Origin of the sequence: Roseomonas sp. CECT 9278 (genome assembly GCF_918698155.1) — a bacterium.
Taxonomy (GTDB): Bacteria; Pseudomonadota; Alphaproteobacteria; order Acetobacterales; family Acetobacteraceae; genus Neoroseomonas.
The window spans coordinates 1-56,721 of the sequence record NZ_CAKKLX010000016.1 but is presented as its reverse complement, the minus strand read 5'-3'; the positions used below and the strand labels follow the sequence as shown (position 1 = coordinate 56,721).

Below are 56,721 nucleotides of genomic sequence, written 5' to 3'. Positions count from 1 at the left end.
CGATGGCGTCGTCCACCACGATGCCGATGGCGAGCACCATCGCCAGCAGCGAGATGGTGTTCGCCGAATAGCCGAGTGCCAGCAGGATCACGAAGGACCCGATCAGGCTGACCGGTACCGCCACGGTCGGGATGATGGTGGCGCGCATGTTCCCCAGGAACAGGAACACCACGATCACCACCAGGATGAAGGCCTCGACCAGCGTCTTGATGACCTCGTGGATCGTGTCGTTCACGAAGTCCGAGGTGTCGAAGAAGACACGGTGGTTCACGCCCTCGGGGTAGCGCGTGCGCATGTCGGCCAGCGTGCGCCGCACGTTCTCCGCCGCCGTCACCGCATTGGCGCCGGGCTGGAGGTAGACGCCGAAAGTCACCGCCGGCTTGCCGTCGAAGCGGCTCTCGGTGTCCATGCTGGCGGCGCCGAGTTCCACGCGCGCCACGTCGCGCACGCGCAGCACCGACCCATCGGCATTGGCGCGGATCAGCACCTCGCCGAATTCTTCCGGCGTGCTCAATCGCCCGCGGGTCTCCAGGTTGATCTGGAACTGCTGGTCGTCGGGGATCGGCCGCCCGCCCAGCCGCCCGACCGGCGCCTGCACGTTCTGCGCCTGGATCGCCGCCACCACGTCCGATGGCGTGAGGTTCAGGCTGATCAGCCGGTCCACCTCGAACCAGATACGCATGGAATAATCCATCGCGCCGAACAGGCTGACCTGCCCCACCCCCTGCACGCGCGCCAGCCGGTCCACGATGTTGATGGTGGCGTAGTTCGACAGGAAGATCGGCGTATGCGCGCCGCTTTCCGAATACAGGAAGATGAACTGCAGCACCGCGGAGGACTGCTTGCGCACCGTCACGCCCTGGCGTTGCACCTCCTGCGGCAGGCGCGCCAGCGCGGCCTGCACGCGATTGTTCACATTGACGGTCGCGAGGTCCGGATTGGTGCCCAGCTGAAAGGACACATTCAGGCTGTAGGACCCGTCATTGGCGCTGTTGGACCGCATGTAGATCATGCGGTCCACGCCATTCACGCTGGCCTCGATGACCTGCGCCACGGTCTGCTCGATGACGGTGGCCGAGGCACCCGGGAAGCGCGTGGTGACCGAGACCTGCGGCGGCACGATGTCCGGCAGCTGGGAAACCGGGATGCGCATCATCGCCAGCGCGCCCGCCAGCGCGGTGACGATGGCGATGACGATCGCGAAGCGCGGACGGTCGACAAAGACGGCGGAGAGCACGCGCGTTCAGCCCCGCGCCGGGGGCTGCGGCGTCGGGCGCGGCGGCGGTGGTGCATCGACCGGCGCGGGGTTGACCGGCTGGCCGGGGCGCACGCGCTGGAGCCCCTCGACCACCACCGTCTCGCCGCCCTGCAGCCCGCCCTCGATCACCGCGCGCTCCGGCGTGGAACGCCCGAGCGTCACGTTGCGCCGCGTTGCGACATTGCCCTGGCCCACCACGAAGACGAAGGCGCCTTGCTGGTCCTGCAGCACGGCGGCGCGCGGCAGCGTGATGGCCATGACCGGCTCGGCGCCTTCCACGGTGACACTGACGAACTGCCCGTCCACCAATTCGCGCGGCGAGACGCTGGAGGCCTGGCCACCCACCTGGCGGATCGGGTTGGGGATCAGCGCGCGCACCAGGATGGTGTCGGTGTTGCGGTCGATCTGGTTGTCCACGAAGTCGATCCGACCGGTCTCGGGGAAGTTCCGCCCATCGGTGGTGCGGATGCGCACCAGCACGGCGGTCGGCCCGCCGCGCCCCTCGAAGCGGTTGCGCAGTTCGAGCGCGGTGCGCTGGCTCACCGCGAAGGCCACGCGCATCGGATCCTGGCTGACGATGGTGGACAGCGTGCCGGCATCCGGCCCCACCACATTGCCCACCGCCAGCACCGACCGGCCGATCTGCCCGGCGATCGGCGCCGTGATCTCGGTATAGCCCAGGTTGATCTGCGCCACCCGCACGGCGGCCTCGGCCGCGAGCACATTGGCCGCGGCGGTGCGTTCCAGCGCCAGCGCATTGTCCAGCGCCACCTGCGTGCCGGTGCCGGTCTGGCGCAGTTCCCGCGCGCGGGACAGCGCGACACGGGTATTCTCCAGCGTCGCATTGGCGCCCGCCAGGTTGGCCTGGGCCTGCTCGACCTGCGCCTGGAAGGGCGCGCGTTCGAGCCGGTAGAGCACCTCGCCCTCGGTCACGTCGCCGCCCTCGCGGAACAGGCGCTCCTGCAGGAAGCCGGTGACGCGGGCGCGGATATTGACGCGGTCGGTCGCCTCGACCCGGCCGACGAATTCGATGGTCTCGGTGATCGGCCGGCGCTCGGCCACCTGCACGCCCACTGCCGGCGGGCCCTGGGGGCCGAACTGGGCGGCGGCGGGAAGGCTCGCGGCCAGCAGCAGCGCGAAGGCACCAGCCAGGGAACGCAGGGTGACGTTCGGGATCATCCCTTGGTCATGTCGCGTTGCAGCATGCCGCGTCAAGCCGCGTTACGATGAACCATGCCGGGCGGCCGGTCCGGCGCGCTTCAATGGGCGACGAAAACCGGGCATGGCGCCGCATGCAGCAGGCGCCGCGTGGCCGAACCGGTGAACAGCGCGCGCAGCCCGCTGGTCTCGAAGGACCCCATCACCAGCAGGCGGGCCGGCATGGCGGCGGCCTCGGTCAGCAGGGCATCCACCGGGCGCGCGCCGTCCAGCGCCAAGGGCTGCGCCGCCATGCCATGGGCGCGCAGGTAGCCCGCGGCCTCCTCGGCCAGGCGCGTGGCCTCGGCCCGGGTCTCCGCGACCGACAGCACCGTCACCGGCAGGTCCCCGGCCAGCCCCAGCAGCGCGAACAACTGGATCGCGCGCATCGCCGGGATGGAGCCGTCATAGCCGACCAGCACGCCGCCGGCCGTCACCGGCGGGCCGGGCGGCACCACCAGCAACGGGCGCGCGCCGTCATGCAGCAGGGCCTCGATCACCGGCGCCAGGCCGTCGGGGCAGTCCTCGAGCCCGAGGGTCGAGTCGCGGCCGATCACGATCAGGTCGTGCGACACGCCGGCGGCGAGCAGCGCGGGTTCCGGCGCGTCGGTCAGGCGCAGGCGGGTGAAGCGCATGTCGCCGGCCGCGGCGGTGCAAGCGGCGAAGGCGGCCTCGGCCTCTTCCTCGGCGCGCCTGGTGCGGGCGGCGTCGCGGCGCTCCTTGAAGGCGGCGGCGCCGGCGGGCACCGCCTCATGCGCGTCGCGCACATGCGGCCAGTCGAGCACGGTGGCGGCGGTCAGCGACGCGCCGGTGCGGTGCGCGAGGTCGATGGCAAGGTCGCGGGCACGCCGCGCACCATCGGTGTCGTCCAACGCGACCAGGATCGAACGGATCATTCCCGCTTTTACAACGGTTCCCCCCGACCGCGGAAGTCAGGCGCGGATCAGCCGCAGCCGGAGGGTCCGGCTCGCCAGGTCGATGGCGGCGACCATCACCAGGATCATCAGCACGATGAAGGCGGCCTCGTCCCAGTTGTTGATGCGGATGCGGTCGGACAGTGCCAGGCCGATCCCGCCCGCCCCCACGATGCCAAGCACGGTCGAGGACCGCGCATTGGATTCCAGCGTGTAGAGCACCTGCGCCAGCATCACCGGCGCGACCTGCGGCAGCAGGCCGATCCGCACCGCCAGCAGGCGTCCCGCGCCGGCCGCGCGCACCGCCTCCACCTGGCGGCGGTCGGCGCTCTCCAGCGCCTCGCTGAACAGCTTGGCCAGCGTGCCGGTATCGGGCACCGCCAGCGCCAGGATGCCGGCGAAGGGGCCCAGCCCGACCGCCGAGACGAAGATCAGCGCCCAGATCAGCGTGTCGATGCCGCGCAGCCCGTCATAGACGCGCCGCACCGAGAACCGCAGCAGCGCGCTGCCCACCACGTTGCCGGCGCCCAGCAGCGCCAGCGGCAGCGCCGCCACCACCGCCAGCACCGTGCCCAGGAAGGCCATGGCCAGGCTTTCGGCCAGCCCGTGCAGCAGGTCGGGGAAGGCGCCACCCGCCGTGGGCGGCCACATCAGCGCGACCAGCCAGCCGAGCCGCGACAGCCCCGCCCAGATGCGCTCGGGCGACGCGTCGATGCGCCACAGCCCGGCCAGCAGCAGCACGAAGCCGAGCGCGAAGATCAGCGGTGTCGCGCCCAGCCGCCTCATGCCGCGCGCGCGCCCAGCACGCGGGCGCGCAGCCGACCGCACAGCAGGTCGATGGCGGTCACGGTCAGCAGGATCAGCACCAGGATCGCCGAGATGTCCTGGTATTCGAATTGCCGCACCGCGAGGTACAGCTCCTCCCCAATGCCGCCGGCGCCGACGATGCCGAGCACGCTGGCTTCACGCACATTGATCTCGAAGCGCAGCAGGCCATAGGACAGCACGCCGGGCAGCGACTGCGGCAGCACGCCATAGCGCATCTGCGCGGGCCAGGACCCGCCGGCGGCGCGCACGCCCTCGACCGGACCGAGCGCGACATTCTCGTGTTCCTCGGCGAACAGCTTGCCCAGCGCGCCGGCGGTATGCACCGCGATCGCCAGCACGCCGGCGAAGGCGCCCAGGCCGAAGGCGTAGACAAACACCAGCGCGAGCACCAGCGTGGGCACGGTCCGCATGAATTCCAGCACGCGCCGCACCAACTGCACGACCGGCCCGGGCGCCAACGTGGCGGCCGCCGGGAAGGACAGCAGCAGCGCCACGCCACCCCCCAGCACGGTGCCGACATAGGCCATCAGCAGCGTGTCACCGAGCAAGGCGACCCAGTCGCGAAAGCCCCACATCCAATAGGCGATGTCGGTGCCCGCGGTGGACCACGCGATGTCGGGCAGCGTGCGGTAGATGTAGTCCCAGGCCAGCGGAACACCGCGCACCAGGCGCGTGACGCTGACCTCGCCGATCCAGGCCGACCCCAGCACCGCGGCGGCGAAGGCGGCGGCGGCCAGCGCAAGGCGCCAGCGCTGCCGCGTCCGCGCGGCGCGCCAGCGCCCCTCGACCGCGAGGACGGCGCCGGCGGTCACGCTCAGCTGCGCCGTTCGCGGCGCCGCTGCGCGTTCTCCTCGAGGATCGCCATGATGTCGAGGTAGTCCTCGTGCTTCGCGGGCGCCAGGCCGCGGGCATTGGACGACATCTCGCGGAACGCCTGCGGTTCGCGTTCCGGCATCGCGGCGAAGGCGGCCGTGACGTCGCGGCGGAAGGCTTCCGGCAGGTCCATGCGGACCACGATCGGGCTGTTCGGAATGAGCGGCGAACGCCAGATCACGCGCACGGCATTGGCCGGGATCATGCCCTTCTCGACCATGCGCTGGAAGGTGTTGCGGTCCTCGTTGGAATAGGCAACCACGGCGGCATCGTAGGTACCGTTGATCACGGCGATGACGTTCTGCTCGTGGCTGCCGGCGAAGCCGGTGCGCGAGAAGTATGTGGCGGGGTCCATGCCCTGGCGGCGCAGGAACCAGCCCGGCACCTGGAAGCCGGAGGTCGAGTTCGGATCGCTGAAGCCGAGCGTCTTGCCGCGCAGGTCTTCCAGCCGCTGCACCGGGCTGTCGGCCTTCACGATCATCACCGAGTGGTAGCCATCGAGCCCGGCATTGTCGATGTAGCGGAAGATCGGCGCGACCCGTTCGCCCATCACGCGACGCGCCAGCCCGTAGGAGGCCGGGCCAAGATAGGCGAGTTCGGCATGGCCCGAGCGCATCGCCTCGACCACCGCGGCGTAGTCGGACCCGCGGAACACGCGAAAGGGCACGCCCAGCGATTGCGCCATGTAGCCCGACAGGCCTTGCAGGCGCGCGATGGCGTCGCGTTCGTTCTCGACCGAGATCATGCCGTAGCGCACTTCGCGCAGGCTGGCGCGCCAATCGGCCTGGGCGGCGGCGGCGCGCGGCAGCAGGCCGAGCGCAGGCAGGGCAAGGGCGGTGCGGCGGAGAATCATGGCGGGCTCCCGGTCTTTGGCCCGCAGCGCGTGCCATGGCGTCTGCGATGACGGGATGACGGACCGATGAAGAAGCCGTGACGTCGCGCGCTGGTGCGGACAAGCCGCGCGGCCGTCCGTTCAGCGCGGCCCGGGCAGGCGCAGGAAGGCGAGCGTGCAGGCCACCAGCGCCACCGCGAAGACCAGCAGCGCCGCGCCCACGCCGCCTGCCGCGGCTGCCGCGCCGGATGCCGCCTGCAGCACCGCCGCGCCGCCGAAGAACGACATGTTCATCGCCGACAGCGCACGCCCCACGCGTTCGGGCGGCACCGCCGCGCGCACCAGCGCGAAGCAGATCACCTGCAGGGAAATCAGCAGCCCGAATCCCGCCAGCACCACCGCATCCGCGCCCGCGCCCCAGCCCAGCGCGCCGCCCAGCACCAGCAGCCCGATCATCGCCGCACCGCCGAGATGCCCGACCACCAGCAGGGCGCGCCGATGCGCCTGGAAACGCCGTTCCAGCAGCCCTGCCACCGCCGGGCCGATGATCAGCGCGACGGTGCAGGCGAGCAGCACATGGCCGGCTTCGAGGCGCGGCAGCCCCTTCACCTCCATCAGCCAGGGCCCGCCCCACAGCCCGCGCACGCCCAGCACCGCGGCGAAGGAGGCGAAGGCGATCACCACCGGGCCGCGGATGTCGCGCGACAGCGCGAGTGTGACGACGTCGCGCGCATCCTCCGCGACCGACCGCCGTGCCTGTGCAGGCGCGACGCTTTCGCGCACGATGGCCGCCACCGCCGCCATCGCGCCGAGCGCGAGCAGCGCGCAGGCCACATAGCCCGCGCGCCAGCCGGCATGGTCCACCAGCAGCGCAAGGGGGCTGGCCGACAGCAGCATCCCGGTATTGCCGAAGGCCTGGATGACACCGCCCCACAGACCGAATTTCTGCGGCGGCAGGTTCTTCGCCGCATAGGTGATGGGGCACATCAGCATCCCCGAACACCCGATGCCCAGCACCGCCTGCGCCGCCAGCATCGACCACGGGCCGGTCGCCACCGCCGCCAGCAGCGACCCCACCGCCGAGACTCCCATCAGCGCCAGCGCCGTGCGCTTCACGCCGTAGCGATCGAGCGCCACGCCCACCGGCAGCATGGCCAGCGCGAAGGCCGCCGGAAACGCGCCGGTCAGCGCGCCGAGCCCCTCCGCGGACAGGCCGAGGTCGCGCTGCAGCACATCCGCCGCCATCGCCGGCACCGTGCGCACCGCGTTGGAGAAGACATGGCCGAGCGCGAGCGCCAGGACGGACAGCCCGAGCAGGTCCAACCCGTCAGTTCCGGAACATCTTGCCGGGATTCATGATGCCGCGCGGATCGAGCGCGACCTTCACGCTGCGCATCACCGCGAGCGCTTCCGGCCCGTGTTCCTGTTCGAGGAATTCGCGCTTGCCCATGCCGATGCCGTGCTCGCCCGAACACGTCCCGCCCAGCGCCAACCCCTGCGCGACGATGGCGCGATCGAGCGCCCAGGCGCGTTCCAGCCCCTGCTGGTCGCCTTCCGGAAACAGGATCAGGCAGTGGAAATTGCCATCGCCCACATGGCCGACGATGCAGGATGTCAGGCCCGAGGCCAGCGCCGTTTCCTTCGCCTGCACCACCGCTTCCGCCAGGCGCGAGATGGGTACGCAGACATCGGTGGTGATGCCGCGATGCCCGGGCTTCAGCGCCACCGCCGCCCAATAGGCATCGTGGCGCGCCTGCCAGAGCCGGTTGCGGCTCTCGGCATCCGTCGCCCAGGCGAAGCCCTGCGCGCCGAAGTCGGTGGCGATCGCCTCGACCGATTCCGCCTGTTCCTTCACCGACGCATCGGTGCCGTGGAATTCCAGGAACAGCGTGGTCAGCGGCGTGAAGCCCGTGAGCTTCGAATAGCGGATGCAGGCCTCCATCTGGTCCGCATCGAGCAATTCGATGCGTGCCACCGGAATGCCGGCCTGCATGACGGTGATGACTGTCTCGACCGCCGCGGCCAGGGTGGGGAACTGGCACACCGCGGCGGACATCGCCTCCGGGATGCCATGCAGGCGCAGGCGAATCTTGGTGATGACGCCGAGCGTCCCCTCGGAGCCGATGAACAGCCTGGTCAGGTCGTAGCCGTTCGATGCCTTGCGCGTGCGCCCGCCGGTCTCGATCACGCGGCCATCGGCCAGCACGACTTCGAGGCCCAGCACATTCTCCCGGATGGTGCCGTAGCGCACCGCATTGGTGCCCGACGCGCGTGTGGCGCACATGCCGCCGATGCTGGCATGACTGCCGGGATCGACCGGGAAGAACAGGCCCTTGTCGCGCAGGAAGGCGTTCAGCTCCTGCCGCGTCACGCCCGGTTCGATGAGGACATCCATGTCCTCCTCGTTCAACTCCAGCACCGCCTTCATGCGCGACAGGTCGAGCGAGACGCCCGCGCGCACCGGGTTCACATGCCCTTCCAGCGACGTGCCGGCACCAAACGGCGTCACCGCCACGCCATGCTGGTGGCACAGCGCCAGGATGCGGCTGACCTCCTCGGTCGTCTCCACGAAGGCGACGGCGTCGGGCAGGGTCGGCGTGGTGGTGTCCTCGCCGCGCGAATGCTGTTCGCGCACGCTGGCATTGGTGCTGAGGCGCTCGCCGAGGATGGCGCGCGCGGCGGCAATGACGGTATCGGCCGGGGTGGTCATGGTGGTCACTCCTCCCGCCGCAGCGGGCCGGTCAGGCAATGCGGGCCGCCGCCACCCGCGGTGAACAGCGACAGGTCGGGGTCGAGTACGTCCAGCCCCTCCGCACGCAGCGCGGCGTTCAGCGCGGCTGATCCGCGCGCCGACACCACGCGCCCGCGGCCGAGCGCGAGGATGTTGCACCCCAGCGCCATTGCGTCGCGATAGGCCACGTCGATGCAACGGATGCCGTGTGCCGCCAGCCAGGCGACGAAATCCGGGTCCAGCACATCGAGGCACGCCACCGCCAGGCCGGGTGCGGCCAGGCAGAACAGCACATCCAGGTGCAGGAAGTGTTCGTCGAAGCTCTCGATGCGGACCTCCCAGCCTTCGGCGCGCAGCCAGGCGGCGAATTGCTCGGCGCCCGCCAGGTCGGTGCGGCCGCCCGAAGCGCCCACCACCGCGACACCCGGCTTCAGGATGTGGATGTCGCCGCCTTCCAGCGTGCCGGCGGACGACTTCCGCCACAAGGTGCCGCCGTGGAAATCGATCACGCCCGCATATTCGCCGCGCCGCTGCGGGCGTTCGAGCTGGCACAGCACCGCGCCCCAGGGCGTGACCACCGCGGAATCCCGCGTATAGACCATGTAGGGGAGGTGCGGCTCCGGCGGCAGCACATGCACCCGCGCGCCACCCTGGCGCAGCGCAGCGACCAGCTCCGCATGCTGCGCGGCCAGCGCCAGCGCGGAAGGCTGCTGCGCCTCCGCAAGCGTGCGCGTCTGATCGGCGCCCGCAAGCGTGCGCGTCTGATCGGCGCCCGCAAGCGTGCGCGTCTGATCAGCGCCCGCAAGCGTGCGCGTCTGATCGGCGCCCGCAAGCGTGCGACGCACGATGCTGTTGGTCGGGATCCAGCGGTAGTGATCGGGCGGGCAGACCAGCACATCGGTCAGCACGCCGGTCTCGGAGGAGACGGTCCAGTCGGCCATGCCGCGCACCCTGCCGCGCGCAGGACTGACCGTCCAGCCGCGCGTTTGACGCGCCCCGGACCCCGTCCTAGCGTCCGCGCCATAGCAGCCAGCACAGAGGAAACGGCGCCATGGCGAATGCGGTCAAGGAAGCGTGGAAGGCCGGCAAGGCCGTGGTGAACGGGTGGCTCGCCATCCCGAACGCGTTCAGCGCCGAGATGTATTCCAAGTGCGGCTGGGATTCCGTCACCGTCGACATGCAGCACGGCGTGCAGGACTACCTGTCCTGCGTCGCCTGTTTCCAGGGCATCCAGCCCTCCGGCGCGGTGCCGATGGTGCGCGTGCCGTGGAACGAACCCGGCATCGTGGGCAAGGTGCTCGACGCCGGCGCCTACGGCGTGATCTGCCCGATGGTGAACACCGAGGAAGAGGCCCGCGCCCTGGTGCAGTACTGCAAGTACCCGCCGGCCGGCACGCGCTCCAACGGCCCGATCCGTGCGGGCGCTTATGGTTCCTCGGGCGGCTACCAGAAGACCGCCAATGACGAGATCCTGGTCATCCCGATGATCGAGACCAAGACCGCGATCGAGAACATCGAGAAGATCCTCGACGTGCCCGGCATCGACGGCATCTATGTCGGCCCGTCGGACCTGTCCTTCTCCTACGGCCTCGAACCCAAGCTCGATGTCGAGGACCCGTTCATCCTGGGCATCTACGACAAGCTGCTGGCCGAGACCGCCAAGCGCGGCATCGCTGCCGGCCTGCACAACGGCAGCCCGGCCTATGCCAACAAGATGATCAAGAAGGGCTTCAAGCTGGTCACCATCGCCAATGAGGTCGGGCTGATGTGCCAGGCCGCGACGGCGGCGGTGAAGGCGGCGCGGGGCTGATGCGGGACGGCGCGGGCGCGGGTCTGCCCACCCGCGCCGACTTCCGCTTCTTCTACGAACACAAGGTCCGCTACGTCGAGCTCGACACCCAGGGCATCGTGTTCAACGCGCATTACCTGACCTGGTACGACGAGGCGGTGTCGGACTACATCCGCGCCGCCGGCTACGGCGACGACATGCGCGTGCCAGGCGCCGATTTCCACGTCGTCCGCGGCCTGGTCGAATACAAGGTGGCGGTGGGCCGGCGCGCCGAGATCGACATCGGCGCGCGCTGCACGCGCATCGGGCGGTCATCCGTGGCGTTCCAGCCCGCCATCTTCCCGAAGGGCGCGGACACGCTGCTCGCCACCGGCGAGATCGTCTGGGTGCTGACCGACCAGGCGACACGCCGCCCGATCCCGATCCCGGCCGGCATGCGCGACGCCCTCGGCCGCTTCGAAGGCGTCGATTTCAACGCCTAGCGCCGCTTCCGCTCGCCTTCGCTCGCTGCAACGTCTCTAGTCCTATGCTCTTGCGAGCATCTTCACCCGGTCAGATGATTCCCTCTGATCGGGACCTGCCCTCGGTCGCAGGCCCCGGAGGCCATGGGATGGACACCGACTACCTTGTCATCGGTGCCGGATCGGCCGGCTGCGTCGTTGCGGCGCGACTGTCCGAGACCGGCGCGCGGGTCACGCTGCTCGAAGCCGGGCCGCGTGACCGCCACCCCTGGATCCACATCCCCGCGGGGATGCTGAAGCTGCTGCAGAACCAGTCGCTGATGAACTGGGGCTATGTCGCGGAACCCGACCAGGCGGTGAACGGCCGCGAGATCCGCTGGCCGCGCGGGCGCACGCTGGGCGGCACGTCGTCGATCAACGGCATGCTGTACGTCCGCGGCAATCCGGCGGATTTCGACATCTGGGCGCAGATGGGCTGCCGCGGCTGGTCATGGCAGGACGTGCTGCCGCATTTCCGCCAGTCCGAGACCTACCGCAACGGCGGCGACCCCGCGATCCGCGGCACCGACGGCCCGCTCCAGGTCGAGGACTACCGCACCATCCTGCCGTTGACCCACCGCTTCATCGAGGCCGCGCAGCAGGCCGGCCACCCCTTCCGCGCCGACCTGAACGGCGAGGACCAGGAGGGCGCGGGCTATTCGCAGATGACGCGCGTCGGCCGCTGGCGTGGGTCGACCGCGCGCACCTACCTGCGTGGCGCCGGCGACCGCGTGCGGGTCATCACCGAAGCCCAGGTCAGTCGCCTGCTGTTCGACGGGCGCCGCTGCATCGGTGCGGAATACCGCCAGGGCGGCGCGCTGCACCGCATCTTCGCGGCGCGCGAGACCATCCTGTCCGGCGGCGCGGTGAATTCGCCGCATGTGCTGCAGGTCTCGGGCATCGGCCCGGCCGACCACCTGCGCGCGCTGGGCATCGATGTGCTGGCGGACATGCCGGCGGTCGGCGCGAACCTCCAGGACCACTTCGTCTCCCGCGTGCAGCATCGCGTGAAGGACGGGCTCAGCACCAACCAGCTCGCGCGTGGCCTCCGGCTGGCCGGCGAGGTCGCGCGCTTCGTCCTGCGCGGCACTGGCGCGCTGACCTTCGGCGTCACCACCGCGCAGGTGTTTGCGCGGTCGCGCGAGGGGCTGGAAAGCCCCGACCTGCAATTGCTGTTCACGCCGGCCTCCTACGCGCTCGGCACCTTCGGCGTGCTGGAGAAGGAACCCGGCATGACCTGCGCCATCTGCCCGGTGAAGCCGGACAGCCGCGGGTCGGTGCTGGCGCGCTCGGCCGATCCGTTCGAGAAGCCGGCGATCCGGCCGAACTACCTCTCGGCGCGATCCGACCAGGCGTTGCTGGCGGCCGGCATCCGCATGGTGCGCGACATCTTTGCGCAGCCCGCCATCGCGCGGCACAGCGTGCAGGAAATCCTGCCCGGGCCGGGCGTGGCGTCGGATGACGAATTGCTCGCCTTCAACCGCCAATACGGCACCACGATCTACCACCCGGTGGGCACCTGCCGCATGGGCGAGGGGCCGGACGCCGTGGTGGACAGCCGCCTGCGCCTGCGCGGCTTCGACGGGCTGCGGGTGATCGACGCCTCGGTGATGCCGACGCTGACCACCGGCAACACCAATGCGCCGACCATCATGATCGGCGAGAAGGGTGCGGCGATGATCCGCGAGGACGCCGCGTAGCGCCGTTTCGCGAGCCTCTTCACCCGATCGTGTGATTCCACCCGATCGGGGTCTGTTCTAGCCGACCCGCGCCAGCGCCCGCACCGCCACCGTCACCGCTGCCAGGTCCCGCGCCCCCGCCGCATCGCGCACCAGTGCGGCGACATGCGCCGCCTCCGGCGCCTGGCCGCGCAGATGCAGGGCCGCCAGGTGGGCCTGGCTGGCGCCGACTTCCTCGGCCAGCGCGGCGCGCGCGCGCGGGCCGAAGGCGCCGGGTGCGGGCGCCGCGGCGATCGCACCGCGCAGGGTATCGAGCGCGAAGCGGGATTCCACCTCGCCCCAGGCCGCCGCCGCCGCCGCCGCATCCACCCCGGCCCGCCCGGCCAGGCGCACCACCGCGGGTGCGGCCGCCAGCCGAGGCGCGGCCGCCGCCAGCAGCCCGGCATCCGCCGGCAGCCCCGGCGCCGGTGCGGCATGTGCGGCAGCGGCCGCCGCCAGCGCGGCAATCCCCGGCCGCAGTGCGGCCAAGGCTTCCTCCAGCGGCTGCGCGGGAGCAGCAAGCAGGTCCTGCGCCGCCGCTTCCTGCAGGCGCCGCAGCGACAGCAGCGCGGCAAGCCGCGTGTCGGCCGGCGCATCGGCCGCGTCGATCGCATCGCAGGCGGCTTCCAGGCCGAAGGCCTCGGCCGCCAGCAGCGCGGCGCGGCAGGCCGCGACCGGGTCGGCCGCCATGGTCAGCCGCGCCAGCGCCGCGCAGCCCAGCCGGTTGGCCACCGCATTCGCCACGATGGTCGCCACCAGGTCGCGGCGCAGCCGATGGCGTTCGGCGAAGCGCGCATAGCCTTCCTGCAAGGGCCGCGGGAAATACGCCATCAGCGCGGGCAGCAGCGCCGGTTCGTCGGGCAGGGTGGACTCCGCCAGCGCATCGGTCAGCCACAGCTTCGCGAAGGGCAGCAGCGCCGCAATCTCGGGGCGGGTCAGCGCATCGCCGGCACCGATGCGCCGCGCCATGCCGGCCGCATCGGGCAGCCCCGCCACCGCGCGGTCGAGCAGCCCGGCCTGTTCCAGCCGCTCCATCAGCACCGCCTGGGCGGGCAGGTCCTCCGCGCCGCCCATCGCTTCCAGCGTGACGGCGATGGATTGCTGGGCGTTGTCGCGCAGCACCAGGGCGGCGACCTCGTCGGTCATCTCGCGCAGCAATTCGTCGCGGTTGCGCCGCGTCAGCACGCCATCGGCCTCGGCATCCGCGAGCAGGATCTTGATGTTCACCTCGTGGTCCGAGGTCGAGACACCGGCGGAATTGTCGAGCGCATCGGTGTTGATGCGGATGCCCAGACGCGCCGCCTCGATGCGGCCGGCCTGCGTCACGCCGAGATTCGCCCCCTCGCCGACGATGCGCGCGCGGATCTGCGCGCCGTCGATGCGGATGGCGTCGTTGGCGCGGTCGCCGGCATCGGCCTGCGTCTCGGTGGCGGCCTTCACATAGGTGCCGATGCCGCCGAAATAGAGCAGGTCCGCTTCCATCCGCAGGATCGCCTGCATGATGGCGGCGGGTTCCGCGCGGTCCGCGGCGATGCCCAGCATGGCCTGCGCCTGCGCGCTCAGCGGCAATGACTTCGCAGTGCGCGCGAAGACCCCGCCGCCCTCGCTGATCAGCCGCGCCTCGTAATCCGCCCAGGAGGACCGCGGCAGGCGGAACAGCCGCTCGCGCTCGGCAAACGACACCGCGGGATCGGGCGAGGGATCGAGGAAGATGTGGCGATGGTCGAAGGCCGCGCGCAGCCGCGTCTGGCGCGACACCAGCAGCCCATTGCCGAACACGTCGCCCGACATGTCGCCGACGCCCACCATGTCGAAGGGCGCATCCTGCACGGAACGACCGAGCACTTCCTGGAAATGCCGGTCGATCATCACCCAGGCGCCGCGCGCGGTGATGCCCATGCCCTTGTGGTCGTAGCCGGCGGAACCACCGCTCGCGAAGGCATCGCCGAGCCAGAAGCCATATTCAGCCGACAGCCCGTTCGCGATGTCGCTGAAGGTCGCGGTGCCCTTGTCGGCGGCGGCGACGATATAGGGGTCGTCGCCATCGCGCCGCACGATGCCCGGCGGCGTCACCACCGCCGTGCCCTGGTAGTTGTCCGCCAGGTCCAGCATGGAGCGCACCAGCGTGCGGTAGCAGGCGATGCCCTCGGCCTGGAACGCCTCGCGGTCGGTCATCGGCGGCGGGTGCTTCAGCACGAAGCCGCCCTTCGCCCCGGTCGGCACGATGATGACGTTCTTGAGCCGCTGCGCCTTCATCAGGCCGAGGATCTCGGTGCGGAAATCCTCCCGCCGGTCGGACCAGCGGATGCCGCCGCGCGCCACCGGGCCGGCGCGCAGGTGGCAGCCTTCCATGCGCGGGGAATGCACGAAGATCTCGCGCCAGGGGCGCGGTGCCGGCATCTCGCCGGCCAGCGCGCTGTCCAGCTTGAAGGCCAGGTAGTCCTTGCCCTGGAAGAAATTGGTCCGCAGCATCGCGTCGAGCGTGACGCGCAGGCGCGTCAGGATGCGGTCCTCGTCGGGGTTCTCGACGGCATCGAGCAGCATCGCCCAGGCGGCCTCGGCCTTGGACGTGTCGCGATCCGTCGCGGCGGGGTCGAAGCGGCGGTGGAAGATCTCGACCAGCAGCCGCGCGGCCTCAGGATGCGCGGACAACGCCGCCTCCACCGAGGCCTGCGCGAAGGGAAAACCGACCTGCTTGGCCCAGCGGAACATTGCGCGCAGCAGCCAGCATTCGCGCCAGTCGAGCCCGGCCCGCAGCACCAGGCGGTTGAAGCCATCGGCTTCCGCCGAGCCCTCCAGCAGCGCGCCCAGGGCACCGAGGATTTCGTCGAACCGATCCTCGGGGCAATCGGCGCCGGCCTCCAGCCGATAGACATGCAGCACGACCTGCGGCGCCTGCACGGGCGCCAGCAGGTAGGGCTGCTCCTCGATCGCCCGCAGGTCGAGGCTTTCGAACAGCGGCAGCGCATCCGCCAGCGCCAACGGCGCGGCTGGATTGGCCAGGCGCAGCGTCAGCGACCGCGGCCCGGCGCCAGGTGCGCGCTGCAGGTCGGCGCGCGCGCCCCCCGCGGCGATCGCGCGTTCCGCGAGCAGGATGTCGGCAACCCCCTGCGCTGCGGTCGTCGCCTCGCGATAGGCGCCGGGGAAGGCGTCACGCCAGCGGGCCAGCACGGCGGCGGCCTCGGCTTCGCCGCGCGTCGCCGACAGCGCCTCCGACAGCCGCTCGGCGAAGCCGCGCGCAGCCTGCGCGATGGCGGCTTCCAGCGCGCCGACATCGACATGGGGCACCGCGCCGGGTCGCGTCGCGACGATGTAGTGCACCCGCGCCAGCGGCGCGTCGCCGAGCGCGATGTAGTAGGCTGACAACCGCCCGTCATAGGCGCGCGCCACGGTCTGCCCCACGCGTTCGCGCAGGCGCGTGTCGAAGGTGTCGCGCGGCAGCCAGGCGATGGCGGAGACGAAGCGTTCGAACGGGTCGTGCCGGACGATCAGCGCGGCGCGCGGACGGATGGTGAGGTCGAGCGCGCGGCGCGCCCCGGCCAGGATCGCCGCCTCCGGCGCCTGGAACAGCTCGTCGCGCGGCCAGGTGTCCAGGATGTTGCGCAGCGCGCGCCCGTCATGGCTGTCGGGCTCGACGCCGGCCATCTCCAGGATGGTGTCGCATTTGCGCCGCAGCAGCGGGATCGACCGCGGATTGCGGTTGTACGCCGCCGCCGCGAACAGGCCGAGGAACAGCCGCCCGCCCACCACCTGGCCGGCGGCGTCGAAGATGCGCGTCGCCACCACGTCGGCATGCTGCGGGCGATGCACGGTCGCGCGCATGTTCGCCTTGGCAACGGTCACCGGCGTCGGGTTCGCCAGCGCGCCACGCACCGCCGGCGGAATCGCGGACAGGTCGCGCAAGGCGTCGAAGACCGGCACGGCGGCGTCGGTCAGCAGGCCCAGATTCTCCGCCGCCACCACGCTGATCGCCCCGTCCGGCCCGACGGTGAAGCGACGATGGCCGAGCAGGACGAAGTTCTCCTCGACCAGCCAGCGCAGGAAGGCGGCGGCCTCGTCGGCCTCGGGCCCGCCCGGGGCGGCGACCTCGGCCTCGGCGCCGCGCAGCAGCGCGAGCATGGCCGGGAAGCCCGCGGTGGCGGCGCGCACATCCGCCATGGCACGCACCAGCGCGGCTTCCAGCGCATCGAGCCCCTCGGTGCCGCGCGGTGGCGTGCCGGACAGCACGGGGCCGGCGGCACCCAGGGTCACCCGCATCATGCTCTCGCGCGCCGGGGATGCGCCGTCGATCGCCACCAATTGCCCTGCCGCATCGCGCTGCACGCGCACGATGGGGTGCAGCAGGGACGCGACCGCGCGCCCATGCAGCGCCAGCGCGGCCAGCACCGAATCGACCAGGAAGGGCATGTCGTCGGTGACGACCTCGGCCACCGGGCGCGGGCCGTTGCCCGGGCCGGGCGGCAGCACGCGGACCTTGGCGACGCCCGGGCTGCGGTCCTGCGCGAAGGCAAACAGGGACGCGGCGGCGGCGGCCAGCGCCTCGGGCGGTTCGGCGGCGAGTTCGGGCGTCGGCACCGCGGCGTGCAGGTCGCGCAGCAGGCGGGCGGCGTCCGGCGGCAGGGCGGGCGCCAGGCGCGCCAGGGCTTCATCGGCCGCGCGCAGGACCTCGGCACGGGTGGTATCCGCCGCGCCCGGCATGTCGTTCGCCATGGTTTCCTCCGTTTCGCCGCCGCGCCAGCCTGCGCCGGCGGGCCTTGCCGCGTCCAGACTTGACCCTGACGCACCGCGGCCGGGCAGGCTAGGATGCGCCGCATGAAGATGACGTTGCAGGACCTGCTGTCGCCGGTCACGCCCGAACGGTTCCTGGCCGACCACTACGACCGCGCGCCGCTGCACATCCAGGGCAGCCCGGACAAGTTCGCCGGCGTGCTCGACTGGGCGGGCATCAACCGGCTGCTCGACATGACGCATGCCTGGACCGAGACCAGCCTGAAGCTGGTGCTGGACAGCGCGCCGGTGCCGCCGGCCAGCTACAGCGTGAAGGCGGTCTCGCGCGATCGCGCGCAGGTGCTCCAGCCGGTGGCGGCCAAGGTGCAGGACTGGGTCCGGCGCGGTGCGTCGGTCGTGATGAACGACGTGGACAGCCTGACACCCGGCCTGGCCGCCGTGTCGGACGCGCTGGAAGGCGCAGGCTTCGGCAAGGCGCAGGCCAACGTCTATATCTCGTGGCAGTCGCACAAGGCGTTCCATTCGCACTACGACACCCACGATGTCTGGGCGGTGCAGGTGGAGGGCGAGAAGACCTGGAACATCTGGGAAGGCCGCGCCGAATGGCCGATCCCGCACCCTGCCTTCCGCGGCCAGAAGCAGGACCACCATGACCAGGCCAAGGGCGCGCTGCGCGGCCAGGTCACGCTCAGGCGCGGCGACATCCTGTACCTGCCGCGCGGCTGGTACCACGATGCGCTGGCGGAAGCGCCGAATTCCGTCCATGTCGCCTATGGCGTCCATGCCCCGCTGGGGATGGATGTGCTGAACGTTCTGGTGGAACGCGCGCTGTATGACGCCGACTTCCGCAAGCCGCTGCCGCGCCAGGATGGCTCCGCCGCGGCGGCCGACGCGCTGGCGGCGCGCACGGCGCTGCTCGGCGACCGCCTGGCCGCGCTGGCGCGCGATGCGAAGGTGCAGGACGTGCTGGCCGCCTTCGTGCGCGACTACCGCTTCCAGCGCGGTGGCTACGACCTGCTCGCGGCGCGCGACGGCGCCGCCGGCACGCCCGCTGCGCCGTCCTTCCGCGTGGTCGCGGAGGCCAGGCCGGTCAGGCGCGGCACCGAGTTCGGCCTGCGCACGCCCACGGGCATCGTCGCCATGACCCTGCCCGAGGTCGAGGCCGCCGCCTGGATCGTCGCCCGCCCCGCGGTGACCGAGGCCGAGTTGCGCGGCGCCCATCCCGGCTGCGACGCGCCGGCGCTGATCGCGCGGCTGCGCGAGGCCGGCGTGCTCGCCGCATGATCCGCCTGGTCCTCGCCTTCGCGCTGCTGGCCGCACCGGCCACCGCGCAGATCCGCCCGTTCAACTGCGTCGGCGCCGAGCAGGTGGAGGACGACGTCTTCTCCGTCCCCTTCGCCCGCGGCAATGCGCGGGTGACGGATGCCGCGCGCACGCCGCTCGCAGCGGCCGAGGAACTGCTGCGGCAGAACCCCAGCCGCGTTGCCTGCCTGCTGGGCCATGCGGGCCAGGAGGGCGGGGCGACCACCTCGATCCGCCTGGCGGCCGAACGCGCGCGCGCCGTGGCGCTGGCGCTGTCCAGCCGCGGCATCGAGCGCGACCGGCTGCGCGCCGAGGCCCGCAGCGCGCAGTTCAGCCCGCGCGTGCGCGCGGCCGAACCGCCCTCCCGCACTGTCACCATCGTGGTGCTGCCGGCACCCTGACCGCGCGGCGCGCGATTTCGTGATCGCGCGACTGCATCCATCCGTGGAGGGCCTCCGTAAGGCGGTCAGCGGGGCCGATGGCGGCCTCGTTCCAACCCATGGAGAGACCGCCATGACGACTCCCCTGCGCCTGACGCTCGCCGCCTTCGGCATGGTCGCGGCTGCCGCGCCGCTGCAGGCCGCCACGCTGCTGGGCCTGACCGCCGACAACGCGCTGGTGCGCATCGACAGCGAGACGCGCCGTGCGAGCGCGCCCGTGCGCATCACCGGCGCCGATGGCCGCGTCATGGGCATCGACCAGCGCCCGCAGGATGGCCGCATCTATGGCGTGACCGAGCGCGGCCAGATCGTGACCATCGACCCCGCCAATGGCCGCGCCGCGCAGGTCAGCCGCATCAGCGGCGAATTCCAGCCCGGCGGCCGTGCGGTGGTGGATTTCAACCCGGTCGCCAATCGCCTGCGCGTGATGGGCATGAACGGCATCAATCTGCGCGTGAATGTCGAGACCGGCGAGGCCGCGCGCGACGGCCAGCTGAAGTTCGCCGCCGGCACGCCCTTCGCCGAACAGGCGCCGCGCGTCACCGCCGGCGCCTATACCAACAGCATGGCGGGCGCGACCGCGACGGCGCTGTACACCATCGACACGCTGACCCGCACCTTCAACCTGCAGGCGCCGCCCAATGACGGGGTGCAGCAGCCGCGCGGCCAGGTCGCCGCCACGCTGCCGCCGGGTGTCGCCTTCGACATCCTGGCCGGCGAGGGCGGGGCCAACATGGGCTTCCTGCTGGCCGGCGGGACGCTGCACATGGTGAACCTCGAGACCGGCGCGGCCACCGCGACCGGTGCGGTGGCGGGTCTGCCCGCGGCCGAGGTGATCGACATCGCCGCGATGCGGTGACCCCTGCGCGCCCCCGGCGGGCACAACCCCCCGCGGCCAGTGCCCCCTGCCGCGGCGCCCTCCCGGGGGAAAGCGCCGGCCCGCGCCCGCATCCATCGCGATGCGGGCGCGGTGCCGCATGCGGGCGCAACAGGCGGAAGGCGCGGGCGCGCGCGACGCGCCAGGATCGCGCCATGAGCACACGCTTCCGCTGCATCCCGATGGATGCCGATTCCGCCACCCGCTTCCGTGCCACGCATCGCGATGATCGCGGCGGGGCGGTGCATGTCCGCCCGGTCGATGGGCCTGGATTTCCTTGCCGCGCCTGCCTGCGGCTGGGCCGGCCAGGCGAGACGATGCTGCTCGCGTCCTGGGATCTGCCGCTGCCGCAAGGGCCGTACTGGGCGCCCTCCCCGGTGTTCCTGCATGCGCAGGATTGCGGCGGCGCGCCGGTCGAGGATGCGCTGCCGGAGACGGTCGCGCGCAACGCCATCGTCAGCCTGCGTCACTACGATGCGGCGGGGATGTGCCTGTACGACCTCGGCGTGGTGGTGCCGGGCGAGGAGGCGGAGGCGGCACTGCGCACACGGATCGACGACCCGCGCGTGGCCTATGTGAACATCCACACCGCGCGGCCGGGCTGCTGGCTCACGCGGGTGGAGCGGTCATCCTGACGGGCCTCGCACCGCGGGCGGCGATTGCGCCGTCACTCGCCCTGCCACGACATCGCGAGGCCGAAGGCAACGAAGAACAGCAGGATGAGCACGACCAGGCCGACGACGAACTGCGTCTTGGTCAGGCCGTACGGAATTTCGTTCTTGCGGCCGAGTCCAGGCCCCTGGCCGGGCTCGAAGGTGGGGCGTTGTCCGCGATCCGGGTCCGACATGTCGCGTCAGAACCCCACCAGGTCGCCGCCCTTCAATTTCAGCATCGCCCGCGCTTCCGCCGGTGTCGCGACCTCCATCGACAGGTCCTCGATGATGCGGCGGATCTTCGCCACCTGCTGCGCGTTCGACGTGGCCGCCTGGCCCTTGCCGATCCACAGGCTGTCCTCGAGCCCCACGCGCACATTCCCGCCCATCATCGCCGCCATGGTCACGAAGGGCATCTGGTGCCGCCCGGCCGCCAGCACCGACCAGACATAGGCATCGCCGAACAGCCGGTCCGCGGTCTCCTTCATGAACATCAGGTTGCGGTGCTCGGCGCCGATGCCGCCCAGGATGCCGAAGATGGTCTGGGTGAACAGCGGCGGCTCCACCACCTTGCGGTCGAGCATGTGTGCGAGGTTGTACAGGTGGCCCACGTCGTAGCACTCGAATTCGAAGCGCGTGCCGTGGCCCTTGCCGAGCCGTTCCACCACCTGCTCGATGTCCTGGAAGGTGTTGCGGAAGATGTAGTTGGTGGTGCCTTCCAGATACGGCTTTTCCCAGTCGTGCTTGAACTGCTTCACCCGCGCGGCGGACGGCGCGATGTTGAAGTTCATGCTGCCCATGTTGAGGCTGCACATCTCGGGCTTGGCCAGCAGCGGCGCGGCCAGGCGCTCATCGAGCGTCATGCCCAGGCCACCGCCGGTCGTGATGTTGATGACCGCGTCGGTCGACTGCTTGATCACCGGCAGGAACTGCATGAACACCGCCGGGTCCGGCGTGGGCCGGCCGTCGATCGGGTCGCGCGCATGCAGGTGGATGATGGACGCGCCGGCCTCGGCGGCCGCGATCGACTGCTCGGCGATCTGCTGCGGCGTGATCGGCAGGTGCTCCGACATGGACGGCGTGTGGATCGCGCCGGTGACGGCACAGGTGATGATGACCTTGGACATGTTGCTTCCTCCGCGCTGATGCCGGCGACCTTCCGGGGCGACCGGCATGCGCGCAGGGTTGGCGGGCGTCCATCGCGTTTCGCCGCGATGGAACCTGACGTGGCCGCTGCGCGCGACATCGATGCCGCGGCGATCCTGCCCCGCGCGGCTGCGCGCCGGAACCCCCCGCGTTGACGGCACCCGCGCGCGGCCCGATCCTGTTGCCGTGTCCCTGAACCCTGGCGTGATCGCGATCGGCGGCGCGGTTTTCGCGATCGGCATCTCCACCACCCTCGCGATGCCGTTGTTCACCACCTATGCGGCGCGCGACGGCGGCGGCGCATCGGGGCTGGCCGCCGCCTTCATCGTCTATGCGGCGACGCTGATCGTCACCGCGCCGCTGCTGGGCGGGCTGTCGGACCGGATCGGGCGGCGGCCCTGCGTGCTGGCGGCGCTGCTGCTGGCCGGGCTGTCCACCTTGTGCCTGGTGCTGGCGCCTGGCTTGGTGGCCCTGGGTGTCGCGCGGCTGCTGCAGGGGCTTGCGATCGGCCTGGTCGCGGGCGGCGCGACCGCCTGGGCCGCGGAGCTCGCCGGCGGGCCGGAGGCCGGGCGCCAGGCGGCGCGCGTGACGGCGTTTGCCACCGCAGGCTCCTACGGCGCGGGCGCGCTCGCGACACTCGGCGCGCTGTGGCTGCTGGGCGATGCCGAACCGCCCGTCACCTTCTGGGCCCACCTGGCCGCGGTCGCGGTGCTGGCCGTGGTGGTGGCGCGCCTGCCCGACCCGCGGCCGCAGGAACGCGTGGCCTGGCTGCGCGTGCCGGCCTTCCCGCGCGGCACCGTCGCGGGGTCCTTCGGGATGTTCGCCGCCTGGGGGGTGACAGGCGTGACCATCACCTCGGTGCCGAGCGCGCTGGCGATGGCCGGGCATCCGCGCCTGGGCCCGATCGCGGTTTGCTTCATGATCCTGGCGGGCACGGCGGTGCAGCAGGCGATCGGGCGGCTGCCCGCGCGCACCCTGTCGCTGATCGGCCTGCCGGTGCTGGTGGCGGGGGCGGGGCTGGTGATCCTGGGCACGCTCACGGTGTCGCTGCCGCTGCTGCTGGCGGGCGGCGCGCTGGTCGGCAGCGCCGCCTATGGCTTCCTGTTCGTCGGCGCGCTGGCCGGCGCCAGCGAGGCTGCCTCCGGCGCGGACCGTGCGCGCGCTGCCGCCGGCGTGTTCCTGGTGGCGCATCTCGGCTTCTGCGTGCCGCCGCTGCTGACCGGGCTGGCGGTGGACGCGGTCGGCGCGGGGCCGGCGCTGGGCGGCTTCTGGGCCATGCTGGTGGCGGTCTGCGCGCTGCTCGGCCTGCGGCTCGCGCGGCCGGCGGCGTAGCGCCCGGTCGGACGCCGCAGCCTGCTGTGCGCGTGGCACGACGGCGGACACGCCGCCATGACGGGGGCGCACCGGCGGCGGCACCGCGCGCAGGCCGGTGGCGGCGGCGCACGTCCCCGCGCATGATGCCCGCCGCCCAAGGAACATCGCCACCGCATGGACCGCGTCGTCGTCTTCGATATCGAGACCGTCCCCGACCTCGTGGCCGGCCGCGCCCTGATGGGCGAGGCGGCTGAACGCATGGACGACGCGGCGCTGCGCGAAGCCCTGGGCGCCCGCTACATGCGCGAGGGGCAGGTCGCCGCCACCGCCTTCCTGAAGGTCCCGCTGCACGCCGTCGCGTGCCTGGCGCTGCTGGTGGCGGACCGCGACAGCGCCGAGGACCCCTGGCGCGTGCGCCGCCTCGCCTCGCGCCACATCGGCGATACGCCGGAGGCGGAGATCCTGGCGCTGTTCGAACGCACGCTGGCGGGCCGCCCGGCGCCGGTGCTGGCCGGGTTCAACACCTCCGGCTTCGACCTGCCGGTGCTGCGCTACCGCGCCATGGCATGCGGCGTCGCGATGCCGGCCCTGCATGGGGCGAACGGGCGCAACTACGGATACCGGTATGGCACGGACCATATCGACCTGGCCGATCGGCTCTCGGGCTTCCGCGCCTCGCCCATGCCATCGCTGACCGAGGCCGCGGCGCTGATCGGCCTCACCGCCAAGGCCGGCATGCATGGCGCGCAGGTGGAGCCCGCGATGGCGGCGGGCCGCGGGGCCGAGGTCGCGACCTATTGCGAAACCGATGTCTGCGCCACCTGGATGGTGCTGCTGCGCTTCTGGCAGGCGATGGGTGCCTTGCCGCCGGAGGCCGCGCGCGGGTCCTTCCGCGCCTTCGCGGCGTTCCTCGAGGAACATCGCGCCGAGCCGGACTTCGCGGAACACGCCGAGGTCGCGGCCCGGCTGGGCGAGTAGCGGCGCGCCGGCCTCAGGCCTGCGCCATGCGGCGGAACCAGGTGGTGGAGCGCAGCACGCCATCTGGACGCGGCGCCAGCCCCTCTGCCTCGATCAGCGTCGCCACGCGGCGGGTGGCCTCGGCCTCGGTGGCCTGCCGGCCGGTGACGCGGCGGTAGAGCGCGGCGGCATGCAACGCATCGGTGCGCGCCACGCGCCCGCGCGGATCGGCCTGTGCGCGCAGGAAGGCGCGGGCCTCGGCGGCCGCGGCGCTCCCGCTGGCGGTGCCGCTGCGACGGGCCTCCGCCAGCAGCACGGCGCGGGCCTCCGCCGCGGTCAGACCATGCTGCACGACACCGTCGGTCAGCAGCGCCAGCTCGGCATCGGGGTCCGTGAGGCCGCCGCCCGCGCGCAGGCGGACCAGGTCGGCGAAGGCCGCCGCGCCGGGGCGGACCGGGAGCACGGCCGGGTCGCCCGGCCCACCGGCCGGATCGACCGCCTCCGCCCGCAGCCCGCCCGCCGGGCCGCAGGCGGCACAGGGCAGCACCCGCGCGCTGCCATCCAGCTCCATCAGCTTGATGGTCACGCCCAGGTCGGGATGGCGCGCGCGCACCGCGGCGGCGGCGCGTTCCAGCACGCCGTGATGCTGGCGCAGTTCATCGGCCGGATCGTCGGACAGGCGGCGCCCGGCCCAGCCATGCATGGCGCCGCAATCGCGGTGGTTCACGAAGATCACCTCGCGCACGCCATGCAGCTGGCGCGATGCCGCCAGGTTCTCCCACAGCGCCGTGTTCCAGGCCGGGCGCGCGGGATCCACCGCGGCAAGCGCCGCGCCGGCGATGCGCATCTCGCTGTAGCGGTCGGTGCGCCCCAGCGCGGCCATCAGGAAGGTGGTGTCGTCGGTCAGCCGCGGGTCGATGCAGCTGACCAGGAAGGCATCGGCCTTGCGCGGCGTCGTGGTGTCGGCGGCAGCGGTCACTTGTTCAGATCCTCCGTATGCGAGATCCCGCCCAGGCGATGATGCAGGTGCGAGTAGCAGAGCCCCGCGGTGAACACGCCCGCGAGCGACGCCAGCACGCCCACCAGCAGCGTGTCGCCCGCCAGCAGGCGGCTGCCGGTCAGGTGCAGCCCGGTCATGCCCATGCCGATGCAGAAGGCGATCACCAGCACGACGCCGCGCAGGCCCAGCACGCCGATCGTGGTGCGCCACATGACCATGCAGATCGCGACCAGCGCCGCGCCCGTCGCGAGCTTCACCCAGAACCAGTCGAACCCCGACAGCACCCAATGCAGGAAGGATGTGCCCGACGGGTTGTAGATCGCGAAGACGATGAACAGGCAGAACAACGCGCGCGACACCACGCCGCGCCAGTCGAAGCGCGCCGCGCTCATGGTGCGACCGCCTGCGCGCGTTCCAGCGCCAGCGCCGACAGGCGTGCCTGCGCGTGATCGAGGGCAATGCGCCGGCGCAGCCCCGCGCGCCAACCGCCCAGCGCCGCCCCGGTGCCCGGCGCCAGGGTCGCGAGCATCGCCTCCGCCGCCGGCGCATCGCCGGCCGCGAGCAGCGCCGCGGTCTCCCGCAGGGCCGCCAGCCCCGGCGTGCCGGCGGCGCCGACCGTGGCGCCGAGGCGCATCGTCGCGGCGACGCGGCGCGCCAGCCAGCCGGCATCGGGGCCGAAGCCCATCTCGGCCAGCACAGCGGCATCGGCGGCGGCGTCGAACTCCTCGGCCAGGCGCCGCAGCGTGGGGGCGCCCTCGGCCGCGGCGGGGGCGAGCGGCAGCAGCAGGCGCGTCGCTTCGGCATCGCCGGCCGCCAGCGCCACCGCCACCGCGAAGGCGCGCGGGAAGGGCGCGCCGCGCGGCAAATGCGGCATCAGCAATTCGATCGCCACCAACAGCCGCGGCGCATCGCCGGCGAGCGGCGGTTCCACCCGTGCCTCGGTGCCCCAGGGCGGCGCCGCGGCATGCGCCGCAGTGGTGACCATCGGTGGCGCGCCATGCAGCGCGACCACCAGCGCCAGCACCGAGAACAGCCCGGACAGCGCGGCGAGGCAGAGCGTGAGGAGCGCCGTCCAGTCGCCGGGCGCGACCCGCGTGGCGGGAGTTTCCTGCGTGGCGTCGCTCATCGGCATTCGATCTCCGTCCCGAGAACCTCCAGGCGGCGCCGCAGCGCAGCCTCCACGACGGCGGCCGCGCCCTGCGCGAGATGCCGTTCGGCGCGACCGATCGCCTCGATCGCCTGGCTTTCGAAGGCGGCACGATTGAGCGAGGCGTCCAGGCGATTGAGCAGCCAGTCGATCGCCCAGGAGGCGCCGATGCCGCCGGTCAGGCCGATCAGCGTGCCCGGCACGCCCGCCATCGCGAAGCCGAGCCCGCCACCGGCCGCGACCAGCGACCCGGCCTCGCTCAGCCGCACCGCCACCGCGCCGAGCCGCGCGGCCATCGGGCGCATGGATCGCAGGAACACGGTGCTGCCATCGGCGCCATCCTCGGCCAGCAGGGCCATCGGATCGGCTGGCGCGGTTGCCAGGATGCCCGGGGTCAGCGCCGCGCCCGCGGCATCCAGGTCCAGCCGGTGCGACGGCACGCCGGCACCGTGCGGCAGGGCGGCGATGCGCGCCGCGCTGGCGGCGAGCGCCGTCGTCCAGGCGGCATCGACCGCCGCGCCGACATGCGCGAGGTCGGCCGCGAAGCTGCCCCCATCCAGCGCCGGCGCCAGCACGCGGGCGCGGAATTCTGCGCGCAGGGGTTCGGCCATTTCCTCGGCGATGCGGGTGGTGAGTGGCGCCTCGTCCTCGGTGGTGACGGATCGTGCCAGGCCGGTCATGCCGCGCAGCAGGATGCGATAGGAGGTGACGTAGCTCTGCACCCAGCCATAGGCCCAGTCGCCGAAGCCGGGCACGCCCTCCCGCGCGGGGCCGAGGCGCATCGCCGCCGCATCGGCCAGCAGCCGCGCGGCGAAGGCGGCGATGCGCGTGGCCTCGGTCTCCAGTGCCGCGCGTTCTGCGGCGTGGGTGCCGGGCGGGGCGGCGTGGATACGGCAGGCGCCGCCGCCGGGCGGGGCGATGGCGATGGTCTCGGCGCGCAGCGGCACGGCCAGCAGGAGCAGCGCCAGCCACAGGCAAGCAAGCGTCAACCCACGGCGGCCTATGCAGGAGGCATGGAGAGCGGTCTTGGCGACATCCTGGGCGGGCTTGCGGCGGCGTTGCTGGCGCTGGGCCTCGCGGTCGCGCTGGCGCGGATCGCGCACGCGGCCTTCGCCATCGCCGCGCCGCATGATGCCGAGGCGGTGCCGCTGCTGCGCCTGCTGGCGGTCTGCACCGGCGGCGCCCTCGGCCTGGCGCTGATCCTGGCCGCGCCCGACCGCGCGATGTTCCTGCCGGGCCATGTGCTGGGCGGCGAAGGGCCCTGGGGTGCCAGCCTGCTGGCGATGCTCGGCAGCCACGGCCTGCCGCGCGCCGAAGCCGTCGCCGCCTTGCCCGATGCGCTGCGCGGGGACGGCTTCGCCGCCGCCTTCGTGACCTGGCTGGCGCTGCTGGGCTTCCTGTACGGCAGCCTGACCGCGCTGCGGCTGTGGTACGGCACGGCGCGGCTGCGCGCCTTCTGCGCCTTCCTGATGCTGGCGCTGCACATCACGCTGCTGCTGCACTACTCGGCCTACCTGCTCGGCTGGTTCGCCGCGCAGCTCGGCCCCTGGCTGTTCGCCGTCGCGCTGCTGGGTTTCCAGCACTGGCGATACCGGGTGCGCGCGGCGCACTGAGTGGCGGTCCGTCATCAGCGCAGATCCATCATCGCGAGGAAGGGCGCGGGCGTGAGCAGCGCCGGATCGCCGACATAGGGAAAGGCGAGCTTGACCGACACCAGCAGCACCGACCCCACGATCACCGCGATGACCGCCGCCATCGCGTAATGCATCGCCGCCGATGCGCCGCCGAAGAACCACTGGAAGGCGATGACGGCGACCGAGACGGTCAGCACAAGCATCCAGATCAGCCCCGACAGCGTGCGCGACTGCACGGACAGCCGCGCGATGCGCGCCTCCGCCACCTGGCCGAGCCACCCCGCGGTGTTCTGCTGCAAGGCATGCTGCGCCGCGCGTCGGCCCTCGACATCAAGGAAGGCGCGCGTCATGCGTTGGAACGCGGCATCGGACCCGGCCGAGGCATGGCCCGCCTGCATGGCCGGCCAGTCCTGCGCCACCACGGCGCCGGCATAGCCGCGGATCGCGCCGCGCATCTCGGCCCGGGTGGCGGCGAGCTCGGCGCCGTCATAGGTCTCAATCGCCTGGGCCAGCATGTACAGGCCCGAGGCTTCCTTCTGCAGCGTGTCGCGCGCGGTCTGGAAGGTGTCCCAGGCGCCGACCAGCGTGAGGGCGGCGACCACCGCGTAGATCTCGACCACGAAGCCGTACTTGACCGCGCCGACCACCGCATTGGCCTGGAATTCGGCTGGCGTGAAGATGGCGTACATGACGCGCCCCAGCAGCAGCGCGATCGCCACCGGCACGGCGATGGTGATGGCCATGCCGAACCAGGCCGGCAACGAGGCAAGCCCATGGGGCAGCAGGATGTCCAAGGCCGGGATCCTCCGCGGCGCAGCGGGTGGTCGTGAAGCGGCGGCGCGTCCTGCACCGCCGGGCGCGTGTCAGTCGGCGTCGTCGTGGTGCTCGGTCCAGTACCAGTGGCTGACCGTGACCCCGGCGGCGGCGCCGATCAGCGCGGCCAGCGCGCCGCCATGGATCAGCGCCGAGCCCGCCAGCGCGCCGATGAACATGCCGGCGCCGAGCGCCGCGGCATGGCCGGCCGAGATCTGCGGCATCGCGGGTGCGGTCGCCGTGCGGGTCGCGGCCGGAACCGGTGGCGGCAGCGCGGCGGCGGGCGCCTGGGCGGCGGCCGGCGCGGCCAGCAGGATCAGCGCGAGTAAGGCGAGGATGCGGGTCATGGTGGCGCTCCCGGTCATGCTTCGATCGCGCGGTACCAGCGCCGCGACCGGATGATCCGCCCGGTCGGGCGCGGCTGCAGGTTGAGTTCCTCCATCAGCCGCTTCACGCGCTTCTGCGCCTCGGCCTCGGTCACGCCGCCGCCGGCGCGGGCGCGGTAGAAGGCGACCGCGCGGCGGAAATCGTCCCGCGCGATGCGGTCGCGGCGGTCCGCCAGGGTGCGCAGCAACTCGCGCGAGGAGGCGCCGAGCTCGCCTTCCAGCGCGATCGAATCCTCCTGCGCTGCCCCGCGCAGCAGGCCGCTCGCCTGGTCGAGGCTGAGGCCGTAGCGGGTGATGCCGTCCTCGAGGAGGCGGCGTTCCTGGTCGCGGTCCAGGAAGCGGCGGCCCTGGAGCTGCAGCTTCACCAATTCCCCAAAGCGTTGCCGGGGCGGCGTGTCCGTCGCGGTCATCGGGCCTTCTGCCTTTCGCGGTCTGCGCCGTCCTGGCGCGGTCGGGAATTCGGGATCAGTGCTGGATGGAAAGCGCCGGCAGCAGCGGCGCCGGCGTGGAACCGGGCAGTTCCAGCGTCTGGCGACCGCCCGGAGCCTGTTGGCGCGCCATGGCCTGCACGCGGTGATTGAGCCGGTCGATCGCACGCAGGATGCGGCTCGCCTCGACGCCGAGCGGCGCATCGGCGGGCGAGAGCTGGAACTTCACGCGCGGCAGCGGGAACAGGTCGACCTCCACCTTGTCGACCGCGAAGCCGCCGAGCTCGCCCGCATCCATCACGCCGCGCACGATGGTGCGCTGGAGCGCCGAGATCGGGCCCGGATTGCGCCGCGCATGGCGTTCGAGCATGCGCTCGACGTAGTCGCGGTCGGCTTCCGTGAGCTCGCGCGCCTGGCCGAAGGTGAGCGACAGGCTGGGCAGCAGGCTGATCGAGGATTCGATCTCCTTCAGCTTGTAGCCGGCGATGTCCATCAGCCAGGCGAAGTCGCTGCGCGCCTGCTGATGGGCATTGGCCATGGCGTGGCCGCGGGCCAGCGAGCTGCCGGTGCCGAAGCCGATCCCGAAGCTGTCCATCAGCCCGCTCCAGAGCCGCTCGGCGCGGGCCATCACCCCGTCATCCGACGGCAGGTCCTGCAACGGCGCGGGGATCAGCGCCGGCGGCGCGGGCTGGGCGAATGCGATGCAGGGCAGCGCGAGCAAAGCGGAGACGGCGATGGCCTTGGCGAGCATGGGGGGGTTCCGTTTCGCGGCGGGTCAGCGGGACATCAGGCGGGCTTCGTCGGCGATGCGGCGCTGCGCCGCGCGATCGGCCGGGGCCAGGGGCACCAGTCCGGCCACCGCCAGGTAGCCGCCGGGGCCGCCGGCATGTTCGCTGACGCTTTCGATCAGGAACTCGCGGATGCCGCGCACCACGCCCACGCCCTGCTGGTTCCGGCTGTGCTGGCGCTTCGCATAGACGAAGAAGGTGCGCGCCTGCTCGTAGTCCAGGCTGCCGATGGCGGCGATGGTCGGCGTGACGCTGTCCAGCGCGACCGGCACCAGGTTGCCGCCGCTGGCGGTCAGCTGTTCGAAGCTGACGGCGCCCAGCGTGCCCGGCGGTGCCGCGAGCAGCGCCGCCGCCAGCTGGTTGTACGGCACGTTCACCACGCGCCCGTCGTTGCGCGCGGTGATGCACTTGGCGCGGCGATACGCTGCTTCGAACAGCAGGCGGATGTCGCGCACGTAGCGGCAGCCGGCCTCCATCACCAGGTCGTCGAACAGGGCGCGCGGGCCGGAGCCGGCGGCGGGAAGGATCACGCGGATCTCGTTGCGCGGCAGCCCGGGGCCGAGATCCGACCAGACGCGCGACGGGTTCGGGACGAATTCCTCGTCGACCGGGCGCTCGGCGGCGAGCGCCTCGAAGACCTGGCGGGTGGTGAGGCCGGGCATCGCCTCCCCGCGCCGCGCCGCCAGCACCACGGCGCCCAGGCCGAGCTGGACTTCGATGATGTCGCGCACGCCGTTGGCGGCGCAGGTCTCCACCACCGCGCGCGGCAGCCGGCGCGTGAGCAGCAGGAGGTCCGGCGTCTGCGGGCCGATGCCGGCGCAGAAGGCCTCCATCGCGCGCACCGAACCGAGCCGCGTCGCCTGCGGCGGCACCACGCCCTCGAAGCGTTCGGCGAAGCTGCGGGACAGCAGTTCGCCGAGCCCGATGGTGGCGGAGGAGGTGACGATCATGAGGCGGTCGCGCAGCGTCATCGTGCCCTGTGCGGCGGCGGGACCACCGCCGAACAGGAGAAGTCCGGCGGCAAGGCCAAGGACGAGGTGGCGCAAGGCAGTCTCCGTTCTGGATGGGGGGCGGGTCATGCCGGCGGCGCCTGGGACATCAGGGCGCGCAGCAGGGTTTCCTGGACCGCCTGCTCGACAGCGAGTCGCGCGCTGGCCTGGGCCAGCCAGCCGACCAGCAGGGGCTGCAGCGACGGTGCCAGCGCGGATGCATCGGCCACAGCCGCCGCCAGGTTGCCCCGGCGCAGCTGCTGCACGACGCCGGCGATGGCCTGTTCCTGGTCGGACGGCGCGGGCGGGGCGGCGAGGCCGATGCCGGCGACGGCGCCGCGCAGCGCCGAGAAGGTCTGGTCGATCGCATCGCCCTGGCGCGGCGCGCGTGCGGCAAGTTGCGGCGCCAGGCTGACGAAACGCTCGCGGAGTTCGGCTTCGGTGGGCAGGCCGCGGCCGGCGTGGCTCAGCAGCACCTCGGCCAGCGGCGCCGGCAGCGCGCCGGTCGGCGCGAGCGCCACCATGACCTGGTATTCGCGCAGCCACGGGCGCGGCGTGGCGATCGCGGATTGCAGCAGCAAGGCGGCGGCGATGAAGCGGTCGGCGCGCTGGGCGGCGGCGACCGGCGCCGGGGCCGGGCGCGGTTCGTCGCGCGCGGCGGCGATCGTGGCTTCGAGCCGCGCGACACGCGCCGCCAGCGGGTCGGCTGCCGCGCTGGCGCTGGCCGACCCGCCGCGCAACGCCCCGATGCCCGCGACGATGCCGAGTGCCGCAAGCCCGACGCCGATGCCGATGATGGCGCGGCGCCGCGGGCGCGACGGCGCGGCGATGGGCTGCGGAGCGATGTGGTCGCCGGTGCTCACGTCGTTCTCGATCCATGCGGTCGGAGGGCAGCGAGGGCCTTCGCCATCGCCACAACCGCACTTCACCAGAGGTCGGGTTTTGGAACCCTTAATCGCGCCGCAGCGCAGCGCGACGCGCGAGCCGCGCGGTCGTCGATCGCGCGCCGGGCCGGCGCGCGGCGCGGTTCAGCCGACCGCCACGACGCGATAGCTGAAGGCCGCCCCGTCGGGTTCGACGACGGTGGCGTATTCGCCGGGTCGGACGGGGTCGGGGCCGCAGTCGAAATGCGTCTCGGGCGCGTCGGGCCCCTCGGAGGCCGTGCCGAAGAAGCGGATCGACCAGCCATGGTCGGGGTCGTGCTGCACGTCCCCCTGCAGGGGTTCGGCGCCGGGGTCGATGCGGCGGGCGCGCCAGGGCCGCGGATCCGCCGCCCAGGCCGCCGCATCCGGTCGTCCTGCGGCATCGAGCGCCAGGTCGATCTCGTAGCGGCGCGCGGGATGGCCGTCGGCAGAGCCGGGCCCGGCCGCCAGCACGAGCGTGATGCCAAATGTGCCCATCGTCAGATCGCGACCCTTACTCCCAATTCGACCACGCGGTCGGATGGTATGCGGAAGAACTCCGTGGCGGGCACGGCGTTGCGCGACATGATCGTGAACAGCCACTGCCGCCAGCGCGACATCTTGGGCACGGCGGCCGCGACCACCGTCTCGCGGCCCAGGAAGTACGATGTCTGCATCGGTTCGAAGGGGATGCCGAGGTCGCGCAGCGCCTCCAGCTCCTTCGGAATGTTCGGGCTTTCCTGGAAGCCGTAGTGCAGGCCGATGCGGTGGATGTCGGGGGCCAGTTGCTCGACCACGCGGCGGCGATCGGGGTCGACCACGGGAATGCCTTCATTCGTCACGGTCACGAACAGCACGCGCTCGTGCAGCACCTTGTTGTGCTTGAGGTTATGGAGCAGCGCGCCCGGCAGGAAATCCGCCTGGCTGGTCATGAACACCGCGGTGCCTGGCACGCGGATCGTGCGCGACTGCGGCAGGCGCGCGATGAACGACTTCAGCGGCAGCCCGTCCTGGCGGAAGCGCGCGAACAGCAATTCCCGCCCGCGATGCCAGGTCGTCATCATCGCGAACAGCGCCGCGCCCAGCACCAGCGGCACGTAGCCGCCCTGCGGGATCTTGAGCACGTTGGACGCGAAGAACAGCACGTCGATCAGCAGCAGCGGCCCGAACACGCCGACTGACGCCGCCCAGGCCCAGCCGAAATGCCGCTGGAAGACAATGATCGCGAGGATCGACGTGCACACGAAGGTGCCCGTCACCGCGATGCCATAGGCCGCCGCCAGGTTGTCCGAGGTGTGGAAGGACAGCACCAGGATGACAACGCCGATGAGCAGCAGAAGGTTGACCTGGGGCATGTAGATCTGCCCCTCCTCGGTCTCGCTGGTGTGCTTGACCTCCAGCCGCGGGATGAAGCCGAGTTGCACGCATTGCCGCGCGATGGTGTAGGCACCCGAGATCATCGCCTGGCTGGCGATGATGGTCGCGGCGGTGGCCAGGAACACCAGCGGCAGCCGGAACCATTCGGGGGCGAGCAGGAAGAAGGGGTTTTCGATCGCGCTCGGGTCGCGCAGCAGCAGCGCGCCCTGGCCCAGATAGTTCAGCGTCAGGGCCGGCAGCACCAGCCACAGCCAGGCCCAGCGGATCGGGTGGCGGCCGAAATGGCCCATGTCGGCGTACAGCGCCTCGGCCCCGGTCACCGCCAGCACCACCGAGCCGAAGGCGATGAAGGCGGCCAGGCGGTATTCCAGGCAGAACTGGATGGCGTAGTGCGGCGACAGCGCCAGCAGCACGGAGGGGTGCAGCACCACCTCCCACAAGCCCAGCAGCGCCAGCGCGCCGAACCAGGCAGCGCAGATGGGCCCGAAGATCGCGCCCATCCGCCCGGTGCCGGTGAACTGCACGAGGAACAGCGCCAGCAGGATGACCAGCGCGATCGGGATCACCGCTTCCTCGAAATGCGGCGAGACGACCTTCAGGCCCTCGACCGCCGAGAGCACCGAGATGGCCGGCGTGATGATGCCGTCGCCGAAGAACAGGCAGGCGCCGACGATGCCGATCAGCGCGATGGTCCAGCGCGCACGTTCGTTCTCGACCCCGCGCTGGGCCAGTGCCATCAGCGCGAGGATCCCGCCCTCGCCACGGTTGTCGGCGCGCAGGATGAACACGACGTACTTCACCGTCACCGTCAGGATCAGCGCCCAGACGATCAGGCTGAGGATGCCCAGGATCTCCCAGCGTTCGAGCCCGCCGCTGGTGAAATGCACCAGCGCGGCGCGCAGCGCATAGAGCGGCGATGTGCCGATATCCCCATAGACGACGCCCAGTACCCCGAGCACGAGGGCGGGCGTCAGGGCGCGGGTCTTGGCGTCGGTGGCGGTCACGGGGCCTCGCTGCAGTGCATCACGGCCGCAAGGCATAGGCCCGCGACGCCCCCTGCCGCAATGCTGCCGTATTGCGGCCCGCGCATGGCCGGGGCCATGGCGATGGCTATGGCGTCCGGCGCGCCCGCCCCGTCAGTGCCCCCGCAGGATCTGGCTGAGGAACATCTTGAGCCGGTCGGTCTTGGGGTCGTTGAAGACCTGGTCGGGCGTGCCGACCTCGACCACCTCGCCGCGGTCCATGAACACCACGCGGTCGGCGACCTGGCGGGCGAAGCCCATTTCGTGCGTCACCACGATCATGGTCATGCCGGTGTCGGCCAGCATCACCATGGTGTCCAGCACCTCCTTGATCATCTCGGGGTCGAGCGCGCTGGTCGGCTCGTCGAACAGCATGATCTTGGGCTTCATGCACAGCGCGCGGGCGATCGCCACGCGCTGCTGCTGCCCGCCCGAGAGTTGCCCCGGATACTTGCCCGCCTGTTCGGGGATGCGCACCCGGGTCAGGTATTCCATGGCCAGTTCCTCGGCCTGCTTCTTGGGCATCTTGCGCACCCAGATCGGCGCCAGCGTGCAGTTCTCGAGGATGGTGAGGTGCGGGAACAGGTTGAAGGACTGGAACACCATGCCGACCTCGCGGCGGATGGCGTCCAGCGCGCGCAGGTCGTCCGACAGCTCGATGCCGTCGACCAGGATCTTGCCTTCCTGGTGCGTCTCCAGCCGGTTGATGCAGCGGATCATGGTGGACTTGCCGGAGCCCGACGGGCCGCAGACCACCACGCGTTCGCCCAGTGCGACCTGCAGGTTCACGTCGCGCAGCACATGCAGCGCGCCGAACCACTTGTTGACGCGGTCGAGCACGATGGCCGGCGGGGCGTCGGTGCGGGCGGCGGAGGCGATCTGGCCGTCCGTCTCGATGGCTGCGCTCATGTTGTCTCTCGTGTCCCAGGTCGTTGATGAGGCGTTCGCAGTGTCGGCACCGGCAGGCCGGTGCCGATCGGACATCACCTTCGGCGGTGCTTGTTGAGGTCGGATTCCAGCCCCGCGCTGTATTTCGACATCGCGAAGCAGAACACCAGGTAGATCGCGCCGACGAAGACATAGACCTCGATCCCGAAGCCTTGCCAGGCGGGTTCGACGATGGCGGTCTTGCCGGCGGTCAGCAGGTCGAAGATGCCGATGATCAGCACCAGCGACGTGTCCTTGAAGAAGCCGATGAAGGTGTTGACCAGCGGCGGGATCACCGTGCGCAGCGCCTGCGGCAGGATGATGAAGCCGGTCTTCTGCCAATAGGACAGGCCCATGGCGTCGGCGGCCTCGTACTGGCCCTTGGGCAGGGATTGCAGCCCCGCGCGCACCACCTCCGCGAGGTACGCGCCCGCGAACAGGATGATGGCGATCTGCGCGCGCAGCAGCTTGTCGATGTTCATCCCTTCCGGGAGGAACAGCGGGAACATGACGGAGGCCATGAACAGCAGGCTGATCAGCGGCACGCCGCGGATCAGTTCGACATACAGCACGCACAGCACCTTGATCGCCGGCAGGTTCGACCGCCGCCCGAGTGCGACCAGGATCGACAGCGGGAAGGCGAAGGCGAGCCCGAAGGTGGCGAGGATGAGCGTGATCGGCAGCCCGCCCCAGCGCTCCTGCGGCACATAGGGCAGGCCCAGCACGCCGCCCCACATCAGGATGCCGATCGCGGTGAGCGTGCCGATCCAGATCGGCACCAGCATGATGGTCCAGAAGCGGCGCATCGACGACACGATGTACAGCGCCACGAACAGGATGCAGACCAGCGCCGGGCGCCAGTGCTGTTCATACGGGTAGGTGCCGAACAGCATGAAGCGGTGCTTTTCGGTCACCACCGCCCAGCAGGCGCCGGTGCCGTGCAGGTCCCGGCAGGCCTGGGTCTGCGCCACGCCGTTCGGCGCCACCGGCACCGACCAGATGGCGTTGATGAAGGCCCAGTCCACGAAGCCCATCACCGCGCGGATGATGAGGTAGGCGCAGACCAGCGTGACCGCGGTGGACAGCCAGCCCGAGAACAGGTTGGCCCGCGCCCAGGCGATCGGCCCCACCGCGGTCAGCGGCGCGGAGCGCGGCGCGGCCTCGGGGTTCGCGGTGGCGGCGTTCAGCGTGATGTCGCTCATGGTGTCACCTCTCCACCAGCGCGATCCGCGCATTGTACCAGTTCATGAACAGGCTGATGCTCAGGCTGATCGTCAGATAGACCACCATGATGATGGCGATGCCCTCGATCGCCTGGCCGGTCTGGTTCAGCGTGGTGTTCGCGATCGACACGATGTCCTGGTAGCCGATCGCCACCGCCAGCGAGGAATTCTTCGTCAGGTTCAGGTAGTTCGACGTCATCGGCGGGATGATCACGCGCAGCGCCTGCGGCATCACGATCAGCCGCAGCACCGACCCGTGCCGCAGGCCCAGCGCCTGCGCCGCCTCCCACTGCCCGTGATTGACCGACAGGATGCCCGCGCGCACCACCTCGGCGATGAAGCCGGCGGTATAGGTGACCAGGCCGATCAGCAGCGCGGCGAATTCCGGGCTGACATTCAGGCCGCCCTGGAAGTTGAAGCCGCGCAGCGCCGGCCAGTCGATCGTCCAGGGCGCGCCCATGGCCTGCCACACCAGCAGCGGCAGGCCGATCACCAACGCGACCGCCGCCGGCCAGACCTTGCGCGGCTGGCCGTCGGCCATCTGCTTCGCGCGTGCGCTGCGCGCATAGAGCCAGGTCAGCACGATGCCGGCGATGCACGCGACCAGCGCCGCGCTATGCGCCCCTTCCCACACCAGCGCCGGCAGCTTCAGCCCGCGGTTGGACAGGAACACGCCCTCGACCGGATGCAGCGCCTGCCGCGGCCCGGGCAGGCCCTGCATGATGGTGTACCAGAACAGCAACTGCAGCAGCAGCGGCAGGTCGCGGATCACCTCGACATAGAAGGCGGCGATCTTCGAGACCAGGAAGTTCTTCGACAGCCGCGCGATGCCGATGATGGTGCCCAGGATGGTGGCGAGCACGATGCCCACCACCGCGACCTTCAGCGTGTTCAGCACGCCCACGGTCAGCGCGCGCAGGTAGGTGTCGGTGGGGTCGTAGGGGATCAGGTGCTCGGCGATCGGCAGCCCGGCCTCGCGGTTGAGGAAGCCGAAGCCGGTCGCGATCCGCCGGACTTCCAGGTTGTGGACGGTGTTCGACCACAGCCAGTAGATCACCGACCCGATCAGCGCGACCACCAGCACCTGGTACACGATCCCGCGCACCCGTTCGTCCGACCATGAAAGCCGGAGCGGGCGACGCGGCGGTTTGCGCCGGAATCGCGGATCGACGCTTGCGTCGGACATGTTTTGTTTGCCTCACCTGTCCTGTTGCCCGCCCGATGCGGGAAAGTGCCGCGGGACAAGGGCCTGCGCCCCTGCCCCGCGGGTCGTCATCTCAGCGGAAGGGCGGCGCGTACTGCAGGCCGCCGGCCGCGGTCCAGAGCGCATTGCGCCCACGCGGAATGCCGATCGGCTCCAGGTTGCGCGCATAGATCTCGCCGTAATTGCCCAGGCCGCGGATGATGCGCGCCATCCAGGCATTGTCGACGCCCAGCATCTGCCCGAGATCTCCGTTGCGGCCCAGCATGCGCTGGACTTCCGGGCGGGCGTCGGTGCGCGCGGCTTCCTCGACATTGGCCGCGGTGATGCCGAATTCCTCGGCGCCGACCAGGCCGAAATGCACCCAGCGCACCAGGTCCGCGAAGCGCTGGTCGCCGTGGCGCACGAGCGGCCCCAGCGGCTCCTTGCTGATCACGTCGGGCAGGATGACGTGGTCGGCCGGGCGCGGCTGGGCCGACCGCGTGGCGGCCAGGCCGGACACGTCGGTGGTAAAGGCATCGCAGCGGCCCGCGACATAGGCGGCGACCACTTCCTCGAGCCGTTCGATCACCACCGGCTGGAACTGCACGCGGTTGGCGCGCGCCCAGTCGGTCAGGTTCTGCTCGGTGGTGGTGCCGGGCTGCACGCAGATGGTCGCGCCGTTCAGGTCGCGCGCGGCATTCACGCCCAGCGAGCGCTTCACCATGAAGCCCTGGCCGTCATAGAAGTTGATGCCGGTGAAATCGAAGCCGAGCGAGGTGTCGCGCGACAGCGTCCAGGTCGTGTTGCGCGACAGCATGTCCACTTCGCCCGACTGCAGCGCGGTGAAGCGGTTCTGCGCGGTGGTGGGCACGAAGCGCACGCGGTTCGCGTCGTTGAACAGCGCGATCGCGACGGCGCGGCAATAGTCGGCATCGAAGCCGCGCCACACGCCCTGGCTGTCCGGCTGGGCAAAGCCCGCCAGGCCGGTGTTCACGCCGCAGATCAGCGTGCCGCGCGCGCGGATGGCATCGATCGTCGTGCCGCTCGGCGCCGCCGGCTGCTGCGCGAGGGCCGGCAGCGAAACCACCGCCGCGACCGCGGCGGCCCCCGCCAGGCGCAGGAAATTGAACCGTGATGTTGCAGTCACTGCATCTCTCCCATTGGCACCCCGGCCGGCCGGCCCGGGGGCGTTCCTTGATCCCGGCGACCATGCTGCGCCACGGCAGGGCGGGGATCAACGCATTCCCATCCGCCCTGCCCGCAGGCGCAGGCCATCCGGGGGGAAGGGCCTAGCAAAGCCCGGGCCGGACAGGCAAACCTGGGCACCCATCCGTCGGGGAACGCCAGGCATGCTCCATCTCGACCGCGCCGCGCTGCGTGCCGCCCTGCCCTGGGATGCGCTGGTCGATGCGCTGGCGGCGATGTTCCGGGAGGGCTGCGAGGCGCCGCTGCGCCACCGCCATGCCATGCCCGGCGCCGGCGGCGCCGAGAACACCCTGCTGCTGATGCCCGCCTGGCGCGCCGGCGGGCATACCGGGGTGAAGATCGTGCATGTGGCACCCGGCAATGCGGCACGTGGCGAACCCGCGGTCCATGCCGCCTACCTGCTGTCCGATGCCGCGACCGGCGCGCCGCTGGCATTGCTGGATGGCGGCGAACTGACCGACCGGCGCACCGCCGCGGCCAGCCTGCTGGCGGCGCGATTCCTGGCGCGGCCGGACAGCCGGCGCCTGCTGCTGCTGGGCAGCGGCAAGGTGGCCCGCGCCCTGGCCGAGGGCTATGCGGCGCGCTTCCCGCTGACCGACATCGCCATCTGGTCGCCCACGGCGCGCAACGCGGCCCGCCTGGCGGCCTCCCTGGCGGATGAGGGCCTGCCCGCCCGCGCGGTCGACCGGCCCGACCCGGCGGCGGCGGACATCGTCTCTGCCGCCACGCTGTCAGCCGTTCCGCTGGTCCGCGGGGCCGATGTCGCGCCGGGAACGCATGTCGACCTGGTCGGCGCCTATCGCCGCGACATGCGCGAGAGCGACGGCGCGCTGCTGGCGCGCGCCACGCTGGTGGTGGACACGCGCGCCGGCGCCCTGGCCGAGGCCGGCGACATCGTGCAGGCCATCGCCGAGGGCGCGATCGGCGCGGACCGCATCGCCGCCGACCTGGCGGAACTGTGCCGCGGCACGCATCCGGGCCGCCGCGACGCGGAGGAAGTGACGGTCTTCAAGTCGGTCGGCTGGGCCGGCGAGGACCTGGCGGCGGCGGTCCTCGCCTGTGGCAGGCATGCCGGGACCGCACAGGGCCGCTGATCGCGGCGCCGGACGATGCCCGCCGCCGCGCCGTCAGCGCGGCTGGAAGCCCGCCGGCGTCAGGGCGAAGCGCCGCACATCGATCCCCTGGTGCTGCGCCACCGCCTGCGCCACCTCGGTCCGGTACGCAGTGAGGGCGGTCACGCCGCCCGCCGCCTGCAGGTCGTGGTGGCGCGCCATCATGGCCATGGCGTGGAAGGCGAGCGTCTCGGCGGTCGCCTGGCGCTCGGCGTCGCCCATCGCCGCCACGTTCGGCATGCCCGCCAGCATCTGCCGGGCCTGGCCGCGCACCGCCGCGATACCGGCCGGCTGGCGGGTGGCGTCGCCACCGGTCGCGACCTCCCAGGCGATCAGGTAGAAGGCTGCCACGACGTCCGAGAGGTCACGGTTGTCGTAGCCATGCTGCGCCAGCAGCCGGTCGAATTCCTGCCAGGGCGCGCCCGACTCCACCGCCTGGCGAAGGCGCTGCGGGTTGGGGCTGGTGGGCAGCGCGCCGGCCAGCACCTGCTGGCGCACCCGGGCGCTCACCGAAGGATGGGTGGTGAAGGCGGTGGCGCCGCGCGCGGGCGTGGCCACGACGCCGGTCGGCGGCAGCGCGGCGGGCTTGCCCAGCCCGCCGGAAACGGGCGCGCCCGCCATGGCCGCGCCCGGCTTGACGAAGGGGGCCGGCACCGCCGCCGGGGCGGGCGTGGGCAGGGGTGCCACGACCGGCGCGGCACCTTGCGTGGGAAACAGCCGCAGCCCGGCGCCGATCGCGGCCTGGCCGTCATTCCCGATGGTGCCGAAGGGCATCACCGCGGCGCGGCTCTCGGGGCCAGCCTTCTGGGCGTGGGCCATGCCCGGCGCGATGGCCAGGGCCAGGGCCAGGAGGTGTCGCAAGGAAAGCCGATGCATGGTCGCTCATCCGTGCTGCGTCTGCCGCCAGCAATTCCAGTCTGTACGGGCGCGAGTCAAGCACGGCGCGCCATGCGGCGTGAAACGGTTCAGATGCCGTTTGGGCATGCCGGCGCTCCGGCCCGCCGCGGCATGCGCCGAACGGCGCCCTGTCAGGCGGATTCCCGGCAGCACGCACCCGCGGAGCCCGCCGCCGGGGGGGGGCTCCGCGGGCGGCGGCGTCACTCGAAGCGCGCGGCTTCCTCGAAGTCCAGCCGCGGGCCGCGCGGGAACAGGCCGGACGGGTCGCCATAGCCCAGATTGACCAGGAAGTTGGTCTTCCACTGCGTGCCGGCGAAGAAGGCCTCGTCCACCTTGGCGGCGTCGAAGCCGCTCATCGGGCCGGCATCCAGGCCGACCGCGCGCGCCGCCAGGATCAGGTAGGCACCCTGCAGCGAGCCGTTGCGGAAGGCGGTCTGCTCGGCGAAGGAATACGACCCGGTGAACCAGTTCCTGGCATCCGGGGCGTGCGGGAACAGCTTCGGCAGGTGGTCGTAGAAGTGCAGGTCATGCGCCACGATCACGGTGACCGGCGCGTTCATCGTCTTCTCGAGGTTGCCGGCCGACAGCGCCGGCTTCAGCTTGGCCTTGCCTTCCGGCGTGCGGACAAACACGAAGCGGCCCGGCGAGGCATTGGCGCTGGTCGGCGCCATCTTCATCAGGTCGTACAGCTCGTGCAGCTTGGCCTCGGGCACCGGCCGGTCGGTCCAGGCGTTCTGCGTGCGCGCGGTGCGGAACAGTTGGTCCAGCGCGCGCTCGTCGATCGTCTCGGGGGCCATGTTCGCGTCCATGTCGGTATCCTGGTGGTGGTGGGGTCGCTGCGCAGGGATATGGCCGCTGGCCGGTCGGCGGCCATGGGCGCGGCCGAATGGCCGCGATCACCACCGCCAATGACGGGCGCCGCCGGTCAGGCCTCGACCTGCTCCACCGCCACCACCTCGGGGACATAGTGGCGCAGCATGTTCTCGACCCCGTGCTTGAGCGTGGCGCGCGAGGACGGGCACCCCGAGCAGGCCCCCTGCATCCGCAGCTTCACGATGCCGTCGCGGAAGCCGTGGAAGGTGATGTCGCCGCCATCGCCGGCCACCGCCGGGCGCACGCGGGTGTCGAGCAGTTCCTTGATCTGCGCCACCACCTCGGTGTCGGCGGCGTCGAAATCCTCGCCGTGCTCGCCCTCGGCCGTGCCTTCCAGGATCGGCATGCCGGACAGGTAGTGCTCCATGATGGCGCCGAGCACGCGCGGCCGCAGCAGCGCCCAGTCGGCGTCATCCGCCTTGGTCACGGTGACGAAGTCGGCGCCGAGGAAGACCCGCGCCACATCGCCCACCTGGAACACGCGTTCGGCCAGCGGGGACCGGCCGGCGGCCTCGGCGGCGGCGGTGAAGTCGGCGGTGCCGCGGCCGCCCAGCACATCGCGTCCGGGCAGGAACTTCAGCGTGGCCGGGTTCGGGGTGGCTTCGGTCTCGATGAACATGGCGGTCATCCGGGATGGCGGTGAAATCCCGACTTATGTGGTACGGTTTGCGGCCGCGCGCAACCGAGGCCTCCACGACGCGCCCGGCTGGTCAACGGTGCCGGCGGCCCCGCGCCGGCATGGCACCGCGGACGTGACCGGCATCGCCGGAGCCTTCGGCACACACCGCCGCGCGCGCGATCGCTTCGGCGCTTGCGAAGACCCCGCGATCATGGCGGGACAGGTCGCCCTGCAGGCGGGGCCCCTGCCCCCTGACGGCGCGGCGCCGGCATTCGGCGGCGCGCGCACGGGAAAGGCCCGGCGCGGTGACGCCGCAACCGGGGTCGCAGCCGCGCAGGCGCGGCGGAGGGCACGGCAAGGCCTGACTTGCCGTGCCCGGCCGATCAGCCGCGGGCGGCCGGAACCGGCGCCGGCGGCGGGGCAACCTGCACCGGCGGGGGCGGCGGCGGCTGCTGGGCGCAGGCGGCGACGAACAGCACGGGGGCCAGCAGGGCCAGCAGCGCCGAACGACGGAAAGCGTGGCGAGCCACCTTATTGAAAACAACCATCATCTGTATTCCCTTCATCGAATGGCGCTTGGACAGCGCTGAATTGAATGGCAAGTCTCGGGACGGAGTCAAATGTCGTATCGATCGGCTCTGCCGGCACCAGGAGCGGACGTGGATTCGAGCAGACCATCCGAGGTCGACCAGGCGCGCCAGCCGATCGCGCGCCCCGCACCGACCCGGCGCATGGTCCTGGCCCGCGGCACCGCGGCGATGCTGACGGCCGGCGGCCTGGGCGCCTGTGCGTCGCGGCCGCCGCCACCGCCGGTCGCATCGCCGCCGCAGCTCACGCCGCTCGCCCGCATGCTGGCGGCTGGGTCCGGCCCCGTGGTCGGCGGCGAGACGCTCGACGCCGCCGCACTGCGGCAATTCTACGCGCCGCGCCAGTTCCAGCCGGTCTGGGCCACGCGCGAAGGCCAGGCCGATGACCTGGTGGCCATGGTGCTGCGCGCCGGCGACCACGGTCTGGACCCCGAGATGTTCCACGCCGGCCTGCTGCGGCGCCAGGACACCATCGCCCCGCTGCACCGCGACGTGCTGCTGACCGACGCCTTCATGGCCTATGCCGGTGCTCTGGCGCATGGCGCCGTGCCGGCCGACAAGCGGACCAGCGCCGAGGCGATGGCGCCCGCGACCGTCGACCTGGCCGCCGCGCTGGAGGCCGCGATCGCCAGCGACAATCCCGCCGGCGCGCTGGAGGCGCTGGCGCCGCAGACCCCCACCTATCTGGGCCTGCGCCTGGCCATGCGCGGCGGCGGGCCGCACCTGCAGCGCCTGCCGCGCCTGGCCGCCCAGCCACGCGGGCGCGCCGCCACGGCCGCGCTGGCGGCCGCCCAGCGCCAGCGCAGCATCGAGGCCAACCTCGAGCGCGAACGCTGGCTGCCGCGCGAGCTGCCGGCGGATCGCGTCTGGGTGAACGTGCCGGACCAGCAGCTGGTGCTCTACCGCGACCACCAGCCGGTCTTCACCACCGCGGTCGTCGTTGGCGACAACGCCGAGCGCAACCAGACGCCGGAATTCCACGCGCTGATCGAAGCCAGCTTCTTCAATCCGCCCTGGGTGATCCCGCGCGACATCGTCACCGCGGAAATCCTGCCGCGGCTGGAACGCGACCCAGAATATCTTGCGCGCAACAACATGGTGATGCGCGCGAATGGCGAGGTCGAGCAATCCGCCGGGCCCGAGGCCGGCCTCGGCTTCCTGCTGTTCGACATGCCCAACCGCTTCGACGTGTACCTGCACGACACGCCCGACCGCTTCGTCTTCAGCCGCAGCAACCGCCGCATGAGCCGCGGCTGCATCCGCGTGCAGGATCCCCGCCAGCTCGCCGCGCTGCTGATGGAGGAATCGATCGAGGAGATCGACCGCCGGATCGCGACCGGCACCACCAGCCGCGCCCGGCTGCCGGCGCCGGTGCCGGTCTTCCTGACCTACCGCACCGCCTTCGTCGACCTTGAGGGCGCGATGCAGTTCCGGGCGGATTTCTACGACCGCGACCCGACCGTATGGCGGCGGCTGCGCCGGCAGCCGGCGGCATAGACCAGGCGCCGATCGGATCGACCCATCCGATCGGGCGCCGCTGCGGGCGACCTGCACGGGGCGAGAGCCATCGCGGCGCGGCGTTCCCGGATCCGGGACCGCGACGGACGCATCCGGCCCGACGGACCGGCGCACGGAAGCCACCACGACATCGCGGCGCGGCGCCTGGCGGCCTGCGTCGCGGGGCCGGTCGCAACGCGCGGCTTTTCCGCGGCCGCCATCCGGGGCATCATGTGGGCGGAGGCAAATCCGGTGCATGGCGACCTGCAGTGCGGGAGCAGCCTTGCGCGTCCTGTTGATCGATGGCGAAGCGGAGCGGGCAAGCGCGGTCAAGGCCGGGCTTGAAGCGGCCGGTTGCCTGGTGGTGGCGGTGGCGCCGGATGCCGGCGACCTGACGCGGCGCGTCCGCGACGCGCAGGCGGATGTGATCGTCTGTGACCTCGACGATCCGGGGCGCGACGCCCTTGAGAGCATGCGCGCCCTGAACCGCGACGAACCGCGCCCGGTCGTGGTCTTCGCCGCACGGGGCGAACCCGACCAGATCGAGGCCGCGCTGGAGGCCGGTGTCGCGGCCTATGTGGTCGAGGGCCTGTCGCCGACGCGCGTGCGGCCGGTCATCGAGGTGGCGATCCGCCGCTTCCGCGCCCACCAGGCGCTCTGCGCGCGGCTGGAGGAAGCGCAGGCGACGCTGGCCGACCGCGTGGTGATCGAGCGCGCCAAGGGCATGCTGATGCAGCGCCGGCGGTTGTCGGAGGAAGATGCCTATCGGATGCTGCGCCGCTGGGCGATGGATCGTGGCGAGAAACTCGCCCGTGTCGCGCAGCAGTTTCTGCGCGATATGTAGGCATCTGAACCTTTCGTGAGCATTCTTGGTTTGGAATGCTCGATTCTGCGCGTATCAGCGGCGCTTTTCGGTTTCCACCCACCCGCGACCCGTGGTCTGAATGCTGCGTCGCATCATATGCGGCCGCGGCCCGTCGCAACGGCGTGACAGGCTGGCGAAGCTCCACCGGCATCATCCGCGCGCCAATGGCGGTTCGCGATCCAGACGCAAGGCGTCGCGGAACCGCTCGGCATGGCGCTGCCCACACTGCGCATCGGCTATGTGCCCCTGACCGACGCGGCGCCGCTGGTGGTGGCGGATTCGCTCGGTTTCTTCGCGGCCGCGGGCGTGCGGGTCGTGCTGTCGCAGGAACGCGCCTGGGCGACCCTGCGCGACAAGCTGTGCTTCGGCGCGTTGGACGCGGCGCATCTGCTGGGGCCGATGGCGGTGGGGCTGGCGCTCGGCGCCGGCGGCGTGACACGGCGGGTCGATGTCACGGCGCGGTTGGGGCGGAACGGCAATGGCGTCGTGCTGTCCCACGCCCTGGCGCATGCGGTCGCGGGCTTCGCCGCACCGCTGCCGGCCGCGGCCTTCGCCGCCGCGCTCCATGCCCGCGCGGAGGATGGCATGCCGCCGCCGACGCTCGCGGTGGTGTTCCCCTTTTCCTCCCACAACTACCTGCTGCGCCATTGGCTTGCCTCGGGCGGGCTTGATCCGGACCACGACGTCCGCCTGGTGGTGGTGCCGCCGCCGCAGGCCGCGCGTGCCCTGGCCGAGGGCGCCATCGAAGGATTCTGCGCCGGCGAACCCTGGGGCAGCCACGCGGTGGCGCAGGGCGTGGGCCGCTACGCGCTGTCCACCGGCGACATCTGGCCCGACCATCCCGAGAAGGTGCTGGCCTTCGCCGAGGGCCTGGCGGAGCGCGCGCCCGACGCCGCTGTCGCCGCCACCGCCGCCGTCATCGCGGCGCAGCGCTGGCTGGTGGATCCGGCGAACCGTGCCGCCGCCGTCGCGCTGCTCGCCGAGCGCGCCTTACCCGGCGTGGCGCCGACGAGCATCGCCGCGGCGCTGGAGGCCCGGCCCGGCGCGCCGACCATCGCCTTCGACCCCGACACCCCGCCCTGCGCCGAGACCGCCACCCGTTGGTTCGACGCCATGCGGCGCTGGGACCACCTGCCCGCCACGGCATCGGTCGACGACGCGCGCGCCTGCTGGCGCGCCGACCTCTGGCAGCGCGCGTCCGCGCGCGCCCGCATCATTCCCACCGTCCAGGAGCCCCTCGCATGACCGGCATCCCCGCGACCCGTCGCCAAGCCATCGCCGCCACCGCCGCGCTGCTGGCTGCCGCGCGCGCCACCACGCCGCGCGGCGCCTTCGCGCAGGGCAGCACCGCGCCGGAGGTCCGCCGCGCGACGCTCGGCTACATCGCGCTGACCGATGCCGCGCCGCTGATCATCGCGAAGGAAAAGGGCTTCTTCGCGAAGCACGGCATGCCCGATGTCGATGTCGCGAAGCAGGCATCCTGGGGTGCGACGCGCGACAACCTGGTGCTGGGCGGCGAGCGCGGCGGCATCGACGGCGCGCATATCCTCACGCCCATGCCCTACCTGATGCACACCGGGCGGGTCACGCAGAACAGCCAGCCGGTGCCGATGATGATCGTCGCGCGGCTCAACACCAATGGCCAGGCGATCAGCGTGGCGGAGAAGCACAAGGCACTGGGGACGCGGCTCGATGCCGCGGCGCTGCGCCCGGTGCTGAATGCCGACAGCAAGTTCGCCATGACCTTCCGCGGCGGCACGCATGACCTGTGGATCCGCTACTGGCTGGCGGCCGGCGGCATCGACCCCGACCGCGACGTGCAGACCATCGTGGTGCCGCCGCCGCAGATGGTGGCGAACATGCGCGTCGGCACGATGGACGCCTTCTGCGTGGGCGAACCGTGGAACGCGCAGCTGATCAACCAGCGGCTGGGCTATTCCGCGCTGGTGACGGGGCAGCTGTGGCAGGACCATCCGGAGAAGGCCTTCGGCCTGCGCGCCGCCTTCGTGCAGCAGAACCCCCGCGCCACCGAGGCGATGACCGCCGCCGCCATCGAGGCCGCGCGCTGGTGCGACACGCCGGCGAACCATGTCGAGCTGGCGCAGATCCTGGGCCGCCGCGCCTGGTTCAACGTGCCGCCCAACGACATCCAGGGCCGCATCCAGGGCATCTTCGACTTCGGCGACGGGCGGCGCGTGACCGACCCGAACATCGCCATGAAGTTCTGGCGCGACCACGCGTCCTATCCGTTCCGCAGCCACGACCTGTGGTTCCTGACCGAGGACATCCGCTGGGGCGTGCTGCCCGAGGGCACCGACACCGCGAAGCTGATCAACGAGGTCAACCGCGAGGACATCTGGCGCGCCGCCGCCGCGCGCGCCGGCGTGCCGAACGCCGAGGTACCCGCCGGCACGTCGCGCGGGCGCGAGACCTTCTTCGACGGCAAGGTCTTCGACCCGGAGAACCCGCGCGCCTACCTGGACAGCCTGTCCATCAAGAAGCTGTCGGCGGCCTGATCCGATGAACGCGATCGCCCCGCCGGCACCGCCGGCCGACCTCGCTGCCTCGACCGCCGCGCCGGTGCGCCCCGCGCCGACACTGACCGACCGGATGCGCCCGCATGTGCAGCATGCGCTCGCGGTCATCATCCCGCCGATGCTGCTGGTCGCGCTGCTGGTGGCGGTGTGGGAATGGGCGTCCTCCGGCCCGACGGCCTCGCTGCCGCCGCCCTCGCGCGTATGGAGCGATGCGCAGGAGCTGATCCTGAACCCGTTCTACGATCGCGGCGGGCTCGACAAGGGGCTGGGGCTGCACCTGTTCGCCAGCCTGCAGCGCGTGGCGGTGGGCTTCGCGATCTCGGCCGTGGTGGGTGTGGCGCTCGGCATGCTGGTGGGCTCGTCGCGCCTGGCGATGCGGGCACTCGACCCGCTGTTCCAGGTGCTGCGCACGGTGCCGCCGCTGGCCTGGCTGCCGCTGTCGCTGGCGGCGTTCCGCGAGGCGCAGCCTTCCGCGATCTTTGTCATCTTCATCACCGCGGTCTGGCCGATCATCATCAATACCGCGGTCGGCGTGCGGAATGTCCCCGCCGACTACCGCAACGTCGCGCGGGTGATCCGGCTGTCGTCCTTCGACTGGTTCCTGCGCATCGTGGTGCCGGCGGCCGCGCCCTACATCTTCACCGGGCTGCGGATCGGCGTCGGGCTGTCGTGGCTCGCGATCATCGCGGCCGAGATGCTGATCGGCGGCGTGGGGATCGGCTTCTTCGTCTGGGATGCGTGGAACTCGTCGAACCTGTCCGACATCATCGTGGCGCTGGTCTATATCGGGGTGGTCGGCTTCGTGCTCGACCGCGCGATGGCGCTGGTTGGCCGCGCCGTCACGCGCGGCACCTCCGAACAGTGAAGGGGCCGGCCATGGAACGCGACTTCCTCGATATCTCGCGCGTGTCGGTGCGCTTCGGCGCCGGCGCGCCGCTGGTGCTGAACGGCATCGACCTCAAGATCCGCCGCGGCGAATACGTCGCCGTGATCGGCCATTCGGGCTGCGGCAAGTCCACCCTGCTGAACGTGGTGGCGGGCCTGCTGGACACGACGCAGGGCGGCGTGATCCTGGAAGGCCGGGAGGTGAGCGAACCCGGCCCCGACCGCGCCGTGGTGTTCCAGAACCACAGCCTGCTGCCCTGGCTGACCTGCTACGAGAACGTCAGGCTGGCGGTGGACCGCACCGCCGGGCGTGGCATGTCGCGCGCCGAGCGCCACGACTGGACCCTGCGCAACCTCGCGCTGGTGCGGATGGACGGCCATGCCCAGAAGCGCCCGCACGAGATCTCGGGCGGCATGAAGCAGCGCGTTGGCATCGCCCGCGCGCTGGCGATGAAGCCGAAGGTGCTGCTGCTGGACGAACCCTTCGGCGCGCTGGATGCGCTGACGCGCGCGCACCTGCAGGACCAGGTCATGGCGATCCATGCCGACCTCGGCACCACCGTGATGATGATCACCCACGACGTGGACGAGGCGGTGCTGCTGTCCGACCGCATCGTGATGATGACCAACGGGCCGAACGCCACCATCGGCGAAATCCTGGAGGTCGACCTGCCGCGCCCGCGCGACCGCCTGGCGCTGGCCTCCGACACGCGCTTCCTGGCGGCGCGCGAGGCTGTGCTGCGCTTCCTGCACGAACGCCACGCCCTGCCGGCCGCGGCGTGACGATGCGTGTCCTGGTGATCGGCGCCGGCCCGGCCGGTGCGCGCTGCGCCGAGCGGTTGGCCGAACGCGGCGCCGACGTCACGCTGGCGGGTGCGGAGCCCGCCCTGCCCTACGACCGTGTCGCGCTGGGGCGCGTGCTGTCGGGCGAGGCGGAGGTGGCCGCGCTCATCACCCATGACGCGGCGCGGCTGCGCGGCCTTGGCATCCGGTTCCGCGCGGCGACGCGCATTGCCGCGCTGGACCGCGCGACCGGCCGCGCCACCACGGCGCGCGGCGAGACCATCGCCTGGGACCGCGCGGTCTTCGCCACCGGATCGGACGCGGTGCGCCTGCCGCTGCCGGGCGCGGACCTGCCGGGCGTGTTCGTCTATCGCAGCATCGCCGATGTGCAGGCGATGCGCCGCGCCGCGGCGGGCGGCGGGCGGGCCGTCGTGATCGGTGGCGGGCTGCTGGGGCTGGAAGCCGCGGCCGCGCTGTCGGTGGCCGGCGCGCGCGTGACGGTCGTGCATGCGCCGGGCTGGCCGATGGAACGGCAGCTCGACCCCGCCGCGGGCGCGCTGCTGGCGCGCGAACTCGGCGCCAAGCGCCGCCTGCGCTTCGTGATGCCGGCGAAGACCGAGGGTATCGAGGGCGACCAGCATGTCCGCGCCCTGCGCCTGGCCGATGGCACGCGCATCGCCTGCGACCTGGTGGTGATGGCGGTCGGCATCCGTCCTGCCGTCGCGCTGGCGCGCGAAGCCGGGCTGGAGGTGAACCGCGGCATCGTGGTGGATGATGCGATGCGCAGCAGCGATGCGCGCATCCTCGCGATCGGCGAATGCGCCGAGCATCGCGGCCAGGTCTGCGGCCTGGTGGCACCCGCGCTGGCGATGGCCGAGGCCGCCACCGCCACGCTGCTGGGCGAAAGCCGCGCCTATGCCGCGCGGCCGGACACCGCGGCGTTGAAGGTCTCGGGCATCGCGGTCTGGTCGGCGGGCGAGATCGCGCCCGCCGACGCCGAGGCCATCACGCTGTCCGACGAGCAGGCCGGGCTGTACCGGCGCCTGTGGCTGCGCGGCGGCAGGCTGGTGGGTGCCGTGCTGTATGGCGACACGGCGGATGCGCCCTTCTACCTCGATCTGCTGGCGAGCGGCCGCGCGGTCGCGCCGTTCCGCGCGCGCCTGGCTTTCGGCGCCGCCTTCGCGGAGGCCGCGTGATGACCGACCCAGGCTTCACCGGCGAACAGCAGGAATACCTCAAGGGCTTCATGGCCGGTGTCGAGGCGCGGCGCGGCACGCTGCTGCCCGGCGGCGGCGAAGGCGGCGCGCCGCCCGACGCGCTGCGCGCCGCACAGGACGCGACCCTCGCGCGCGGCGGCAAGCTGGTGGCGCAGGAGGACGCGAAGCGCGCGAAGCATCCGCTCGACCGCTGGGACGAAATGACGGCGCGCGCGGATGCCGACACCTTCCCCAAGCCCATCGACGATTTCATCGGCCGCTACCACGGGCTGTTCTTCGTCGGCCCCGCGCAGAATGCCTTCATGTGCCGGCTGCGGATTCCGGGTGGCATCCTCTCGGCGCACCAGCTGGAGGGCATTGCCGACATCGCGCAGGACTGCGCCGGCCCCTATGCCGACGTCACCACGCGCGCCAACCTGCAACTGCGCGAGATCCCGGCGGCGAAGGGTGTCGAGGTCGTCGCGCGCCTGGCCGAACTCGGCATCATCCCGAAGGGCACGGGTGCGGACAACATCCGCAACATCACCGCCAGCCCGACCGCCGGGATCGACCCGCAGGAGCTGGTCGATACGCGCCCGCTGGTGCGCGCGCTGCACCACCACATCCTCAACACCCGCGACCTGTTCGGGCTGCCGCGCAAGTTCAACATCTCGGTGGCCGGCGGCGGCGCGGTGGAGGTGCTGGAGGAAACCAACGACATCGCGCTGCGCGCCGTGGGCACGCCGGACGGGCTGCGCTATCGCCTGACGCTGGGCGGCATCACCGGGCATCGCGACTTCGCGCGCCCGACCGGCGTGGTGGTGAAGCCGGACGACGCGGTGCGCGTCTGCGACGCCGTCCTGCGCGTTTTCATCGCCGAGGGCGACCGCACCGACCGCAAGACGGCGCGGCTGAAATACGTCCTGGACCGGCTTGGCCTGGACGGCTTCCTGGCGCTGATCGAGCAGCGCCTCGGCACCGCGCTGGAACGCATCGACGACGCCGCGTTGCAGCACGCGCCGGCACCCGCCAAGCACGGGCATCTGGGCATCCACGCGCAGAAGCAGGACGGCTTGCGCTACATCGGCATCGTCACGCCGGTCGGGCGGCTGGATGTCGCGCAGTTGCACGGCATCGCGAACCTGGCGCGACGCTTCGGCAGCGGCACCATCCGGCTGACGGTGTGGCAGAACCTGATCGTCAGCGATGTGCCCGACAGCGCGGTGGCGGATGCCTGCGCGGCCATCGAAGCACTCGGCCTCGGTTGGCAGGCGTCGAACATCCGGGGCGGCCTGGTGGCCTGCACCGGTGCGGCGGGCTGCAAGTTCGCCGCCAGCCACACCAAGCAGCACGCGGCGCAGCTGGCCGACTTCCTGGATGCGCGGATCGCCGTCGATGCGCCGGTGAACATCCACCTGACCGGCTGCCATCATTCCTGCGCGCAGCACTATGTCGCCGATATCGGGCTGCTCGGCGCCAAGGTCGAGCGCGGCGACGACCTGGTGGAAGGCTACGACCTGCATGTCGGCGGCGGTGCCGGGCCGGAACAGAAGATCGGCCGCATGATCCGGCCTAAGGTTGCGGCGGATGTGCTCGGTCCGACCGTGCTCGCGCTGCTGTCCGCCTGGATGCGCGACCGCGCGCCGGACGAAACCTTCCAGGCCTTCACCGCGCGCCATGACGACGCGGCGCTGGCCGCCATCGCGCAGGCGGAGCACGCCCCCGCATGAACGCCATCCTGCCCCCCGGCCTGCCGCCCGCGGCCGTGCCGCTGATCCCGGATTCCGCGCCCTTCAGCGCCGCGCAGCGGGCCTGGCTGAACGGTTTCCTGGCGGGGCTCTATGGCGGTGCGGCGGGTGCCGGCAACGCCTCCGCCGCGCCACCGCCGGCCGAGGACTTCCCCTGGCACGACCCGGGCCTGGAACTCGACGAACGCATCGCGATGGCCGAGGGCCGCCCGCTCAGCCGGCGCCTGATGGCCTGCATGGCGCAGCTTGATTGCGGGCAATGCGGCTACCTCTGCCAGACCTATGCCGAGGCGTTGGCGAGCGGCGCGGAGACCTCCGCCGCGCTCTGCGTGCCGGGCGCGAAGGCGACGCAGAAGGCGCTGAAGGCGCTGCTCGCCGATGCACCGGCCGCGGCGCCGAAGCCCGCGGCGGCGGCGGCGTCCGTGCCCGCCGGCCGGCCGGTCCGCTTCGTCGCGGCGCATCGCCTCACGGGTGCGGGGTCGGCCAAGGATGTGCGCCATGTCGTGCTCGACCTGGCCGGCAGCGGCCTCAGCTACGAGCCGGGCGACAGCCTGTCGGTCGCGACGCCGAATGATCCGGCGCTGGTGGACGCCGTGGTCGCCGCGCTGGGGGGCGGCGATGACGTCGCGCTGCGCGAGGAACTGCTGCACCGGCGCGACATCGCCCGTCCGCTGGACCGCACGTTCGACCTGCTGGCCGGCGCCGCGAAGCATGCGCCGCATGCCAAGGCGCTGCGCGCGCTGGCGGATGGCGATGACGGCGCCGAGCCCGCCGATGCCGACCTGCTCGACCTGCTCACGGCGTTTCCCTCCGCGCGGCCGCCGGTCGCCGACCTGATGGCTTCGCTGCCGACGCTGAAGCCGCGGCTGTATTCCATCGCTTCGTCGCCGCTCGCCTGCCCGGGGCGCGTGGAGCTGTGCGTCGGCGTGGTGCGCGCGGACCGGCGCGGGCGGCTGCGCGACGGCGTCGCCTCCTGCCACCTGGCGTTCCGCGCGGATGCCGAAACGCCGCTGACCGGACATGTGCAGACCAGCCATTTCCGCCTGCCGGCCGATGCCGCGACGCCGGTCATCATGGTCGGCCCCGGCACCGGCATCGCGCCGTTCCGTGCCTTCCTCCAGCATCGCGAACAGACCGCTGCGAAAGGCCGCGCCTGGCTGTTCTTCGGTGACCAGCGCAGCGCGACGGACTTCCTGTTCGGCGAGGAGATCGCGGCATGGCAGGGCAAGGGCGTGCTGTCGCAACTCTCGCTGGCCTGGAGCCGTGATGGTGCGAAGAAGGTCTATGTCCAGCATCGCATGACGGAGGCCGCCGCCGACCTGTGGCGCTGGCTGCAGGATGGCGCGCATTTCTATGTCTGCGGCGATGCCCTGCGCATGGCGAAGGATGTCGATGCGGCACTGCGCGGCATCGCGCAATCGGAGGGCGGCATGTCCGCCGACCAGGCGCGCGACTGGATCGTCTCCCTGGCCCGCCAGGGCCGCTACCAGCGGGACGTGTACTGATGGATGGCAGCCTGGGTCCGCGCGCGGTCCGCACGACCTGCCCGTATTGCGGTGTCGGCTGCGGCGTGGTCGCGACACCGGATGGTCGCGGCGGCGCCGCCATCGCCGGCGATGCCGACCATCCGGCCAATGCCGGGCGCCTGTGCAGCAAGGGCACGGCGCTCGGCGAGACGCTCTCGCTCGACGACCGCCTGCTGCAGCCCGAGGTGAATGGCAAGCGCGCGTCGTGGGATGCCGCGTTGGATGCGGTGGCCGAAGGCTTCCGCCGCGGTCTCGCGCAGCGCGGGCCCGACGGCGTCGCGCTCTATGTCTCGGGCCAATTGCTGACCGAGGACTACTACGCCGCCAACCGCTTCGCGAAGGGCGTGCTGGGCACCGCCAATATCGACAGCAACTCGCGCCTGTGCATGGCGAGCGCGGTCGCCGCCCATACCCGCGCCTTCGGCGAGGATGTGGTGCCGGGCATCTACGCCGATCTGGAACTGGCCGACACCATCGTGCTGGTCGGCAGCAATCTCGCCTGGTGCCACCCGGTGCTGTTCCAGCGCGTGACGGCGGCGAAGGCGGCGCGCCCTTCGATGCAGGTCATCGTGGTGGACCCGCGCCGCACCGCCACCTGCGCGGGCGCCGACCTGCACCTGCCGCTGCTGCCGGGCAGCGATGTCGCGCTGTTCGCCGGGCTGCTGGCGCATCTCGACGACCATGGCCTGGCGGATCGCGCGTGGCTCGACGCGCATGCCGAGGGCGCGGTCGAGGCGTTGGCAGCCGCGCGTGCCATCGCGCCGCGCGCCGCCGAGCTGACCGGGCTCGACCCCGCGCTGGTTGCGCGCTTCTGCGGCGCCTGGGCGGCCAGCCCGCGCACCGTCACGCTCTGGAGCCAGGGCGTGAACCAGTCGAGCGCGGGCACCGACAAGGCCAACGCGATCATCAACTGCCACCTGCTGACCGGGCGTATCGGCCGGCCCGGCGCGGGCCCCTTCAGCGTCACCGGCCAGCCGAACGCGATGGGCGGCCGCGAGACCGGGGCGCTCGCGACGATGCTGGCCGGCCACCTGCGCTTCGACGTGCCGGCCGAACATGCGGCGCTGGCCGCCTTTTGGAATGCACCGGCGCTGCCGCGCGCGCCGGGCCTCAAGGCGACGCAGCTTTTCGCCGCGCTGGCCGCGGGCGACATCAGCGCGCTGTGGATCATGGCGACCAACCCCGCGATGTCGCTGCCCGATGGCGATGCGGTGCGCGCGGCGCTGGCCCGCGCGCCCTTCCTGGTGACGTCCGACGTCACGCGGCGATCGGACACCGCCGCCTTCGCCCATGTGCGCCTGCCCGCGCTGGCCTGGGGCGAGAAGTCCGGCACGGTGACCAACAGCGAGCGCGTCATCAGCCGCCAGCGCGCCTTCCTGCCCTGGCCCGGCGAGGCGCGGCCCGACTGGTGGGCCATCGTGCAGGTGGCGGCACGGCTGGGCACCCGCCTCGACTGGAGCGGGCCTGCCGCGATCTTCCGCGAACACGCGGCGGTGACCGGGCTGGCACGGCCTGCCGCGCGCGCCTTCGACATCTCCGGCCTGGCGGGGCTCGACGCTGCCGCCTATGACACGCTGCCGCCGACGCGTTGGCCGGTGCCCGCGCAAGGCAGCGCGCCGGACCGCTTCTTCGCGGAGGGCGGCACGCTGGCGCCGCGCGCCCGCCTGGTGCCGACGCCCTTCCGCGCGCCGGTCGAGGATGTCTGCCCCGACTTCCCGTTGCGCCTGCTGACCGGGCGGTTGCGCGACCAGTGGCACAGCATGACGCGCACCGGCACGCTGCCCCGGCTGATGGCCCATGCGCCGGAACCGCTGCTGACGCTGAATCCGTCGGATGCCGAGGGCCTGCTGCCCGGCACGCTGGTCGAGGCCCGCTCGCCGCGCGGCCGGGCGGCGTTCCGCCTGGCGATCGACGAGGGCCAGCGGCGCGGCACCGCCTTCGCCCCGATGCACTGGACCGCGCAGTTCGCCCCGGCGGCGCGCGTGAACGTGCTGGTGGCGCCGCATGCCGATCCGATTTCCTTCCAGCCGGAGCTCAAGAACGCGGCGATCCACGTCGTGCCCTTCGCAGCAACCTGGCACGCCTTCGTGCTGTCGGCGGACCGGCTGCCCACCGACATCGCACCGTGGTGCGCGGCGATCCCGTTCGAGGGCGGCTGGCGGCACGAACTCGCCGGCGGGGGCACGGCGGCGGCGGCCTTCGCGCAGCTGCGCGCGCGCGTCGCGCCGCCCGATGCCGCCTGGCAGGTGTTGCAGGACGATGCGGCGGGCGTGTTCCGCGCCGCGGCGCTGCGCGATGGCCGGTTGGTCGGCGCGGTGGTGCTGGGCCCGGATGCCGTGCTGCCGCCGCGGGCCTGGCTGGTCGCCTTGATGGACGGGGCCGCGCCGCTCGGCGCCGCCGAACGTGCCGCGCTGCTGGCCGGCGGCCTGCCGGGCGGCCCGCCGCCCTCGCCGCTGGTCTGCGCCTGCCATGGCGTGAGCGCGGCGGCCATCCGCGCCTGCGGCGCGCGCGACC

General features: G+C 72.1%; 53 protein-coding genes (1 of these 53 only partly in view). 21 read left to right on the top strand and 32 right to left on the bottom strand.

Annotated features, from left to right (window positions below; translation table 11 throughout):
• From LQ222_RS12680 to LQ222_RS12640, 9 genes are all read right to left on the bottom strand, one after another.
• A protein-coding gene (locus tag LQ222_RS12680; protein WP_230166824.1) for an efflux RND transporter permease subunit crosses the window boundary here: on the bottom strand, positions 1–1,237 show its start. Its footprint begins 1,913 nt before the window's first position; only the first 1,237 of its 3,150 coding nucleotides appear in the window; it begins with the start codon at positions 1,235–1,237; the stop codon falls past the left edge of the window.
• 6 nt (positions 1,238–1,243) lie between these two features.
• Positions 1,244–2,437 carry an efflux RND transporter periplasmic adaptor subunit gene (locus tag LQ222_RS12675; RefSeq protein ID WP_230166823.1) on the bottom strand — a complete coding sequence of 398 codons (1,194 nt, stop codon included), beginning with the start codon at positions 2,435–2,437 and terminating at the stop codon, positions 1,244–1,246.
• Positions 2,438–2,517: 80 nt separating this feature from the next.
• Positions 2,518–3,351, bottom strand: coding sequence for a universal stress protein (locus LQ222_RS12670; protein ID WP_230166822.1), 834 nt, complete (start codon positions 3,349–3,351; stop codon positions 2,518–2,520).
• 36 nt (positions 3,352–3,387) lie between these two features.
• The gene (gene phnE / locus LQ222_RS12665) at positions 3,388–4,155 is read right to left on the bottom strand and encodes a phosphonate ABC transporter, permease protein PhnE (protein WP_230166821.1); all 768 of its coding nucleotides are present in this window, start codon (positions 4,153–4,155) and stop codon (positions 3,388–3,390) included.
• A complete protein-coding gene (gene phnE / locus LQ222_RS12660; protein ID WP_230166820.1) occupies positions 4,152–5,009 on the bottom strand; it encodes a phosphonate ABC transporter, permease protein PhnE in 858 nt (285 codons plus the stop codon). The genes phnE (LQ222_RS12665) and phnE (LQ222_RS12660) overlap by 4 nt, the downstream gene beginning before the upstream one ends.
• Before the next feature lie 2 nt (positions 5,010–5,011).
• A complete protein-coding gene (phnD, locus tag LQ222_RS12655) occupies positions 5,012–5,923 on the bottom strand; it encodes a phosphonate ABC transporter substrate-binding protein (RefSeq protein WP_230166819.1) in 912 nt (303 codons plus the stop codon).
• A gap of 120 nt (positions 5,924–6,043) precedes the next feature.
• Positions 6,044–7,225, bottom strand: coding sequence for an MFS transporter (locus LQ222_RS12650; RefSeq protein WP_230166818.1), 1,182 nt, complete (start codon positions 7,223–7,225; stop codon positions 6,044–6,046).
• 4 nt (positions 7,226–7,229) lie between these two features.
• Entirely contained in the window at positions 7,230–8,612 is a 1,383-nt protein-coding gene (locus LQ222_RS12645) for an FAD-binding oxidoreductase (protein WP_230166817.1), read from the bottom strand.
• A gap of 5 nt (positions 8,613–8,617) precedes the next feature.
• Complete coding sequence (locus LQ222_RS12640) at positions 8,618–9,574, bottom strand: dimethylarginine dimethylaminohydrolase family protein (RefSeq protein ID WP_230166816.1); 957 nt, start codon at positions 9,572–9,574, stop codon at positions 8,618–8,620.
• Between the two features lie 110 nt (positions 9,575–9,684).
• Here LQ222_RS12640 and LQ222_RS12635 point away from each other — a divergent pair, with 110 nt between their 5' ends.
• From LQ222_RS12635 to LQ222_RS12625, 3 genes are all read left to right on the top strand, one after another.
• Complete coding sequence (locus LQ222_RS12635) at positions 9,685–10,443, top strand: HpcH/HpaI aldolase/citrate lyase family protein (protein WP_230166815.1); 759 nt, start codon at positions 9,685–9,687, stop codon at positions 10,441–10,443.
• Entirely contained in the window at positions 10,443–10,904 is a 462-nt protein-coding gene (locus LQ222_RS12630; RefSeq protein WP_230166814.1) for a thioesterase family protein, read from the top strand. Before LQ222_RS12635 ends, LQ222_RS12630 begins: the two co-directional genes overlap by 1 nt.
• 128 nt (positions 10,905–11,032) lie before the next feature.
• Positions 11,033–12,622, top strand: a complete 1,590-nt coding sequence (locus tag LQ222_RS12625) for a GMC family oxidoreductase (RefSeq protein WP_230166813.1) — start codon at positions 11,033–11,035, stop codon at positions 12,620–12,622.
• Positions 12,623–12,679: 57 nt separating this feature from the next.
• Here the strand turns inward: LQ222_RS12625 and LQ222_RS12620 are convergent, their stop codons facing one another.
• Positions 12,680–17,350, bottom strand: a complete 4,671-nt coding sequence (locus tag LQ222_RS12620) for an NAD-glutamate dehydrogenase domain-containing protein (protein WP_230166812.1) — start codon at positions 17,348–17,350, stop codon at positions 12,680–12,682.
• Positions 17,351–17,452: 102 nt separating this feature from the next.
• Between LQ222_RS12620 and LQ222_RS12615 the strand changes: the two genes are divergently transcribed.
• The 4 genes from LQ222_RS12615 (at position 17,453) to LQ222_RS12600 (ending at position 20,622) form a co-directional block, all read left to right on the top strand.
• Positions 17,453–18,652 carry a JmjC domain-containing protein gene (locus LQ222_RS12615; protein ID WP_230166811.1) on the top strand — a complete coding sequence of 400 codons (1,200 nt, stop codon included), beginning with the start codon at positions 17,453–17,455 and terminating at the stop codon, positions 18,650–18,652.
• Complete coding sequence (locus LQ222_RS12610; RefSeq protein ID WP_230166810.1) at positions 18,649–19,071, top strand: OmpA family protein; 423 nt, start codon at positions 18,649–18,651, stop codon at positions 19,069–19,071. The genes LQ222_RS12615 and LQ222_RS12610 overlap by 4 nt, the downstream gene beginning before the upstream one ends.
• A gap of 112 nt (positions 19,072–19,183) precedes the next feature.
• Positions 19,184–19,969 (top strand): DUF4394 domain-containing protein, encoded by a 786-nt coding sequence (locus tag LQ222_RS12605; protein WP_230166809.1) that lies wholly within the window; start codon positions 19,184–19,186, stop codon positions 19,967–19,969.
• Between the two features lie 173 nt (positions 19,970–20,142).
• On the top strand, positions 20,143–20,622 hold the full coding sequence (locus LQ222_RS12600; protein ID WP_230166808.1) for a DUF1203 domain-containing protein: 480 nt from the start codon (positions 20,143–20,145) through the stop codon (positions 20,620–20,622).
• A gap of 32 nt (positions 20,623–20,654) precedes the next feature.
• On the opposite strand, the gene LQ222_RS12595 is transcribed toward LQ222_RS12600, so the two are convergent.
• Complete coding sequence (locus tag LQ222_RS12595) at positions 20,655–20,834, bottom strand: hypothetical protein (protein WP_230166806.1); 180 nt, start codon at positions 20,832–20,834, stop codon at positions 20,655–20,657.
• A gap of 6 nt (positions 20,835–20,840) precedes the next feature.
• Positions 20,841–21,767, bottom strand: coding sequence for a 3-keto-5-aminohexanoate cleavage protein (locus LQ222_RS12590; RefSeq protein ID WP_230166804.1), 927 nt, complete (start codon positions 21,765–21,767; stop codon positions 20,841–20,843).
• A 205-nt stretch (positions 21,768–21,972) separates the two neighbouring features.
• On the opposite strand from LQ222_RS12590, the gene LQ222_RS12585 reads away from it, so the two are divergent.
• Both LQ222_RS12585 and LQ222_RS12580 read left to right on the top strand, forming a co-directional pair.
• Positions 21,973–23,118 (top strand): MFS transporter, encoded by a 1,146-nt coding sequence (locus tag LQ222_RS12585; protein WP_230166803.1) that lies wholly within the window; start codon positions 21,973–21,975, stop codon positions 23,116–23,118.
• Positions 23,119–23,274: 156 nt separating this feature from the next.
• Entirely contained in the window at positions 23,275–24,078 is an 804-nt protein-coding gene (locus tag LQ222_RS12580; protein WP_230166802.1) for a 3'-5' exonuclease, read from the top strand.
• 13 nt (positions 24,079–24,091) lie between these two features.
• Here the strand turns inward: LQ222_RS12580 and LQ222_RS12575 are convergent, their stop codons facing one another.
• The 4 genes from LQ222_RS12575 to LQ222_RS12560 are packed head-to-tail and all read right to left on the bottom strand — an operon-like array spanning position 24,092 to position 27,193.
• Entirely contained in the window at positions 24,092–25,036 is a 945-nt protein-coding gene (locus tag LQ222_RS12575; protein WP_230166801.1) for a hypothetical protein, read from the bottom strand.
• Positions 25,033–25,449 (bottom strand): DUF6524 family protein, encoded by a 417-nt coding sequence (locus tag LQ222_RS12570; protein ID WP_230166800.1) that lies wholly within the window; start codon positions 25,447–25,449, stop codon positions 25,033–25,035. Before LQ222_RS12570 ends, LQ222_RS12575 begins: the two co-directional genes overlap by 4 nt.
• Positions 25,446–26,183 carry a hypothetical protein gene (locus LQ222_RS12565; RefSeq protein ID WP_230166799.1) on the bottom strand — a complete coding sequence of 246 codons (738 nt, stop codon included), beginning with the start codon at positions 26,181–26,183 and terminating at the stop codon, positions 25,446–25,448. The genes LQ222_RS12570 and LQ222_RS12565 overlap by 4 nt, the downstream gene beginning before the upstream one ends.
• Positions 26,180–27,193, bottom strand: coding sequence for a hypothetical protein (locus LQ222_RS12560; RefSeq protein ID WP_230166798.1), 1,014 nt, complete (start codon positions 27,191–27,193; stop codon positions 26,180–26,182). Before LQ222_RS12560 ends, LQ222_RS12565 begins: the two co-directional genes overlap by 4 nt.
• A gap of 24 nt (positions 27,194–27,217) precedes the next feature.
• Here LQ222_RS12560 and LQ222_RS12555 point away from each other — a divergent pair, with 24 nt between their 5' ends.
• Positions 27,218–27,817 (top strand): hypothetical protein, encoded by a 600-nt coding sequence (locus LQ222_RS12555; RefSeq protein ID WP_230166797.1) that lies wholly within the window; start codon positions 27,218–27,220, stop codon positions 27,815–27,817.
• Between the two features lie 14 nt (positions 27,818–27,831).
• Here the strand turns inward: LQ222_RS12555 and LQ222_RS12550 are convergent, their stop codons facing one another.
• The 12 genes from LQ222_RS12550 to LQ222_RS12495 all read right to left on the bottom strand — a co-directional run bounded on the left by LQ222_RS12550 (position 27,832) and on the right by LQ222_RS12495 (position 39,023).
• Entirely contained in the window at positions 27,832–28,632 is an 801-nt protein-coding gene (locus LQ222_RS12550) for a DUF4239 domain-containing protein (RefSeq protein WP_230166796.1), read from the bottom strand.
• 69 nt (positions 28,633–28,701) lie between these two features.
• Positions 28,702–28,998 (bottom strand): hypothetical protein, encoded by a 297-nt coding sequence (locus LQ222_RS12545; protein WP_230166795.1) that lies wholly within the window; start codon positions 28,996–28,998, stop codon positions 28,702–28,704.
• A 14-nt stretch (positions 28,999–29,012) separates the two neighbouring features.
• Positions 29,013–29,447, bottom strand: a complete 435-nt coding sequence (locus LQ222_RS12540) for a hypothetical protein (RefSeq protein ID WP_230166794.1) — start codon at positions 29,445–29,447, stop codon at positions 29,013–29,015.
• Between the two features lie 55 nt (positions 29,448–29,502).
• Positions 29,503–30,216: a hypothetical protein gene (locus tag LQ222_RS12535; RefSeq protein WP_230166793.1), complete on the bottom strand. Its 714-nt coding sequence runs from the start codon at positions 30,214–30,216 to the stop codon at positions 29,503–29,505.
• A gap of 24 nt (positions 30,217–30,240) precedes the next feature.
• Positions 30,241–31,299, bottom strand: coding sequence for a PstS family phosphate ABC transporter substrate-binding protein (locus LQ222_RS12530; protein WP_230166792.1), 1,059 nt, complete (start codon positions 31,297–31,299; stop codon positions 30,241–30,243).
• A 29-nt stretch (positions 31,300–31,328) separates the two neighbouring features.
• Complete coding sequence (locus LQ222_RS12525) at positions 31,329–32,105, bottom strand: hypothetical protein (protein WP_230166791.1); 777 nt, start codon at positions 32,103–32,105, stop codon at positions 31,329–31,331.
• A 165-nt stretch (positions 32,106–32,270) separates the two neighbouring features.
• Positions 32,271–32,642, bottom strand: a complete 372-nt coding sequence (locus LQ222_RS12520; protein ID WP_230166790.1) for a hypothetical protein — start codon at positions 32,640–32,642, stop codon at positions 32,271–32,273.
• A gap of 2 nt (positions 32,643–32,644) precedes the next feature.
• Positions 32,645–34,561 carry a potassium transporter Kup gene (locus LQ222_RS12515; RefSeq protein WP_374202163.1) on the bottom strand — a complete coding sequence of 639 codons (1,917 nt, stop codon included), beginning with the start codon at positions 34,559–34,561 and terminating at the stop codon, positions 32,645–32,647.
• 96 nt (positions 34,562–34,657) lie between these two features.
• The gene (locus LQ222_RS12510; protein WP_230166788.1) at positions 34,658–35,452 is read right to left on the bottom strand and encodes an amino acid ABC transporter ATP-binding protein; all 795 of its coding nucleotides are present in this window, start codon (positions 35,450–35,452) and stop codon (positions 34,658–34,660) included.
• Between the two features lie 74 nt (positions 35,453–35,526).
• Entirely contained in the window at positions 35,527–36,672 is a 1,146-nt protein-coding gene (locus LQ222_RS12505; protein ID WP_230166787.1) for an amino acid ABC transporter permease, read from the bottom strand.
• 4 nt (positions 36,673–36,676) lie between these two features.
• Positions 36,677–37,879: an amino acid ABC transporter permease gene (locus LQ222_RS12500; RefSeq protein ID WP_230166786.1), complete on the bottom strand. Its 1,203-nt coding sequence runs from the start codon at positions 37,877–37,879 to the stop codon at positions 36,677–36,679.
• 91 nt (positions 37,880–37,970) lie between these two features.
• Entirely contained in the window at positions 37,971–39,023 is a 1,053-nt protein-coding gene (locus LQ222_RS12495; protein WP_230166785.1) for an amino acid ABC transporter substrate-binding protein, read from the bottom strand.
• Between the two features lie 202 nt (positions 39,024–39,225).
• Here LQ222_RS12495 and LQ222_RS12490 point away from each other — a divergent pair, with 202 nt between their 5' ends.
• Complete coding sequence (locus tag LQ222_RS12490; RefSeq protein ID WP_230166784.1) at positions 39,226–40,176, top strand: ornithine cyclodeaminase family protein; 951 nt, start codon at positions 39,226–39,228, stop codon at positions 40,174–40,176.
• A gap of 33 nt (positions 40,177–40,209) precedes the next feature.
• Here LQ222_RS12490 and LQ222_RS12485 read toward each other — a convergent pair whose 3' ends face one another.
• From LQ222_RS12485 to LQ222_RS12470, 4 genes are all read right to left on the bottom strand, one after another.
• The gene (locus LQ222_RS12485; protein ID WP_230166783.1) at positions 40,210–41,070 is read right to left on the bottom strand and encodes a DUF6683 family protein; all 861 of its coding nucleotides are present in this window, start codon (positions 41,068–41,070) and stop codon (positions 40,210–40,212) included.
• Between the two features lie 221 nt (positions 41,071–41,291).
• The gene (locus LQ222_RS12480) at positions 41,292–41,900 is read right to left on the bottom strand and encodes a malonic semialdehyde reductase (RefSeq protein ID WP_230166782.1); all 609 of its coding nucleotides are present in this window, start codon (positions 41,898–41,900) and stop codon (positions 41,292–41,294) included.
• A 116-nt stretch (positions 41,901–42,016) separates the two neighbouring features.
• On the bottom strand, positions 42,017–42,583 hold the full coding sequence (locus LQ222_RS12475) for a NifU family protein (RefSeq protein WP_230166780.1): 567 nt from the start codon (positions 42,581–42,583) through the stop codon (positions 42,017–42,019).
• Positions 42,584–42,966: 383 nt separating this feature from the next.
• Entirely contained in the window at positions 42,967–43,131 is a 165-nt protein-coding gene (locus LQ222_RS12470; RefSeq protein ID WP_230166779.1) for a hypothetical protein, read from the bottom strand.
• Positions 43,132–43,242: 111 nt separating this feature from the next.
• On the opposite strand from LQ222_RS12470, the gene LQ222_RS12465 reads away from it, so the two are divergent.
• From LQ222_RS12465 to LQ222_RS12420, 10 genes are all read left to right on the top strand, one after another.
• Positions 43,243–44,667 carry a L,D-transpeptidase family protein gene (locus LQ222_RS12465; protein ID WP_230166778.1) on the top strand — a complete coding sequence of 475 codons (1,425 nt, stop codon included), beginning with the start codon at positions 43,243–43,245 and terminating at the stop codon, positions 44,665–44,667.
• Positions 44,668–44,950: 283 nt separating this feature from the next.
• A complete protein-coding gene (locus tag LQ222_RS12460; protein WP_230166777.1) occupies positions 44,951–45,511 on the top strand; it encodes an ANTAR domain-containing response regulator in 561 nt (186 codons plus the stop codon).
• Positions 45,512–45,742: 231 nt separating this feature from the next.
• Positions 45,743–46,777 (top strand): CmpA/NrtA family ABC transporter substrate-binding protein, encoded by a 1,035-nt coding sequence (locus LQ222_RS12455; RefSeq protein ID WP_230166776.1) that lies wholly within the window; start codon positions 45,743–45,745, stop codon positions 46,775–46,777.
• Positions 46,774–48,048 (top strand): CmpA/NrtA family ABC transporter substrate-binding protein, encoded by a 1,275-nt coding sequence (locus LQ222_RS12450; RefSeq protein WP_230166775.1) that lies wholly within the window; start codon positions 46,774–46,776, stop codon positions 48,046–48,048. The genes LQ222_RS12455 and LQ222_RS12450 overlap by 4 nt, the downstream gene beginning before the upstream one ends.
• Before the next feature lie 4 nt (positions 48,049–48,052).
• Positions 48,053–48,934 (top strand): nitrate ABC transporter permease, encoded by an 882-nt coding sequence (gene ntrB / locus LQ222_RS12445; RefSeq protein ID WP_230166774.1) that lies wholly within the window; start codon positions 48,053–48,055, stop codon positions 48,932–48,934.
• A gap of 11 nt (positions 48,935–48,945) precedes the next feature.
• Positions 48,946–49,737, top strand: coding sequence for an ABC transporter ATP-binding protein (locus LQ222_RS12440; RefSeq protein WP_230166773.1), 792 nt, complete (start codon positions 48,946–48,948; stop codon positions 49,735–49,737).
• Positions 49,738–49,739: 2 nt separating this feature from the next.
• Positions 49,740–50,933: an NAD(P)/FAD-dependent oxidoreductase gene (locus LQ222_RS12435; protein ID WP_230166861.1), complete on the top strand. Its 1,194-nt coding sequence runs from the start codon at positions 49,740–49,742 to the stop codon at positions 50,931–50,933.
• Positions 50,933–52,663, top strand: coding sequence for a NirA family protein (locus tag LQ222_RS12430; protein WP_230166772.1), 1,731 nt, complete (start codon positions 50,933–50,935; stop codon positions 52,661–52,663). The genes LQ222_RS12435 and LQ222_RS12430 overlap by 1 nt, the downstream gene beginning before the upstream one ends.
• A complete protein-coding gene (locus LQ222_RS12425; protein ID WP_230166770.1) occupies positions 52,660–54,186 on the top strand; it encodes a sulfite reductase subunit alpha in 1,527 nt (508 codons plus the stop codon). The genes LQ222_RS12430 and LQ222_RS12425 overlap by 4 nt, the downstream gene beginning before the upstream one ends.
• Positions 54,186–56,721, top strand: a 2,536-nt coding sequence (locus tag LQ222_RS12420; protein WP_230166768.1) for a molybdopterin oxidoreductase family protein, incomplete at its 3' end; no start/stop codon positions are given. The genes LQ222_RS12425 and LQ222_RS12420, both read left to right, overlap by 1 nt.

Excerpts from the sequence above, each read along its gene's own strand:
- LQ222_RS12480 (WP_230166782.1), bottom strand. The coding sequence starts at position 41,900 with ATGGACGCGAACATGGCCCCCGAGACGATCGACGAGCGCGCGCTGGAC.
- LQ222_RS12535 (WP_230166793.1), bottom strand. The coding sequence starts at position 30,216 with ATGCTCGCCAAGGCCATCGCCGTCTCCGCTTTGCTCGCGCTGCCCTGC.
- LQ222_RS12615 (WP_230166811.1), top strand. The coding sequence starts at position 17,453 with ATGAAGATGACGTTGCAGGACCTGCTGTCGCCGGTCACGCCCGAACGG.
- phnE (WP_230166821.1), bottom strand. The coding sequence starts at position 4,155 with ATGAGGCGGCTGGGCGCGACACCGCTGATCTTCGCGCTCGGCTTCGTG.
- LQ222_RS12485 (WP_230166783.1), bottom strand. The coding sequence starts at position 41,070 with ATGCATCGGCTTTCCTTGCGACACCTCCTGGCCCTGGCCCTGGCCATC.
- LQ222_RS12670 (WP_230166822.1), bottom strand. The coding sequence starts at position 3,351 with ATGATCCGTTCGATCCTGGTCGCGTTGGACGACACCGATGGTGCGCGG.
- LQ222_RS12595 (WP_230166806.1), bottom strand. The coding sequence starts at position 20,834 with ATGTCGGACCCGGATCGCGGACAACGCCCCACCTTCGAGCCCGGCCAG.
- LQ222_RS12455 (WP_230166776.1), top strand. The coding sequence starts at position 45,743 with ATGGCGCTGCCCACACTGCGCATCGGCTATGTGCCCCTGACCGACGCG.
- LQ222_RS12510 (WP_230166788.1), bottom strand. The coding sequence starts at position 35,452 with ATGAGCGCAGCCATCGAGACGGACGGCCAGATCGCCTCCGCCGCCCGC.
- LQ222_RS12570 (WP_230166800.1), bottom strand. The coding sequence starts at position 25,449 with ATGAGCGCGGCGCGCTTCGACTGGCGCGGCGTGGTGTCGCGCGCGTTG.
- LQ222_RS12450 (WP_230166775.1), top strand. The coding sequence starts at position 46,774 with ATGACCGGCATCCCCGCGACCCGTCGCCAAGCCATCGCCGCCACCGCC.
- LQ222_RS12645 (WP_230166817.1), bottom strand. The coding sequence starts at position 8,612 with ATGACCACCCCGGCCGATACCGTCATTGCCGCCGCGCGCGCCATCCTC.
- LQ222_RS12600 (WP_230166808.1), top strand. The coding sequence starts at position 20,143 with ATGAGCACACGCTTCCGCTGCATCCCGATGGATGCCGATTCCGCCACC.
- LQ222_RS12425 (WP_230166770.1), top strand. The coding sequence starts at position 52,660 with ATGAACGCCATCCTGCCCCCCGGCCTGCCGCCCGCGGCCGTGCCGCTG.
- LQ222_RS12555 (WP_230166797.1), top strand. The coding sequence starts at position 27,218 with ATGGAGAGCGGTCTTGGCGACATCCTGGGCGGGCTTGCGGCGGCGTTG.
- LQ222_RS12640 (WP_230166816.1), bottom strand. The coding sequence starts at position 9,574 with ATGGCCGACTGGACCGTCTCCTCCGAGACCGGCGTGCTGACCGATGTG.
- LQ222_RS12470 (WP_230166779.1), bottom strand. The coding sequence starts at position 43,131 with ATGGTTGTTTTCAATAAGGTGGCTCGCCACGCTTTCCGTCGTTCGGCG.
- LQ222_RS12435 (WP_230166861.1), top strand. The coding sequence starts at position 49,740 with ATGCGTGTCCTGGTGATCGGCGCCGGCCCGGCCGGTGCGCGCTGCGCC.
- LQ222_RS12630 (WP_230166814.1), top strand. The coding sequence starts at position 10,443 with ATGCGGGACGGCGCGGGCGCGGGTCTGCCCACCCGCGCCGACTTCCGC.
- LQ222_RS12500 (WP_230166786.1), bottom strand. The coding sequence starts at position 37,879 with ATGTCCGACGCAAGCGTCGATCCGCGATTCCGGCGCAAACCGCCGCGT.
- ntrB (WP_230166774.1), top strand. The coding sequence starts at position 48,053 with ATGAACGCGATCGCCCCGCCGGCACCGCCGGCCGACCTCGCTGCCTCG.
- phnD (WP_230166819.1), bottom strand. The coding sequence starts at position 5,923 with ATGATTCTCCGCCGCACCGCCCTTGCCCTGCCTGCGCTCGGCCTGCTG.
- LQ222_RS12620 (WP_230166812.1), bottom strand. The coding sequence starts at position 17,350 with ATGGCGAACGACATGCCGGGCGCGGCGGATACCACCCGTGCCGAGGTC.
- LQ222_RS12430 (WP_230166772.1), top strand. The coding sequence starts at position 50,933 with ATGACCGACCCAGGCTTCACCGGCGAACAGCAGGAATACCTCAAGGGC.
- LQ222_RS12610 (WP_230166810.1), top strand. The coding sequence starts at position 18,649 with ATGATCCGCCTGGTCCTCGCCTTCGCGCTGCTGGCCGCACCGGCCACC.
- LQ222_RS12635 (WP_230166815.1), top strand. The coding sequence starts at position 9,685 with ATGGCGAATGCGGTCAAGGAAGCGTGGAAGGCCGGCAAGGCCGTGGTG.
- LQ222_RS12440 (WP_230166773.1), top strand. The coding sequence starts at position 48,946 with ATGGAACGCGACTTCCTCGATATCTCGCGCGTGTCGGTGCGCTTCGGC.
- LQ222_RS12625 (WP_230166813.1), top strand. The coding sequence starts at position 11,033 with ATGGACACCGACTACCTTGTCATCGGTGCCGGATCGGCCGGCTGCGTC.
- LQ222_RS12515 (WP_374202163.1), bottom strand. The coding sequence starts at position 34,561 with ATGCCTTGCGGCCGTGATGCACTGCAGCGAGGCCCCGTGACCGCCACC.
- LQ222_RS12580 (WP_230166802.1), top strand. The coding sequence starts at position 23,275 with ATGGACCGCGTCGTCGTCTTCGATATCGAGACCGTCCCCGACCTCGTG.
- LQ222_RS12675 (WP_230166823.1), bottom strand. The coding sequence starts at position 2,437 with ATGATCCCGAACGTCACCCTGCGTTCCCTGGCTGGTGCCTTCGCGCTG.
- LQ222_RS12490 (WP_230166784.1), top strand. The coding sequence starts at position 39,226 with ATGCTCCATCTCGACCGCGCCGCGCTGCGTGCCGCCCTGCCCTGGGAT.
- LQ222_RS12520 (WP_230166790.1), bottom strand. The coding sequence starts at position 32,642 with ATGGGCACATTTGGCATCACGCTCGTGCTGGCGGCCGGGCCCGGCTCT.
- LQ222_RS12605 (WP_230166809.1), top strand. The coding sequence starts at position 19,184 with ATGACGACTCCCCTGCGCCTGACGCTCGCCGCCTTCGGCATGGTCGCG.
- LQ222_RS12590 (WP_230166804.1), bottom strand. The coding sequence starts at position 21,767 with ATGTCCAAGGTCATCATCACCTGTGCCGTCACCGGCGCGATCCACACG.
- LQ222_RS12565 (WP_230166799.1), bottom strand. The coding sequence starts at position 26,183 with ATGAGCGACGCCACGCAGGAAACTCCCGCCACGCGGGTCGCGCCCGGC.
- LQ222_RS12540 (WP_230166794.1), bottom strand. The coding sequence starts at position 29,447 with ATGACCGCGACGGACACGCCGCCCCGGCAACGCTTTGGGGAATTGGTG.
- LQ222_RS12475 (WP_230166780.1), bottom strand. The coding sequence starts at position 42,583 with ATGTTCATCGAGACCGAAGCCACCCCGAACCCGGCCACGCTGAAGTTC.
- LQ222_RS12545 (WP_230166795.1), bottom strand. The coding sequence starts at position 28,998 with ATGACCCGCATCCTCGCCTTACTCGCGCTGATCCTGCTGGCCGCGCCG.
- LQ222_RS12505 (WP_230166787.1), bottom strand. The coding sequence starts at position 36,672 with ATGAGCGACATCACGCTGAACGCCGCCACCGCGAACCCCGAGGCCGCG.